Origin of the sequence: Streptomyces nojiriensis (assembly GCF_017639205.1) — a bacterium.
In the GTDB taxonomy this organism is placed as follows: Bacteria; Actinomycetota; Actinomycetes; order Streptomycetales; family Streptomycetaceae; genus Streptomyces; species Streptomyces nojiriensis.
Genome location: NZ_CP071139.1, coordinates 1,009,702 through 1,064,026 on the forward strand (window position 1 = coordinate 1,009,702; position 54,325 = coordinate 1,064,026).

The following is a 54,325-nucleotide window of genomic DNA, read 5'->3' on the forward strand; positions in this document are numbered from 1 at the left end:
GGCGGCCGACGGCGGCGTTGCCGGTGTCGCAGATGAGGAGCGCGTCGGCGCAGATGTCGCCCGGGTGCGCGGTCACGTACTCCTCCAGCCCGCCGGTGCCCTGCTCCTCGGACCCTTCGGCGACGAACTTCAGTCCCACGGGGAGTGCGTCGCCCAGGGCCCGCAGCGCGGTGAGGTGCATGACGATGTTGCCCTTGCAGTCGGCGGTGCCGCGTCCGTACCAGCGTCCGTCGCGCTCGGTGAGCGTGAACGGCGGAGAGGTCCAGGCGGCTTCGCCGAGCGGGGGCTGTACGTCGTAGTGGCAGTACAGCAGCACGGTCGGGGAGCCCTCGGGGCCCGGCCGGTGGCCGAGGACGGCGTGGCTGCCGTCGGGGGTCTCTTCCAGGCGTACGTCGATCAGGCCGGCCTCGGTGAACGCGTCGGCCACCCACCGGGCGGCCCGCTCGCACTCCTCGGGAGGGAACTGCCGGGGGTCGGCAACCGAGCGGATGGCGACCAGTTCGGCCAGGTCGGACTTGGCGCGGGGCATCAGCGCGTCGATGCGCTCGGCGAGGGCGCGGGCGTCCGGCAGGTCCGTGGTGGGCTCAGCCATCGTCGCCGCGCCTCACCGTCTGCTCGGTCTTCAGGTCGTCGATCTGCTCCTGGATCCGGTGCAGGGTGTCGGGGCAGTAGACCTTCAGCACGAGGGCCTCCGCCTGGACGGCCCGGCGGTCGGCGATGACGGGGCGCTGGCCCGGGCCGGTGGCCCCGTTGGAAAGGTTGATCTTCCACAGGGCCGACTTGAGGGCGGACGCGGGGTCCTCGCAGACGATGCCCCCGTCCTCGCCGAGCGCGCGGGCCAGGGTATTGGGATCGGGCCGGGTGAATCCGGCGGCGACCAGCTCGTCCGCGAGTTGGTTGGCCTTGTCCAGGGCCTGGTTGGTGGTCCGTACGGCCTTGTACTGGATCAGCCCCACCACGACGAAGCCGACGAGCAGGACGATCGCGCCGAGGTAGATCCACTTGTGCTGGGAGGCGAAGCGGGTGGGGCTCATGCCACGTCTCCCGTCGACTCCGCGGCCGCGGTGCGCCAGCTGGGCTTGCGCAGCCGCAGGCACAGCCAGGGGATGACCACCCCGAGGAGCAGGAGGCCGCCGCCGACGATGGCGACGTAGCTCCAGACGCTGCCGCCGCCGAACTGCGAGGAGGGCACGAAGCCGATGACCATGGCCGCGGCGGAGGCGAGGAAGCCCACCACGCAGATCAGGCTCAGGGCCGGGGCGCGGTAGCCGCGCGGGTGGTCGGGGTGGGTCTTGCGCAGCCGCATGGCCGCCAGGAACATCAGCAGGTACATGATCAAGTACACCTGGGTGGTGATCACCGAGAAGATCCAGTACACGCTGGACACGTTGGGGATCAGCGCGTACATCAGCGCGATCACCGTGGTGACGATGCCCTGGGTGACGAGGATGTTCTGCTGGACGCCGTGGCTGTTGAGCTGCTGCAGGAACGGCGGCAGGTAACCCTCTTGACGCGAGATCAGCAGCAGGCCCTTGGACGGGCCGGCCAGCCAGGTGAGCATTCCGCCCAGGGAGGCGGCCACCAGGGCGACCGCGGCGATCGGGGTCAGCCAGCCGATGTGGAAGTAGGAGAAGAACGCGTCGAAGGCCTGCATGACGCCCGCGGTCAGCGACAGCTGGTCGGCCGGGACCACCCAGCTGATGGCGAGGGCCGGCAGGATGAAGATCAGCAGCACCATCGTCATCGCGAGGAACATCGTCTTGGGGAACTCGCGCGGCGGGTCCTTCAGCGAGGAGACGTGGACGGCGTTCATCTCCATGCCCGAGTAGCTCAGGAAGTTGTTGACGATGAGCACCAGGCTGGCGAGGCCCGTCCAGACGGGGAGGATGTTCGAGGGGCCCATCGGGGCGGCGGACGGGTTGCCCTGGCCGAGGAACACGATGCCGAGGACCACCAGCAGCGTGCCGGGGATCAGGGTGCCGATGATCAGGCCCCAGGAGGCGAGTCCGGACAACGCCTTCGTGCCCTGCGAGGACACCCAGACGCCCGTCCAGTAGAGGACGACGATCACGATGGCCGTGTAGACGCCGTTGGAGGCCAGGGCCGGATCGATGACGTAGGCCAGCGTGCTCGCGACGAACGCCAGCAGGCTGGGGTAGTAGAAGATCGTCATGGCGAACTGGCACCACACGGCGAGGAACCCGAGCGGCTTCGACAGCCCCTCGCTCACCCACCGGTACACGCCGCCCGACCACCCCGACGCGAGTTCCGCCGAGACCAGCGAGGTGGGCAGCAGGAACACGATCGCGGGTACGAGGTACAGGAACACGCAGGCCAGGCCGTACACGGCCATGGTGGGCGCCGCGCGGAGGCTGGCGACGGATGCCGTCGTCATCATCGCGAGGGTCACCCACGTGAGGGTGGGCGTGCCGGTCCTGGCGGCTGCGGCCTCCCTCGGCTCGCCCTTCGGGCGCTCCTCCGGAAGGGGGACATCCATCGCGCTCACGTGGGCCTCCGGGTCGACAGGGTCGATCCCTAAGGCTCTCCCGGACCCGCGCGACGGGCGAGCCGGGTGCGGCCGTCCGGAGGACGGTTCAGGACTTGTGGCGGCTTTCGGCTTCGGCGGCGGCCATGGCTTCGGCTTCGCTTTCGAGCATGGCTATGGCGACGCCGAACGCCTGGGCTATGTGGCCCGCGGCCGACATGACGCGCGCGGTGCCCACGACGGGGGCGATGGCGACGAGGACGTCCTGCAGCTGCTCGACGGTGAAGTCGGCCTTGACCGCGGGGCTGATGTGGGCCAGGTAGGAGATTGCCGGGGCGTCCATGGCGACGAGGGCGGCGATGCGGGTGGTGATGAGTGTCTTCTCGTCCATGCCGCAGTGTTCGATGGAGTCGATGGTCATCGCGGCGAGGGTGTCGAGAACGGGAGCGTCAGACCTGGTGGCCATCTCGGAACCGCCTTTCGGTGCTGAACTGAGCCGGACGCGCCGACCCCGACCGCGGGACCAGGGGCGTATCGGCGGGTTGCCGTTTCAGCGTAGGCGTCCCCCCGGACCCGCGCCCGTTGGGCTGGACGGCCCAACACCGGCCTGGCAAGAGGAGGAGCGACATGGCTGAGCGTGTGATCGAGGTGGACGGCATCGAGCTGTGCACCGAGTCCTTCGGCGATCCGTCGGATCCGCCCGTCCTGCTCGTCATGGGCCTGGGGGCGTCGATGCTCTGGTGGGAGGAGGGCTTCTGCCGGATGCTCGCCGCGGGCGGACGCTTCGTGATCCGTTACGACCATCGCGACACCGGCCGGTCGGTCACCTACCCGCCGGGCCGCCCCGGGTACACCACCGCGGACCTGGTCGACGACGCCGTCCGCGTGCTGCGCGCCCATGGGATCGCGGCCGCGCACGTCGTGGGCGTCTCGGCCGGAGGGGCGCTCGCGCAGCTGCTCGCGCTCGCTCACCCGGGCCGCGTCCGGTCGCTCGTCCTGATCAGCACGTCCTGCGCCGTGCCCGGCGACCGTGAGCTTCCCCCGCCGACCAAGGAGTTCGTACGGTTCGCCTCGGCCGCCCGGGCCGATGGGCCGGATGCCGAATCGGCGATCGAGCACCAGGTCGCCTACGCGCGCGTGCTCGCGGGCGGGCGGCGTCCGTTCGACGAGGCCGCGGCCCGCGACCTGGTCCGCCGCGACGTCGAGCGCGCGCACGACTTCGGCGCGGCCCGCAACCACGACGTGCTCACGGACGGCGAGGTCCCGCGGGCACCCCTGTCCTCGATCGCCGTACCCACGCTGGTGATCCACGGGACCGCCGATCCGATGTTCCCGCTCCGGCACGGTGAGGCACTCGCGGAACGGATCCCCGGGGGGCGGCTGTTGGCTCTGCGGGACGCCGGACACGGCATCGGGCGAGCCGACTGGTCGACGGTCGTCGCGGCGGTCCTCGACCACACCGCCGCGGGCCGTTCCTAGGCCGTCTCTTCCGGATCTTGCCGGGCCCGGCCCGCCCGGGCCGCGGTGGCCGGGGCGGATCGGGCGGAGAGCTCGCGTACGGCAACCGTCCGGAAGTCGTGCGGCGGGCGGCCGGTGAGACGGTGGACGGTGTCCGTGGTGCGGTCCTCGGCCCCTTCGGCGATGGACCGGTCCATCCCGGCCAGCATCGCCGCGAACTGAGTCGGTATGACCGCGGCCAGGCGGTCGCGCATGGCCTCGTAGGTGAGGTGGTGGTGGACCACCCGGTGGCCCGTGACCTCGGTGAGGAGTGCGGCGATGTCGTCGTGGCTCAGGGTCTGCGGCCCGGTGAGGACAAGGTCGGTGCCGGGCGCGCGGTCGTCGGTGAGGGCGCGGGCCGCGACGGCGGCGATGTCGTCGGCGTCGACGAATCCGACGCGGCCCGTCCCGGCCGCGGTCCGGATGACGCCGTCGGCACGGATGCTGTCGGCGTGGGCGTGCGTGCCGGTGAAGTTCTGCATGAACCAGGAGGGGCGCAGTACCGCCCATTCGTCGAACAGGCCGGGCAGGGCCCGGTGGACCTGTCCGACCGCCGGGCCGCCTTCGGTGATCGCCGAGGAGCTCAGCAGTACGGCGCGGCGTACGCCGGCGGCGCGGGCCCGGTCGAGGAAGGGCAGCATGACCGCCGCCGGGTCCGGGTCGCCGACGGGCGGGACGAGGTACACGCGATCGGCCCCGGCGACGGCGTCGCCGAAGCAGGCGGGGTCGTACCAGTCGAAGCGGACGGGCTCGGCGCCCGGGAGCGGCGTGGCCCGGCGGCTGCCCGCCTTGACGCGCCGGCCGGCGGCGACGAGCTGCGCCGTGGTGCGGCTGCCGGTGGTGCCGGTGGCGCCGATGACGAGGGTGGTGCCGGTCGGTGTGGTGGGGGCGGTGGCGGTCATCGGGCGCTGCTCCTCGTGGGGGCCGTCATGAAGGCCGCCCCGGGTTCGTGGACGGCGAGGGGGTTCCAGTAGTCGCGGTAGGAGGTGAACTGCCCGTCCTGGACGGTCACGACGGCGATGTAGGTCATGTCGAAGGGGCTCCCGGTCGCCACCAGACGGCCCACTCCGCGCATCTCGACCACGATGGTGTCCGGGTCGCCGGTCTCGTGGATCCGCAGGTCGGGGAAATCGTGCAGGTCGATGTGGTCGGGATAGTCCCGCATGTAGGCGGCGATGGCCTCCCGCCCGTCGAGCCGCCCGGGCCATCCCGGCGGGGCGAAGGGGAACTCCATGGCGCCGTGCTCGGCCCACAGGCCGACCCACGAGGCGATGTCCTTGTCCAGGAGCAGGCGGAGGCTGTGGCGGTACAGATCCGGGGGTGGGGTGGTCGCGGGCACGACGGTTCTCCGTCCACTACGATACGGACCGACGGTCCGCTTCTCTCTCCGAAAGATACGGACCGTCGGTCCGTTTCGCAACCGGAGGGAACCCGATGACCGTCGAACGCAAGCCGCGCAAGGACGCGGTCCGCAACCGGGCGGCCGTCTTCGCCGCCGCCGACACCCTCTTCGCCCACTGCGGGAGCCCCGACGAAGTGACCATGGCCGACATCGCGGCCGCGGCCGGCGTCGGCAAGGCGACGCTCTTCCGCGCCTTCGGTGATCGGGGCGGACTGATCCGCGCGCTCTACGAGGCACGGCTCGAACCGATCAGGGAAGCGGTCGAACAGGGCCCTGAGCCGCTGGGGCCGGCCACACCGGCGGCCCGGCGCGTACCGGCCCTGCTCGACGCCCTCCTGTGCTTCAAGCTCGACAACCGCCACCTCGCCCTGGCACTGGAGGGAAGCGGCGCGGACAGCCCCTACCGGACGGAGCACTACGAGCACTGGCACACGCTGCTCCGGGACCTGCTGCGGCTCGTCCCCGGCCAGGCCGACACCGACTTCGCCGCCCACGCCCTGCTCGCGGCCACCCGGGCCGACCTGGTCGCGTACCTGGCCGGCGACAAGGACGTACCGCGCGAGGAGCTCCGGGCTCAACTGGCGAGCTTCACCACCGCCGTCATCGACGCCCGCGCGGGGCGGGAGCCGGGGCCGCCCGCCGGGGAGAGCCGCCCGCCGGTACCGCGCTCCTGAGTTCCAGCCGGGCGGCGAGCCGTACCTCCGGGTCGTCGACGTCGAGGTGGAACAGCTCGCGGATCCGCCGCAGCCGGTGGCGCAAGGTGTTGGGGTACAGCTTCAGCCGTCCCGCGGCGGACGCGATGTCGCCCGTCGCGTCGAGCCGGGCGACCACCGTGTTCGCGTAGCCGGTTCCCTGGGCGTGATCGTGGGCCAGCAGTGCTTCGGCCTCCGGCAGCCGCAGCCGGGCGTCCCGCTCGAACTCGTCGCCCAGCCGGTCCAGCAGGATCCGGTGCCGTACGTCGGACGTCGTGGCGGCCGGCCCGCCGCCTGCCCCGTCACGGGCAGCAGGACGTACACGACGTCGGCGGTGGTCCGCGGCCTCGTCGGCGGGCACATGGCTCACGACTGCTGTGCGGGCATCAATCCGCCGCCATGCGGACATAGGCAGTCCGACGTAGCTTGAAGCACGAAATCGACAGCCATTGGGAGTCCCTATGCACAGACTCGGGGTGGCCCTTCTGCGCGCGGTCATGCTCCGGATCGGACAGAAGTCCAGTCCTGCCCTACGCAGATTCATCGCCGTCATGAGCGTGCTGCATCTCGGTGTCTATCGACGAACGGGTGGTCTGCTGGGACGACTGGGTCTGAAGCACGGCAAGATCGTGATCATCACGACGACGGGTCGTAGGACCGGCGAGCCGCGGACGGTTCCCCTCCTCGCTGTCGAGGACGCCGGAGACCTCGTGGTCATCGCTTCTCACGGGGGCCTGGACCAGCCGCCGGGCTGGTGGCTGAACCTCGGGGAAAATCCCTTCGCGACGGTCGAGATCAGAGGCCGCACCTTCCATGTCAGGGCCGAGCAGGCTGACCAACGGAAACGTGCGGAACTGTGGCTCCGGTTCGTCGAGGCTTTCCCCGGGTACGAGGATTACCGGCAGCGCACAGCCCGAGAGCTTCCCATTGTAATCCTCCATCCCGTGCCCGGACCGGCCGTGACAGCAGGTTGAGGGACCAGGTATGCGCGACCACAACGGAATCCGGCGCATTCTGGAGGCCCCGTTCGTCCCTCTGGGACAGTGGCCGACGCCGATCTCGGCAATCTCCCGATCAAACGGGGTGGATGTCCTGGTCAAGCGTGACGACCTCTCCGGTCACGGCCGCGGAGGCGTCAAGACACGTAAGATCGAGCATCTGGTCGGGCACATGCTGGAGAAGGGGTACGGCAGCCTCGTCACCCCGGTGGGCAACGTGACCAACCTCGTACACGACATCCTCCCGGTTCTTCGACGGTTCGACATCGCATGGGAAATCGTCGTCGCTGACGTTCCGCCTCTTCCTCTCGCTGAACGACGGAGGATGTTCGGCGGCCTCGGAAACAACGTGCGTCTGATCGGTCCGGGCCACATCGAGGCAGCCGGTGCGCTGGCCGGTGCCTATCACCGGAGCCGCAGAGCGGGACGGCGGCCGTTCTTCGCCCCGCCGAGCCTCGCACATCCCGCAGCGGTGATCGCTGCTGCGCGCGGTTTCCTGGAAATGGTGGGTCAGGTCGAGGCCATGGGGGTGCCGCCGCTGCAGACGGTGTTCATCACGGCCGCGTCGGGGACGGCGTTCGCGGGTTTCGTGCTGGCGGAGAACCTCCTGCGCCTGCAAGGACATCGACCGATCCATGTCGTCGGCGTTCAGGTCTACCCGGGCCCGGCACGCCGGTGGATCCACGGACTCGTCCGGTGGACCGAGCACTACTTGTCGGTGTCCGACCGGGTGCCCAGTGGACGCATCGACCTGAGGACGACCAGGATCTATCGCGAATTCGGTCGCTACCCAACCGACTTGGTCGAGCTGTGCACATCCGTGAAGGACGAGACAGGACTGAAACTCGACCCGGTATTCGGAGGTAAGACCTGGTCGATCATGGAGTCTTGTCTAGCCCAGGGGCGCAGCAATGGTTCCGTGTTGTATTGGCACTGCGGCTACACGCCGGACTGGGAGGTCGTGCCCGCGGCTTGTTGAGGTGGGCCGGCCCACGTCACTGAAGGTCTATCTCGACGGGGATCTGCTCAGCTGCCTGGCAAGCAGCGCGTCGAAGACACGTGTGGGCAGAGCGGTGGACAGGGCCACCCCCGCGCGTGCCTCCGCGCCCATGAGATAGACGGCCTTGGGTTGTCGCGCATAGAGCGCATGACGGGCGGCACGGGCGACCACCGACGGTGAGATGCTCCGTCCCGCCGCGGCGGAAGCCATGTATCGCCGCATGTTCTCCAGTGTGCTGCCGTACAACTCCTTCGCTCTCGTCGGCAGTCGGTCCGTCAAGCCCTGCACAGAATGGTCTGCCTTGCTCCAGATCGGGGTCGCCACCGCTCCGGGCACGAGGACGGACACGCGGATGTTCCATGGCCGCAGCTCGCGTCGCATCGACTCCGCCATGCCGTTCAGTGCGTGCTTTGACGCGGCGTAGGGTCCAAAGCAGGGTGCGGCGATGTGTCCTGCGATAGAGCTCGTGAAGAGTACGCGTCCGTCCCCGTGATCGCGGATCAGGTCAAGAACCGCCTGAGTCACGGCCAGCTGGCCGAAGACGTTGACCTCGAACTGGCGTCGCATCTCATCGATGGTCACGTATTCCAGGGGGCCGCCTGTCGCGGCGCCGGCGTTGTTCACCACTCCGCGGAGGCGCTGCCGGCCCAGGAGCCGGCGGATCGAATCGGCCGCCTCCGTGATCTGGCTGCCACTGGTGACGTCCAAGAGGATCTCGTGCACCGCACCTGGTAGTCCGTCGCCCTTCGGCGCGTCACCGGCCCTACGCACACCGGCGAATACGGTCACACTTCGCCCGGCGAGGTCCAGAGCGATTGCCCTGCCGATCCCACTGGATGTACCGGTGACGAAGACTGCTTCGTCTCTGGTTTCCTCGAGGTGCCGGCCAAAAGGTGAGTGACGCCTCACGCGGCGGCCTCCTCGACTGCTCATGAACAAAGAAGCGGAGTGAAACGGTTGCGAACAGTTACGTCACCATGATGAGCGAGAACCCACCTTTGCTCCCTTGTCCCCACCGGGAGCTCGTCGACTCATCACCCGAACGCACCACTGTCGCGCCGGTAGGCCGGCGAGCCGTTATACGGAATTCGGGTTAGACTGATGACATGCTGGTGATAGCCCTTTCCGCCATGCTGGCGTTCTTCGCCATAGCTCAACTGCGGATACTGGTCATTCATGCATATTCCCAGATGAAGGGTGTCGGGGGGCAGGCCATCGAACTCACCCGGCCGACCAGTTACTCCTGGCCGACGGTCGTGGTGCAACTCCCCATTTACCGAGAACACAAAGTTCTCAACCGACTCCTCACGGCGGTAACGAACCTCGACTATATGGATGGCCGACTCGCGGTGCAGGTTCTGGACGACTCCGAGGGGGAGGAGGCCGCGCTGGCCAAGGCCGTCGTCGACGCACATCGCCGAGGCTCCGTCCCGATCGAATACGTCCACAGGACAAGCCGCGACGGGTACAAGTCAGGGGCGCTCAACCACGGTATGCGGATGGCCGATTGCGACCTCGTGGCGATTTTCGACGCGGACTTCACACCTGATCGTGACTTCCTCGTCAAAACCGTGCCCCTGTTCGAGGATGCTCGCGTCGCTGCAGTCCATACGCGGTGGCGGCACCGCAACGGTCTTTCGTCCGCTCTGACGCTGTTCCAAGCGGCGGTCATCGACAGCCTGTTCTGCTTTTCGAGCGGGATCCGCCAGGCCAGGGGGGAGTCCACCATATATCTGGGGACCAGCGGGGTCTGGCGGAAGCGCACGATCGAAGAACTCGGCGGGTGGCACGAAGCACCGTTCACCGACGACGGCATCGACCTCAGCTTCCGTGCCCAGCTCGCGGGATGGTCGGTCGTCTTCGTCAACGAGGCATTGGCCACCAGCGACCTTCCCAGCACCTACCTCAGCTACAAAAACCAGCAACGCCGCTGGGCGCGCGCGGCATTCCGGCTCTTCCTCGACTATGGGAAGAAGGCGCTCAGTCCGCCACAGGGCAAGAGACGTCGATTTCTTGAGCTTTCTTCCTTGCACCTGGTTCTGGGTACACCGGTACTCGTCCTGACCGGAGTGCTCTCCAGTGCATACGTCGTTCTCGGGCTCCCCCGCACTCCGTACTGGGCGATCACCCAAGTCGGTCTCAGCGCGTTTCTCGTACTGTTCCCGCCGCTGCAGGAATGCGTGCTCTCGCAGAGAATTCTGTACGACGACTGGGCGCGGCGGTGTCTGCGTCTCCCACTGTCGTTGCCGCTCGCCATCGGCGTATCGGTCTCCATCCTGGCCGGCTTCCGGGACACGATCAAGCGAGACGAGCCGGAGTTCGTGAGAACCCCCAAGGAAGGGTCGTCGGGCATTATCCGGAAGAGCGAAGCGAAGTGGGTCGGAACCGCCTCGCGGATCGCATGGTGTGAACTGGGCCTGGGTGTCGCGTTCCTCTCGGCCGGGCTGCTGTCCGTCGTGCGCGGGTACGCCGAATCGTGTTTCCTGCTCTCGTCCCTGGCAGTGGCTTTCCTGGTCGCGAGTGCGAGGAGCGGATCGGAGATCCGACGAGCCGTTCACCGGCCGGCTACCCCAGCCCCCGCAGGCACATCAGATTGACCCGCCCGTTTCCCTGGCGACGGATCTCCCGCCGGATGGCGTCCCGGTCCTGGGGGAACGTCACCGGTCGAGGAGGGGGCCCCGCCAGGGAGACGTCGTCGAATCCGCATGCGGCCAGAGCCGCCCAGAACGAGTCGATCGACTCACCCGCAGCGGCCAGCGTCCGCTCGTTGAGCTCGATGATCAGAACCAGACCGGGATTTCGACGGCTCAGCTCCCGCATACCGGCCAACGCCGCGACCTCGTGCCCTTCAATGTCGATCTTGACCAGATCCACTCGTGGCCACAGACTCTGTTCGGCCCATGCGTCCAAGGTGGTGCACGCAACGGTCTCCCTCGGCCCCGGACCATCGCCGGCCGCCGAGGCCCGGTGGACGCTGGACAGCATGCTGTCGGGCGTGCCCGCGAACAGCGTCACTGCACCGACCGAATCTCCCACGGCACTCGGCACCACGTGGATCTCGCCGCCCACGTCGTTCTCCGCCACGTTTCTCCGGAGGATGGGGAGCAGTGCCGACGACGGCTCGAACGCCCAGACCGTGCTCGCCGCTCCGCCGAGGCGCGCGCACAGCAGCGTGAAGTAGCCGAGGTGCGCACCGACGTCCACGACCGACATGTTCGGCCTGACGAGGTGCCGGATGAGTGCCGCGACGTCGCGGTCGTGCATGCCCATCGCCAGCATCTGCAGGTGATACGAGGGGCGCCCTTCGTGGTAGAGCCGAAAGCCGTCGACCTCGACGGGGATCCCCGGATCCGTCAGAAGCGAGTGGGGAAACAGCCACCGGTGCAGGGGTGCGCCGAGTTCGGCAAGGAGTGGCGCAAGGGGACCAGAACGGTCGAACCACCAGGCTCCGGCTCGATGAACAGCGCGTACGCCGCGCAGAGTGAATGCGCGCAGCGGTGATGCGGGACGTGGCATGAGCGGACCTACCAAACCACGAGGGCAACGACAATGGGGGCGAGGACGATGTTCACCCCGTGTGTCGCCATGCAGAGCCACAGAGAGCCCGTCCGTGCGTGCACCCAGCACCAGATCATGCTCACGCCGAAAGCCCATACAAAGTATGCTGCGCCGGCCACATACGGGTATGCAGGCAAAAGGTAGACCAGTTGGGCCGAGTGGCGGAGTCCGAACAGGGTGGACGTGAGGACCGAAGCGATCGGCAGCGAGTAGCGCCCCAACAGCGAGCCTTGGAGGAATCCCCGGTAGAAGAGTTCCTCTCCGAACATGGGCCACAGTCCCAGGAAGACGTACACGATGATCAGCGCGAACCAGCTTCCATAACGCGCGGCGTACAGATCCGCGAACTTCCCATAGGTCGCGAGCAGGTTCCATGCGGGATCCCGCGTCTTGTCGAGGACGGTCATGGCGAGGCTGTAGAGAAGGATGAAGCCGCCGATGAACGCGATGGCGGCAGCAAACGGTCGGCCCTGCTTCGGAAGATGCGCCCGAATCTCAGGCCAGGGTCGGCCGGTGGGGCGAACCCGAAACCAAAGCGGGATGACAATGGCGAGGCACGCGTGAAACACAGGAAACGGCGCGTAGGGCCAGCCTTGCCATGACTCCGGAAGGGCGACCGCGGTGACCAGTACACCGATGCAGAGAACGGTGAGCGGGTGGAGTCCGCCGACGGGTGCGGTGGGTTCGGCGGCTTGCGCGTCCGGAACTGCGGGTCTCCTTACGTTCGCCATGGTCGCATCAGCTACTCCACGCTTGAGATGAAGCGGCGAACGGTCTCGTTGACGAATGAGTCGTCCACGTAGGTGATGAAGTGCTCACCACCTGGCTTGATGACCGCTGCGCCCGCGTTGGGAAGGAGCGCGGCCATGCGGCGTGCCTGGGCGACCGAGACGATGTGGTCGTTGTCGCCGGAGATGACCAGGCTCGGCACGTGAACCTCGCCCGGCGTCGGGCGATGCTCGGTCAGGTTGGGAAGAATGCTGTGCTTGAACAGCGCCGTCAACCGAAGGACGACCAGCGCCTCCTGGACGATCCACTCCGGTTTGATCTGGGTCCCTCCGACGAAGCGCCCGAGGAGTGTCGCAAACACGCGCGATGACACCACTCGCTCGATGGGAAGGTGTTCCAGCACCTTCAGCCAGAAGCCGTAGGGTTGCGGGAACCGGTAACGATCGGCCAGCCCGACGAAGACCATCGAGCGACACAACTCGGGGTGATGCTTGGCCAGATAATAGGCTGCCGCACCCGTGTCGCCCCACACGACGAAGTGCGCGCGGCTGATACCGAGGGCGGAGAGCAGGCTGCGGACCTCGTGGGCCCTGTCCTTGATGCCGACCCGCGTGTTCGTGCTGAGCAGCGGTTCATAGAGCACGACGCGGTGGTCGCGCTGGAACTCTGCGATTTGAGGTGCGTAGACGAAGTTCAGTTCGGCGACCATGGGCAGGAGTACGACGGCGTCCCCCTCTCCGCAGTCGAGTACGCGGAGTGTTCTGCCGTCGGGAAGCGTGACGGGGCGCATGGCCGCCGCGATCGCTCTTTGGTCCTCGGTCATCCTCGTGCGAAGCGAGTCCGAGACGGGAGGTCTCACCCATGTGCGCGCGTCAGTCATTGCACCCCGCCTCACCGGGCAGGAGCTCGATTGCCGCTGCGCCGCAGGAGAACCCGAGGCCGAAGGCGAGAAGCAACAGCCTTTGCCCTGGACGGAGTAGGCCTTCGTCTCTGGCCAGAGAGAGATTCACCAACAGGCTGGCCGGGCCCATGTTCCCCAGGCGGCTGGCAGGCATCGGAAAAATCTCCGGCCGGAAGCCCAGAGCCTCGATGAGAACGTGCAGCATGCGAACGTTCGGCTGGTGGGAGATGACGAGGTGGACGTCGTCGTGGCACCACCCGGCTTCTTCGAGTACACGGGAAACCAGGGGAGGGATGACGCGTACCCCCGTACGAACCAGGCCAGAGCCGTCCATGTCGTAGAAACCCGCTTGCACGCTGACCCCTTCGGGGCCGGCGTTGTAGCCGAGTACCGGGATGCTCCCGAGGGCCGCATGGTCGGCGTGAGTCAGCCACTGAATGCTCATGACCTTCGCCGACATGCCCTGTGACGTGGTGTGCCGCTCGACCACGACCGCGCCCGCACCAGCGCCGAAGAGCCCGACCGTGCCCCTGTCCTCCGAGCTGATGATCGGCAGGAAATCCACACTCGACGAGATGACGGCCCGACTGCAACGATTGCTCGACAACATGAGCGCAGCCATCTCGAACATGGCCACAGGTTCAGCGCACACTCCGTCAACGGAGAGCACTCGTAGACCCTTGAGCCCCAGCGCATTCGCCAAGATGACCCCGGACGGCGGGGTGAAGGCCGTCAGGCCGTTCTGGACGTGGAGGAGAACCGTTTCGGGGCCCAACATGTCAGGTTTCAGCCCACTTGACTGGAGAGCCGACTCGACCGCGGACACCGCCAGCGTGAGTACGTCCTCTCCTTCCCCGCAAACCCGTCGTTCATCAATCCCTGTTCGCTTCGTGAACCAATCCGTGGACAGCCCCATCGAAACAGCCAAGCCGGTGTTCGAGACAATCCTGGAGCCGACGGCATGACCGGTGCCTGAAATACTGAACTGCTCGAGCACGACCTCACTCCTTCGGGTGGAAATTGGTCCGGCATCCGGCCAGGAGAAGCGAGCTACATCTGACCTGTGAAGGTGTGGCTGGCCCAAGGCTACGTCCGGTGCAATTGATCCGCGACTCGCTGCTGGTCCATTCGGTATATGTAGAAGCTGCTGTACGTAAAGGACCGGTCCTGCGCGAAGAGCCGGTGGGCGAGATCCTCCTCGCTGACCACCGCACTTCGGAGCTCCGGCGGGACAGGAAGTGAGCGTACGGCGGAACGGTAGATGAAGCGGCCGCCTGGCGTACCAGCCCTGAGCACGCTGCGCACCGTCGCATGGCGGGACTCCCGGCTCATCCAGTCGAATATGTCCAGAAGGTTGAACTTGTCGACCGACGACTCGGGCAATGAATCGAGGTACTCGGTGAGCCAGGCCGTGACGTTGACTACGCGATCGGCCGTTTGCTTCAGGGTGTCGAAGTTCCGTTCGAGGAGGTAGGGAGGAACGCTCTCCGCGTCCAGGTATGCGCCCAAAAATGCCTGGGCGATGAAATAGTTGTCACGTATCGGGACGGTGGTCAGTACATATTCCATGCGATCGCGTATGTATCGCCCTATGCCATGACGGTCTTGAATCAGGTCGTACTGGGAGGGGTGCATGCCGGCGCAGGCAAGTACCCAGCGGGAGCCGAGGATTTTGAGTACCGACCCGCGCAACAACCGCGGGTGGATCTCGCGGTAATAGAAATCGCGCTGGTCATCGATGTCGCCGACCTCGAAGAACTGACGTATCCGTCGCTCTCCGAGTTGCCATCGCATATAGCGGCGAATCCACTTCAAGAAGAACCCCAGCTTGCCCTGGGCAAGTATCCCGCGTTCCAGTACCCGAGTGTTGCTGTCCCAGTAATTTCGTGCGCCATCAGGCAACTTGGCTCGCAGTGCTCGCCGGTAGATGTCCACGGCCTCCGTGCTGCCACAGGACGTGAGGAGAGAGCAGAAGTCGGCATGGTCAAGGTGTCGGACGCCTGCCAGCTTGAGGTCGAGCAGGTACGTCTGAGCGGGGTTGGGGTCGACGCAGATGAGCCGGCGGGGCCGTAGGCAGAGGAGGTTCAGGCAGTTGCAGCCACCCGACGTGATGGACAGAACGGTGTCCTGGTCCGCCGATATGCGGAGCGCCTCACGATCGAGAAGCGGATCCTCCCAGGACTGGTTGAATACCAACCCGCGGAAGTAGGTGCGTTCTATCAGTCGATTGAGCGTGCTCTTCATAACGCGAGCCCCATCGCCGGCCTGGTCCTGTCGAGATGGGGCAGTAGCACCCATTGCCCCTACTGCCCAACCCCTCCCTGTTGGCTGCATTTGTCACCAAATGCTACTCCGAGTGACTCTTGTTCGCTCCTTGACGCGGCGGTCGCCACCCTGCCGCCCTGTTTCCGGGCGTCCTGGACGCACCGGGCCCGAGGTCTCCTGGCTGACGGCACCCCCGACCTGGCGGATGTGGAGTGGGCCGAAGTGCGCGCGGTGGTGCCGGCGTCAAATGGCCAGCGCTGACCGCTGATTGCTCTTTCGTCCGGCTGACCTCTCTCGGTCTGCTCGGTGAGCATTCCGTACGAGCCGAGAGAGGTCCTCGGGACGCCGCCGACCGCCTACGTCGCCTACCCCCCTGACTCCGCCGGACCGCCCGGTGGACCAGTCGGAGTCCGCTTGGCGTCGCCGACCTTAGGCCGTATCTTTCGGATCTTGCCGGCCGAGCCCGCGGCGTCCGATGCCGTGCCTGGCAAGGCGGAGGGGCGCCCGTGTACTGGACGTACTTGGGTGCCCCGACAACGCGGCCAGGTGCGGTGCCGGGCGTCGCGGGCCCGGCAAGATCCGAAAGAGACGGCCTAGGTGGCCGAAGGCCTGGCCCAGCCACTGGAGCGCGTTCGGCCGTTCCACCGCCTTGGGACCACTTCTTGATCACCGTCTTCGGCGAGTTCCCTCACATCCGAGGGGAATCGGAATCGAAGCAGAAGTGAAGTCTCTTTCCAGTGCTTCGACGCGTGCGGCCGAGTCGACCAAGTCGGCATTTGTCACTGATAGTGGCCGGCCAGGTACGTAGTGTCCGTGTTTGTCTGCCTTCAATAGAGAAGGCGCTATTGTGTCGTAATGCCGTCTCGTCATGGCGGCTCGGTATCAGTGGAGTGGATCATGCCTACCAGCAGTTCCTCGCAACCCCAGCGGGAGAGAGCAGGGACCGAAGCCGGCGCCCGAGCTCTGAGCAAGAGCCATCTGGCCGCATTGCTGGCAGCAGCTGGTCTCACCTACGCATTGGACCTGGGCAGCAAGTTCCTGGCCGTCTCGCGGTTGGAGAACCACGAGCCCGTCGGCGTTTTCGGCCGCGTGCTCACTCTCCAGGTGATACGCAACTCGGGCGCGGCGTTCAGTATGGGCCAGGCGGTCACTGCTGTGTTCACGGCGATCACGCTCGCGGTCGTCGTGGTCATCGTGCGTGCCTCACGCAAGCTCCACAGCCTCCCGTGGGCTCTCGCCCTGGGCCTGCTGTTGGGGGGTGCACTCGGCAATCTGACCGACCGGATCTTCCGGGCGCCCGGGGTCTTCCGAGGGCACGTCGTCGACTTCATCTCTGTTCAGCACTTCGCGATCTTCAATCTCGCCGACTCGGCAATTGTCTGCGGGGGAGCCCTGATGATCCTCCTTTCGTTCTTGGGCGTTTCCCTGGAAGGAACCGCCCCGCAAGGCCGCCGGGACAGCGGCATCGTCGTCCCGGGGTGACACGCATCCCCACCGCGTAGCAGATCCTGGAACCGCACCCCACCGGGCCTTGACCCCTGATCTTGAACACGTCTATGCGGCTTGGGCCCCGCCGACGGGTCGTCGGCCGGGGAAGCAGGATCTACGTCCAGGCCGAGCCGTTCACCGCGTGGGGCGCAAGGAACTTGCCACCGAGGACCTGCTGCGGCGCGATGCCGGTGTGGGGGTCGGCGCCGGCATCGGGTGAGCGCCGGCGGGGTCAGACGGCGGCCCAGCGGTCCGTGATCAGCGCGGCCTGCTCCCGCAGCGCCTCGATCAGTTCCTGGGCGGCGCCGGCCGACGTGGACCGCAGTACGGCGACGCTGATCTCCCGGGCGAGATCGGGGCGGGCCAGGGGGCGGACCACCAGGTCGGGCCTGGGATGCCCCAGCGCGAGCCGCGGGACCAGGGCCACGCCCGTCCCCGCGGCCACGAGGCCTTGGACCACCGCGTAGTCGTCGGTACGCATCACGTGCAGGGGCTCGTACCCCTCCTGGCCGCACGCCCAGGCCAGCACGCGGTCGCAGGGGTCGTGCGGATCGGCGGCGCCCACCCACGCGGTGTCGCGCAGTTCACCGAGGGACACCTCCTCCCGCGCCGCGCACGGGTGGTCCTGCGGCATGACCAGCAGCAGCGGATCGGACAGGAGCGGGTGGACTTCGAAGTCCTCGTCGAGGTCGAGGCTGTCGCCCGGCTGCGAGAAGACGAGGGCGGCGTGGAGCTCTTTGGCCCGCAACCCGCGCAGCAGCAGGGGGAGCTCTCCTTCGGTGAGCGAGATGTGGACCCCCTGCTGGTGGAGGCGCTTGACCGCGGGGGCCAGGAGCAGGGCGCCCGCCGTGGGGAACGTGCCGATGTGGAGCGTGCGCATACCGCGCTCGGCGAGGTTGCGCACCTCCAGCTCGGCGTGGCGCAGGCGGTCGAGTACGGCTTCGGCGTGCGGCAGCAGGGCTTCGCCGAGTTCGGTCAGTGTGGCGCCGCGCGGTCCGCGCTGGACGAGCCGGGCGTTGACGTGCGCTTCCAGGGCGGCCAGGTGGTGGGTGATCGTGGGCTGGCTGTAGTGCAGTGCCCGGCCCGCTGCGGCGAGCGAGCCCTCCTGCGCGATGGAGCGGAGTACCTGGAGCTGCCTGACGTCGAGCATATAGACATCGTATGGAGGGGTAACGAAAAATCCACCATTCCTCAATGGCTGGACGGCTGCCACGCTCCGGGGGTGAACATCAGAACGACCGATCAGCGCATCCCCTCCCCCACCCGTCCTGGCATCGGCCAGCTGTCCGCCCCCTACGCCGATGCCGTGCTGGGCCATGCGGGACGGGACTGGCTGAGACTGAACGTCCCCGGTCATGCGGCGGCCCCCGGATCGGATCTCGCCGGTTTCCTCGGCCCGCGGATCACGGCCCTGGACTTCCCGCCGCTGCTCGACGGCATCGACCTCGGCCGGGACACCCCGCTGGACCGGGCGCAGTCGCTTGCTGCGGAGGCCTGGGGCGCGCGGCGCACCTGGTTCCTGACGAACGGCGCTTCGCAGGGCAATCAGATCGCCTCGATGGTCGCCCCCGTCCTGGGACGCACGCTCGTCGTCCAGCGCAGTGTGCACTCCAGCGTGATCGACGGGCTGGTGCTGTCGGGCATGGACGCCGTCTTCGTCCAGCCGTCCGTCGACCCGGAGCAGGGCATCGCCCACGGGGTGACCGCCGCGGACGTGGCGGCGGCGCTCGCCCGGACACCGGGCGCGGCCGCCGTGTACATCGTGTCCCCGAGCTACTTCGGCGCGGTGGCCGACGTACGGGCCCTCGCGGACACCGCCCACGCCGCCGGGGTGCCGCTGATCGTCGACGAGGCGTGGGGATCGCACTTCGGCTTCCACCCCGCCCTGCCCGCGAACGCCCTCTCCCTGGGCGCCGACCTGGTGACTTCGAGTACGCACAAGTTGGCGGGCAGCCTGACGCAGTCGGCGATGCTCCATCTGGCGGAGGGCCCCTTCGCGGACCTGCTGGAGCCGCTGGTGGACCGGGCGTTCCGGCTCGTGCAGTCCACCAGCGCGAGTGCGCTGCTGACCGCGTCGCTCGATCTTGCCCGAAGGAGTCTGGTCACCGGCGCCGACGCGACGGGCGGCTCGGTCGGGGCCGCGGACAGGGTGCGGGGCGTCGTTCGCGCGCTGGGCCGCTTCACCGTGGTGAGCGACGGGTTCCGCGCCTTCCCCGACATCGTCCGGGCCGACCCGCTGCGCATCGCGATCGACACCCGCGCCGGCGGGATCACGGGCCACGAGGCCAGGCGCCGGCTCTTCCGGGACCATCAGGTCATGGTCGAAGTGGCGACCGACGCGGCGATCGTCGCCGTGATCGGCGCGGGGTCCGTGCCCGACACCGACCGGTTCGTGGAAGCGCTGCACACCCTGCCCTCCCCGCTCACCACCGGCTCGGCCGGCGCCACCGGCGGCATGCCGCGGCTGCCGGCTCCGGGGGCCACCAAGCTCACCGCCCGCGAGGCGTTCCTGAGCCCGGCCGTGGTCGTGGCCGCGCAGGAGGCCGTCGGGCGGATCTCCGCGGACACCCTGGCGGCGTACCCGCCGGGGATCCCCAACGTCCTGCCCGGCGAAGTCATCACCGCCGAGGCCGTCCGGTTCCTCCAGCGGACCGCGGCCGCGCCGAACGGCCATGTCCGCGGCGCGCTCGACCTGGGCGTGACGCGCCTGCGCGTCGTCGCCTGAGACACCGGGCCCGTCCCGGCGTTCGCGCACACCGTCCCCGAGAGAGAGCGCAGCCATGGCCGTACGCATACCGACCCGGCGGACGATCGCCGCCGCCGTCGCCACCACCACCGTCACCCTGCTGCTGGGTGCCTGCGGGGACCGGACCGATGCCGGCGGAGGCGGTGGAGCCGGCGGCACCGGCGGCGCGAAGAGCGACGCCCCGCTGTTCGCCGAGCTGCCCGCGGACATCCGGCGGGCCGGTGTCATCAAGGTCGGCACGGACGCCACGTACGCTCCGATGGAGTTCACGGAGAACGGAAAGATCGTCGGCGTCGACCCGGACGTCGCCGAGGCGCTCGGCAAGCAGCTCGGCGTGGAGTTCGTCTTCACGAGCGGCACCTTCGACAGCCTCGTCACCTCCCTCAACTCCGGACGGCAGGACATCGTGATGTCGTCGATGAGCGACACCACGGCCCGCCAGCAGGGTCTGGACGACAAGGGCCAGAAGACCGGCAACGGCGTCGACTTCGTCGACTACTTCGTCGCGGGCTCCGTGGTGTACGTCCGGAAGGGCAATCCCCAGCAGATCAAATCCATCGCCGACCTGTGCGGAAGGAAGGCCGCCGTGCAGCGGGCACCACCTTCGAGGAGGTGGCCAAGGCCCGGTCGAAGGAGTGCGAGGCCGCCGGGAAGCCGGGCATCTCGATCGAGTCCTTCCCGACCGACGCCGAGGCCCAGACCCGCGTCAGGGCGGGCGGCGCCGTGGCCGGGGTCAACGACTACCCGGTGGCCGCCTACCTGGCCCTCAAGGCCGACGGCGGAAACGCCTTCGAGATCGTCGGCAACCAGATCGAGGCCGGCCCCTTCGGCATCGCCGTGGCCAAGGACAGGACCGCACTGCGCGACGCCCTCAGGGCGGCACTGGCGGCGATCATCGAGGACGGTTCGTACAGGAAGGCGCTCGACAAGTGGGGTGCGGGCACGGGCGCCGTGGCCTCGGCGGACGTCAACACCGGCTCCTGACCACCGACGACACGGGCACACGTCCCGCCGGGGCGGCGCTCGCCCCGGCGGGAGGTCCCTCACGATGTCCGCGCTGCCCTAGGCCGTCTCTTTCGGATCTTGTCGGCCGAGCCCGCGGCGTCCGGTGCCGTGCCTGGCAAGGCCGAGGGGTGCCTGTGTACTGGACGTACTCGGGCGCCCCGACAACGCGGCCGGGTGCGGTGCCGGGCGTCGCGGGCCCGGCAAGATCCGGAAGAGACGGCCTAGCCCAGCAGTCGGCGCTTCTGCTCCGCGAACTCCGTCTCGGTCAGCACGCCCTGTTCCTTGAGGGTGCTGAGCTGCTTCAGCTGCTCGATCTTGGTGGTCATGTCGTCGGCCGGCGGCTCCGCGGCGGGCGGCGGCGGGGGCGGCGGCGGTGCCGCCGCCTGCTGCTGCTGGGCCTGCTGCTGGGCGTCCTGCTGCGCCCAGCGGCCGCCCTGGCGGCGGGACACTCGGTTGGACACCGCCGTGGCGGTGCCCGCGACGACGGCGGTGCGGGCGACCCCGCGAAGAAGTCCGGGCATGATGCTCATCTCCAGGCTGTGTGGCTACTCTCCGGCGGCGGGGTCCTCCAGGGCGTCCAGCGACGCCAGCAGGGCCTGCACGGGAATCCGTCCGGCGGCGACGAGCTGCGCTCCGCCGCGTCGCAGGGCACGGGCGAAAGGCGCCGCCCAGGTGTTCTCGTACACGATGACCCCGGCCGAGCTGCCCGGTTCCAGGGCGGCGGCGGCCTCCTGGATGTCGCCGCCGTCGAGCAGGCCGGACGACGCCCCTTCGAACACGGTGAGGTCGACTTCGCCGCCACCGAGGTCCTGGAGCTCCAGCGCGGTCACCGTGCCGTCCTCCTCCTTGCGGATGAAGGCGAAGTCGAAGATGCGGATGATGCCCCGGTCGACGAGGTCGACGAGGATCGGGAGCCCCTCCCCCGTCATTCGGTTGCCCGGGAACTCGACCACGATGTAGTCGACCGGGCCGAGTTCGTCGATGTCGCCGATGTCGCCGAAATCGGCTCGCGGCTCGGTCTCGCTGCTCATGGCAGCTCCTGTCGGAGAGGGGGGAAGGTCTTTTCATTCCAGCACGCTGCCCGCTCCCCCGCACGTCTGGCCGGTCCGGCCGGTCCAGCCGGCCGGTCAGCCGGTCAGCCGGTCAGCTCGTAGATGCTCTGCGCGGTCAGCCACAGGCCGAGCAGCAGGCAGACGAACACGATGGCCTCGTCCTTGTGCCCCTCCATCCACGCGCGCATCCGCAGCAGCCGGGCCTGTGCGGCCTCCGGTGCGAACACCATGTACAGCTCCGCGGCCAGCAGGCCGGAGCTGGCCAGCAGGCAGAAGCCGAAGAGCGCGATGAACGTGGTCGCGTGCGAGGTGTCGGCCTCGATCACGGTCGTCGCACCCGCCGCGACCATGCCCCACGGCTGGATCAGCACGGCCAGGCCCGCCGCGGCCCACACCGAGCCGACGTCCACGTGGGAGGGCTTCGGGGCGGTGTCCCGGGCGGCCTTCAGCTTCCTGCGGCGGTAGCGGCGCACCCCGTAGACCACCAGTCCCACCCCGATGGCCAGCTTGAGCGCGAGCGCCGCCACGCCCGGCGGGGAACGCGGCGACGGAGGCTCGCCGCCGGTCAGCGCCAGCACGATCGCGATCACCGCGACGAGGTTGGCCAGCCACGCCAGGATGAAGGCCAGCCCCTTCCACACTCCTCTGGGCGAGGACACCACGAGGATGAACGCCATCATGGGCAGCGGGTAGAGGGCGATGGCCAACGCGATGAGCATGAGGTCGAGGACCATGGCGCCCCAATCGTGCGACGACATACGACACTACGCACCGGACCGGGCTCCGACACCTTTTGCCCATCGAGATGCCGCCCTGCTCTTCGTCCACCAACCTGGACCAAGACGAAGGAGGCCCGCCATGACGACGACCCGGCATCCGCCGTCCGTGCCGTACGCCGCTGCGGGCCGCTGATGTGGTCGGAGCGCAAGGCACGGTGGCGCGAGCGCTCCCGGGAGCTGGCCGCGGCCGCCAAACGGACGCAGGAGCGGGCCGAGACCCGGTTCCCCGTGATCACCCATGTCACGGAGCGCATGATCGGCGTGAACATCTTCGACTCCGCCACGCGACTGGCCGCCCAGTGCTTCCTGACCGCCGTGCCCCTGCTCTTCGTCGTCGCCTCGTTCGCCCCGGAGGCGGTACGCGACCAGCTGGTCTCCTCCGTACGCACGATGTTCGGGCTCACCGGTCAGGCGAGCGATCAGCTGGGCGACGTGTTCGACCACTCCGGCGAGGAGGACATCCGCAACGCCGTGGGAGCGGTCGGCGCCGTGATCGTGCTGCTGTCGGCGACCGCCGTGAGCCGTGCCATGCAGCGGCTGTGCAAACGCGCCTGGCAGATCCCGCGGGGCGGGACGCGGGTCGCGATCTGGCGCTGGTTCGCCTGGATCCTCGCCTGGCTGGTCCTGCTGATCTTCCAGGGTCCGGTCCGTGACGGATTCGGACTCGGCCTGTGGCTCGGGATCCCCCTCACGCTCCTCCTCCAGACGCTGGCGTGGTGGTGGAGCCAGCACCTGCTGCTGGGCGGGCTGATCGCGTGGCCCCCGCTGCTGCCCGGCGCGCTCCTCACCGCCGCCGCGGTGACCGCGCTGTCGCTGGGCGCGCGGGTCTACATGCCGATCGCCCTCAACCGGTCGCTCGACACGTACGGGTCCACCGGCTCGGTGTTCGTCGTCCTGTCGTGGCTGATCGTGCTGTGCGTGGCGGTCGCCGTCGGCATCACCCTGGGCGCCGCGCTGGCGCAGGAGCCGTACCTGGCGCGGCGGCTGGGCAGCCCGGTGCCGAGCGGGCTGCGGCAGGAGAGTCCCTGAGGGACCGCACGGGCGCCCGTGGGGCATCGGCGCGGGGCCGGTGCGATGCTGGGAGGCAGGGGTCCTGGTGGCCGGGAGGTCGGACGATGACGATGCGTGACATGAGCGCGACCGCGGCCCCGACCGCGGCGGACGGCGGTCCCCGGCTCTCGCCCAAGGACCGGGCCGTGAACGGCCGGGCCGCCCGGGCGGCCGCTCCGAGAACCTCCCACGGGGACTTCGAACCGTCCTCCGACCGGGCGGATCCGATGGACGTCATCGAGCGGCAGTCCGCCACCCGGCTGCAGGAACTGGTGCCGATCCGCTACGGCCGGATGGCGGAGTCGCCGTTCCGTTTCTACCGTGGTGCGGCCGCGATCATGGCCGGTGACCTGGCCGGCACACCCGACTCGGGTATCCGGGTCCAGTTGTGCGGCGACGCGCACATGCTGAACTTCCGGCTGCTCGGCTCCCCGGAACGGAACCTGCTGTTCGACATCAACGACTTCGACGAGACGCTGCCCGGGCCGTGGGAATGGGACGTCAAGCGGCTGGCGACCAGCCTGGTGATCGCCGGGCGGGAGAACGGCTTCTCCGACGGCGAGCGCGCGACGATCGTGACGTCGGCCGTGCGCGGCTACCGCGAGCAGATGCGCGCCTTCGCCGAAATGCGCACCCTCGACGTCTGGTACGCGAGGGTGGACGAGACCCACCTCCAGGCACTGGCCGAGGGCTCGCTCCACACCCGCGGGCGCAAGAACGTGTCCGAGGCGCTGAGCAAGGCGCGCGGTCGCGACAGCCTGCAGGCGTTCGAGAAGCTCACCGAGGTGGTCGACGGCCGGCGCCGCTTCGTCGCCGTGCCGCAGCTGATCACACCGGCTTCCGAACTGCTGCCGGGTCACGAGCGCGATTCGGTCGAGGACCAGATCCGGGACGTCGTCGGACGGTACGGGGACAGTCTCCAGTCGGACCGCAGACACCTGCTGCACCAGTACTCCATCGTCGACATGGCCCGCAAGGTGGTGGGCGTCGGCAGTGTCGGCACGCGCTGCTGGATCGTGCTGCTGCTGGGCCGCGACGGCGAGGACCCGCTGATCCTGCAGGCCAAGGAGGCCGGTGACTCGGTGCTCGCCGCGTACGCGGGCCCCAGCGAGTACGCCACCGGCGGCGAGCGGGTCGTGGCCGGCCAGCGGCTGATGCAGGCCGCGAGCGACATCTTCCTCGGCTGGCAGCAGACGCACGGGCTCGACGGACTCGAACGGAGCTTCTACGTACGCCAGCTGCGCGACTGGAAGGGCATCGCCGAGCCCGCCCGGATGGTGCCGCGCGGTATGCGGGTCTTCGCCGGCCTGTGCGGCGTGACCCTGGCACGGGCGCACGCCCGCTCCGGCGACCGGATCGCGATCGCGGCGTACCTCGGCCGTAGCGGCGCCTTCGACCAGGCGCTCGTGCGGTTCGCGGAGAGCTACGCCGACCTCAACGAGCGCGACCACCAGCGCCTGGTGGACGCCATCGCGTCCGGGCGGGTGACCGCCGTCGCGGCCTGAGCAGGACCGGACCGGGCAGGCGCTTCGGCCAGTCGGCTGACACGGCGGGCGAGGTGCCCGGCCGCCTCCCCCGGCCGTGGCACTCTGCGCGCATGACAGCGGCGCAGGCGGGACCGGACGGGGCGGCCGGGAACGCGGGGAACACGAGGCTCATCCTGCTGACACTCGCGGCCGGGCAGTTCCTGATGGCCCTGGACAGCTCGGTGATGAACGTCTCGATCGCCACGGTGGCGGAGGACATCGGCACCACGGTGAGCGGTATGCAGGGCGCGATCACGGCCTACACGCTGGTGATGGCGATGCTCATGATCAGCGGTGGCAAGGTCGGCGCGCTCATCGGCCGCAAGCGGGCGTTCATGATCGGCTGCGTCATCTACGGACTCGGTTCCCTGACGACCTCGCTCGCCCCGAACCTGACGGTCCTGCTGCTGGGCTGGTCGTTCCTGGAGGGTGTGGGAGCGGCCCTGATCCTGCCGGCGATCGTGGCGCTCGTCGCCTCGAACTTCGGCAAGGCGCAGCGGCCCGCCGCCTACGGCCTGGTCGCGGCGGCGGCAGCGGTGGCGATCGCGGTCGGACCGCTCATCGGCGGCTTCGCGACCACGTTCTTCTCCTGGCGCTGGGTGTTCGCCGGGGAGGTCGTGATGGTCCTCGCCATCCTGCTGCTGGCCCGGCGGATCGCCGACGCGCCCCCGGAGCACCGGCCGCGGATCGACGTGCTCGGTGCGGTCCTGTCCGCGGCGGGCATCGGGCTGTTCGTGTTCGGCATCCTGCGGACCAGCGAATGGGGCTGGTTCCGGCCCAAGGCCGGGGGCCCCTCGTGGTTCGGCGTCTCGCCCGTCGTGTGGCTGGTGATGGCCGGGCTGATGCTGGTCTGGCTGTTCTTCCGCTGGGAGACACGTCTGGTGGCGCGCGGTGTCGAACCGCTCGTCGACCCGGAGCTGTTGAAGAACCGGCAGCTCTCCGGCGGGCTGACGATGTTCCTCTTCCAGTACCTCGTGCAGATGGGCGTGTTCTTCGTCGTCCCGCTCTACCTGTCGGTGGCGCTCGGCCTGTCCGCCCTGCACACGGGCGCGCTGATCCTGCCGCTCTCCATCACACTGCTGGCCGCCGCGATCGGGGTCCCCAAGTTCAGCCCGAACGCCTCGCCCCGGCGCGTCGTGCGGCGCGGGATCCTGGCGATGTTCGCGGGCGCCGTCGTCCTCATGTCGGCCCTCACCCCGGATTCCGGCGCGGAGGTCGTCACCGTGCCCATGCTGCTCATCGGGCTCGGGATCGGGCTGCTCGCCTCACAGCTCGGGGCCGTCACCGTGTCGGCCGTACCGGACGAGAAGAGCGCCGAGGTCGGCGGCATCCAGAACACCGTCACCAACCTCGGCGCCTCGATCGGCACCGCGCTCGCCGGATCGATCATGATCGCCGTGCTGACGAGTTCGTTCCTCACCACCATCGACCAGAACCCGGCGGTCCCGGCCGATGTGAAGACCCAGGCGCACACCGCCCTCGCCGGCAGTGCCCCGTTCCTGTCGGATGAACAGCTCGCCGAGGCCCTCGAAGCTGCGGGCACGGACCCGGTGGTGGCCCAGGCGGCACTCGACGCGAACGAGCAGGCACGGATCGAGGGGCTGCGGGCCGCGCTCGCCCTCCTCGCTCTGGCGGCCCTGCTCGCCCTCTTCTTCACCCAGCGCATCCCGGCGGCCCAGCCCGCCGCGGCACGTGGCCCGGCCGACGCCCCGTCATGACGGGTGCGGGCTCGGGGTCGTTCCCTCGGCGGGGGCGGTGGTGTCCTCGGCGAGGAAGTCCACCACCGCGAGGGCGAAGAGCAGGGCGAGGGCGAGGCCCACGACCACCCAGCCGGTGGGGTAGGACCACAGGACGTAGACGATGACGGCGATGGCCACCAGGCCCCAGGTGAACCAGGAGCGGTGGCGCCGGATGAACGGGCCGACCGGGCCGGTGCGCAGACCCAGCCGGTCGGCGGTGGCACGCGTGGCGACGATGCCGGAGTGCCAGATCTGGCGGGCCGCCGTGGCGTACTTGCCGGGGCCGGAGAGCCAGGCGGCGAGGGCGATCACGATGCCGAGGACCACGACCATGCGGATCGTCGTGCGCAGCAGGCGGATCATCGCGTCGTAGACGGAGCCGGCCGCGGCCTGGTTGACGGTGTCCGGGAGCGCGTTGAGGTAGACGGTACGGAAGACGGTCAGGCCGAGGCCGAGGACGGCGACGGCGAAGGCCACGGCGAGGGCCGCGGTGACCAGGATGCGGCGCCGGTGGGCGGAGAGCAGGACGCCCGCGGCGATGAGCAGCACGGCGATGATCGGCAGCCACAGGCCGAGGATCTCCAGGAGCCGGAAGCCCGTCTTGACCCGGCCGATGTCGTTGGACTGCACGACGGTGAAGTCGGTGTGGATCTCGGGGATCTTGGCCGCGACGCCCATCCCGGCGTCCACGAGCCGTGTTTTCACCTGTTCGATCACCGGTGCGAGGTCGATGGTCACCGCGTCGTTCTTGATCTGCACCGCGCCGTCGCCGCTGCCGGTCAGGGCTTTGACGAGCGAGGTGTGGATCGTGCGGTTGGCGTTGGTCCAGATCGTCTCGAACTGGTCCGAGGCGATGACGTCCTGTGCCTTCTCCTTCACGAAGCTGCTGACCGCGCCCTCCAGCGAGCTGCCGAGCTTGCCCAGGGCCTTCTGGAGCAGCGGCCGTTGGTCGGGGGCCACGTCCTCCAGCAGGGTTTGGAGGTCGAGGTGCTCCATCAGGGCGGCGGTGACGCGGTTCGCGGCGGCCGCCTGGACATCCGGGTCGGAGGCCAGCGGGGCGACCGTGGCGACGTAGCGGTCCGTGTTCCCGACGATGCTGGACGTCCAGGACGCGACGATGCCCAGCGGAGCCAGCACACAGCCGATGATGATCAGGAGGGCGGACAGCAGCGACTTCATCCGGTGCTTCGGTGGAGTCCGCTGCGCGGCTTCCGATTCCAGGGCGGCGACCCTGGCCCGCAGTGCCGCGAGTTCGCCCGCGCTCTCGTCACCCTGCATGGCTGACCTCCTACGGGGTCGGGAGCCGTGGATCCCGGAGGATCGGTGGATGGCGCTGTACCCGCGCCGGAGCAGGCGGTGGCGGCTCCCCTTTGACCCACAGCCTGCCCCGGCGCGCCGGGGCAGGCATCCGCAGTTCGGCCGTACGAATGAACGCGGGGGCGGCGCGGCACGGCGAGGGGTCCGGCGGAGGTGAACGGCCAGGGGCGCGCGGTGCGCTGCCACTCGGCGGAGGGGGGACGTCCGTACGGAGCGGACGATCAAGAGAAGACGATCAGTGGAAAGGGGAGTACCCACTCCTTTCCACTCTCAAGTTATAACGCACAGGGGGGCTTGCGGCAAGGCCCCACTCGTACCGCAGAATCGCTCCTCGAAGCCAGGACCTGCGAAAACGGGAGATCCCCATAGTGCGTGCGCTGTTGTCGGTTGACGGGTCGTTCGATGAGTTCGCGGATGTACCACCGCAGATCGGAGCTGCTGACATGACCTCCCTGACCACCAGTGCGTTCGACCTTCCCGCCCGCCTCTCCCCCAAGGCCGACCCGGCACTGATCGGCGGCGACGAGAAGCACTTCGCGGCCGTCGCGCGGAGCCTCGAGCAGACGATCGCCGAGCTCTCCGACCGTCTGGAGGCGTTGCGCCGGGCCCCCGGCGGCCTGGGCCGGGAGGCGATGGACCGGGACGTGGAGATCCATCGGCTGACGGGTCGTCTGCGGACGCTGCGGCGCTTCGGGTTGGACCTGTGCCTCGGGCGGATGGTCGCCGAGGACGACCCCGAGCCCGTGTACATCGGGCGGCTCGGCCTCACCGACGGCGCGGGGGGCCGGCTGCTGATCGACTGGCGCTCGCCCGCGGCCGAGCCGTTCTTCGCCGCGACCCACGCCAGCCCGATGGGCCTGGCGAGCCGCCGCAGGTACCGCTGGGCCCGCGGCCGGATCGGCGACTACTGGGACGAGGTGTTCACCGCCGACGGGTTCGAGGGGCACGCAGCACTCGACGACCAGTCTGCCTTCATCGCCGGACTGGGCGGCAGCCGGTCGCCGCGGATGCGGGACGTCCTCGCCACCATCCAGTCCGACCAGGACGCCGTCATCCGCGCCGGATCGCGCGGCGCCCTCGTCGTCGACGGCGGTCCGGGCACGGGCAAGACCGTCGTGGCGCTGCACCGCTCCGCCCATCTCCTCTACTCCGACCCCCGGCTCGGGCACCGTCGGGGCGGCGTGCTGTTCGTCGGTCCGCACCAGCCCTACCTGGCCTACGTCGCCGATGTGCTGCCCAGCCTCGGCGAGGAGGGCGTGCAGACCTGCACGGTGCGGGACCTCGTCGCCGAGGGGGCCGCGGCCGAGGCCGAGGCCGACCCGCGGGTGGCGTCCCTGAAGTCGTCCGCGGACATGGTGAAGGCGATCGAGAAGGCCGTGCGGATCTACGAGGAGCCGCCCACCGAGGGGATGACGGTCACGACCCCCTGGTCCGACGTCTGGCTGAGCCCGGACGACTGGGCCGAGGCGTTCGAGGCGGCCGCGGGCACCGCGCACAACGAGGCGCGCGAGCAGATCTGGGAAGAGCTGGTGACGATCCTGCTCGAGAAGTTCGACGACGAGGACCTCTCGCCCGAGGTGTTCGGCAGATCGCTGCGGTACGACGAGGAGCTGGTCGCGGCGCTCGACCGCGCGTGGCCGACGATCGATGCGGCCGACCTCGTCGGGGATCTGTGGTCGGTACCGTCCTACCTGCGGATGTGCGCCCCGTGGCTCAGCCGCGAGGACGTGGCGGCGTTGCAGCGCGCGGACGCCCAGGCCTGGACGGTGTCCGACCTGCCGCTCCTGGACGCGGCGCGGCAGCGGCTCGGCGACCCGGAGTCGGCACGACGGCTGCGGCGGCGGGGCGCCGCGGTCGCGGCCGAACGTGAGCGCATGGCCGGGGTGATCGACGACCTGCTCGCGGCCGATGACGACGGCGAGGGCGCGGTGACGATGCTGCGCGGCAAGGACCTGCAGGACAGCCTGGTCGACGAGGGCGCGCTGCCCGGGGCCGACCCGGACCTGCTCGCCGGACCGTTCGCGCACGTCGTCGTGGACGAGGCTCAGGAACTCACCGACGCGGAGTGGCAGATGCTGCTGCTGCGCTGCCCGTCCCGGAGCTTCACCATCGTCGGGGACCGGGCCCAGGCCCGGCAGGGGTTCACGGAGTCGTGGCGGGAGCGGCTGGAGCGGATCGGGTTCGACCGGATCGAGGTGGCCTCCCTGAGCATCAACTACCGGACGCCCGAGGAGGTCATGGCGGTGGCGGAGCCGGCCATCCGGGAAGCGCTCCCGGACGCCAACGTGCCGGCCTCGGTCCGCAGCAGCGGCATTCCCGTGGTGTACGGCTCCGTCGCGGATCTGGACCCGGTCCTCGACGGCTGGCTGGACGAGCACGCCGACGGGGTCGCCTGCGTCATCGGCGCCGAGGGCACCGAGGCAGGAGCGGCTGGCGCCTTCCGGGAGACCTCCCGGGTCCGGACGCTGACCCCCGGGCTGTCGAAGGGGCTGGAGTTCGACCTCGTCGTCCTCGTCGACCCGCAGACCTTCGGCACGGGGATCGAAGGAGCCGTCGACCGCTACGTCGCCATGACCCGGGCGACGCAGCGGCTCGTCATCCTCACGAGTTCCTGACCCGGTCGTACGACAGCCGCGGGCCGCCCCCGGCGCCCGGCCGGGCGGACCCGCGCCGCCGCCGGAGCGCCGGGGCCGCCAGGATCAGGAGGACGGCGGCGCCGTACGCGGTCGCGCTCAGCGCCGGCCGGTGGCCGAAGACCGGTGCGAGGAGGTAGACGGCCGCGCCCGCGAGGGCGATGCCGAGCCACTCCCAGCGTCCGTCCAGGGCCGCGAGGGCGACCAGGAGGAGGGCGTACCAGGAATAGCCGGGGGTGAGGAGCACGAAGGCCCACCCGGTGACCAGGAGGGCTCCGCTCCACGGGCGCCGGGGGTCGCCGCGCCGCATCACGTACAGGGACACTGCCGCCATGGCGACGAGGAGCACCGGGAACGTCCAGCTGTCGGGCAGGACGAGGCGGAGCAGGGCGTAGCGGGAGCCGGCGGAGGGGTCGTCGTAGCCCTCCTCGTCCACGTAGCCGCCGAGGTAGCCGAGGACGGAGTCGTGCGAGAGCAGGACGTAGGGCAGGTAGGCCAGCAGGGTGAAGGCAGCGGCGGGGACCAGGACGGCGGCCGCGTCGCGGACGCGGCGCACCCCGGACAGCGCGCCGGGCAGGACGACGGCGGGCATGAGTTTGGTGGCGACGGCGGCGCCGAGGACCAGGCCTCCCGCCGCCCGGCGGCGCAGCCCGCGCTCCGCGACGAGACCGAGGCCGGTCACGGCGAGCAGCACTCCCAGGACGTCCACGTGCGCGTTGTTCACGGCTTCGATCGGTACGGCGGGACACCAGGCCCAGTACGCGGCCCGGCGCGGGTCCTGGCCCCGGCGGCGCAGGATCAGCAGCAGCGCGCCCGTCACGCCGAGGGAGAGGAGGCCGGCGCCGGTCTGGAGCGGCTTGTGCCGGGCTCCGGGCGGGGAGGGCCGGTCGACCGCCAGGAAGTACGCCTCGGCGACGGGCGGGTGTTCACCGGGCTGCTGAACACCTTCCAGTGGTACCCCTGGCCGTTCTCGTTCGTGCCCGTGCACTACGCCGTCGCCTGGCTCCTGCTGGGATCGCTGCTGCTGCACGTCGCCGTTCAATGGCCGCGGATCCGCGACCACTTCACCCGCCGCTCCCCCGGCACCCTGGCGCTGCCCGAGGCCGACGGGCCGGACCGGCGGCAGCTGCTGGCGGCCGTCGCGGCGGGGGTCGGCGCGGTCACGCTGACCACGGTCGGGCAGTCCGTCACCGCGCTCGGTCCGCTGGACCTGTTCGCTCCGCGCAGTCCGGCGTACGGTCCGCAGGGGCTGCCGGTGAACCGTACGGCCGCCGCGGCGCGCGTCACGCGGGCCTCGCTGGCCGACTGGCGGCTGACCCTGGCCGGGCCGCGGCCTGCCGTCCTCACCCTGGCGGAGCTGCGCGCGCTCCCGCAGCACGAGGTGACCCTGCCCATCGCCTGTGTGGAGGGCTGGAGCAAGTCCGCCCGGTGGACGGGGGTGCGGGTACGGGACCTGCTGGAGCGGGCCGGAGGGGGACCGGACGCACGCTGCCGGGTGGTGTCGCTGGAAGTGGCGGGTGCGTACCGGGTGATGGAGATGGGCCGCCTGTACGCGCAGGACCCGCTCACCCTGCTGGCGCTGCGCCTGAACGGCGAGGTGCTGTCCCTGGACCACGGCTACCCGGCGCGGATCATCGCCCCGAACCGGCCGGGCGTGCTCCAGACCAAATGGGTCGGCCGGCTGGGGGTGGCGTGATGGGCTTCCGGTACGCGGTCGGCGGCTTCGGCCTGGCCGTCATGGCCTTCGGCGGTTTCCTGCTGGTGCGGGAGCCGGAGCCGTGGCGGATCGCCCTGTGGCTCGCGGGCGGGGTCCTCGTGCACGACGGGCTGATCGCCCCGCTGGTCATCGCGGTCGGGGCGCTGTGCGCGGCGGCGGGCCTGCGCCTGCGCGGGGTCCCGCGCGCCGCACTGGTCGTCGCGGGGTGCCTGACGGTGATCGCCCTGCCGCCGCTCCTGCGCCCCGGTGGCGTGGCCAACGCGTCGGTGCTGCCGTTGGACTATCCGCGGAACTGGCTGCTGGCGATGGCCTCGATCGGCGTGCTCGCGTACGCGGGAGCGCGCGCGTGGGCGCGGGCGCGGACGCGGCGGCGACGCGCGGCCCTGCGGCGCTGACGGGAAGCACGACGGAGGGGGAGTCGACGCCGGTGCGGCATCGGCTCCCCCTCCGTCGTCCTGCCCTGTCAGCGCCGCAGGTCCACGAAGCTGCGGCCCGCGGCCTGCCACGTGGCGGACCGGGTCCAGCCGGCGTCCGCGGCTTCGCCGCGCAGGGCGCGGGCGCCGAGCCGGGCCCACCAGAAGGGCGCCCCGTGGCCGCCGCGGCCGTCGTCGACGTGGACCTCTACGCGCTCGTCGACGTCGGCGGTGGTCACCTCGACCAGCAAGGAGCCGTCCGGTGCGGCGAGTTGGGCGGCGCGGCGGAGCAGGGCGGCCGGGTCCCCGCCGATGCCGATGTTGCCGTCGATGAGCAGGACGGTGCCCCAGCGTCCCTCGCCGGGCAGCGGATCGAAGACCGACCGGCACAGGGCGCTGCCGCCGGCCCGCGTCGTACGGGCCACGGCCTCGGGGGTGACGTCCACGCCCAGCGCCCGGTGCCCGCGTGCGGCCAGGGTGGCGACGAGGCGCCCTGGGCCGCAGCCGATGTCCAGGACGGGCCCCGTGCAGCGGGCGAGGACGCCTTCGTCCGCCTCGTCCGGTTCGGCGCACCACCGCTCCACGTCCAGCGGCAGCAGCCAGCCGTCCGAGCGCCGCAGGTAGAGGGGGCCCTGGCCGGCGCGCAGCGCGTCGGCGTAGGGGTCGGCCCGCCAGGCGAGGGCGGGTTCGGTGAGCTGGGCGGTCATCGGGTCACCGTGCGGAGGCCGGAGTGCAGGGCGGCGAAGCGGGTACCGGGCACGGCGGCGGCGACCCGCGCCGCGTCGGCCGGGGTGTCCACGTCGCACAGCTCGGGCAGGTCCCGTACGGCCCGCCCGGAGGCGGTCAGCCGCGCGCGCTGCAGCTCGCCCGTGGTCGGCAGGGACATCGGGACGCCGAGGAGCAGGGCCGGGTCGGGCTCGGCCAGGCCGAGCGCCCAGAACCCGCCGTCGTCGGCGGGGCCGAACCAGGCGTCCGCCTCGCCGAAGTCGAGGCCGCGGGCGAGGAGGTCCGGGGTGACCTGCGGGGTGTCCATGCCGATCAGCAGGGCCGGTCCGGCGGCCCGGGCGAAGGCCGCGGCCAGGCGCGCGTCGAGCCCGCCGGCGCACTGCGGCACGACCTCGATGCCGTGGGGCAGCCAGGGCCCGGGCGCTCCGTCGAGTACGAGTACGCGCCGCCGGGCCGGGGTGTCGAGTACGGCGGCCAGGGTGTCCTGGAGCGCGGCGCGCGCCAGCCCGGCGGCCTGCTCGGGGGTGAAGTGCGGGGTGAGGCGGGTCTTGACCCGGCCGGCGACGGGGGCCTTGGCGATGACGAGGAGGGTGCTCATGCGGAAGCCCCCTCGGTGGGCGCGGACCGGATGCCCGGGGGCTCGGCGAGCACCTTGCGCATGTCCCGCACCGCCTGCCAGGTGCCCCGCCAGGTGCCGGTGACCTTGGACTTCCCGGAGCGGGGCAGGTACGGGACGTCGGTTTCGGCGACGCGCCAGCCGGCGTCGGCGGCCCGTACGACCATCTGGAGCGGGTAGCCGCTGCGCCGGTCGGTCAGTTCCAGGCCGAGCAGCGCCTCGCGGCGCGCGACCCGCATCGGTCCGAGGTCGTGCAGTCGCAGTCCGGTGCGGCGGCGCAGCATCCGCGCCAGCGCGAGGTTCCCGGCACGGGCGTGCAGGGGCCAGGCGCCCCGCCCCTGGGGGCGGCGGCGGCCGAGCAGCAGGTCGGCCTCGCCCGCGGCGACGCCCGCGGCCATGGCGGCGAGCAGCCCGGGGTCCATGGAGGCGTCGCAGTCGCAGAAGCAGACCAGGTCGGCGCGGGCCGCGAGGAGCCCGGCGTGGCAGGCGGCGCCGAAACCGCGCCGGCTCTCGTGCACGACGGTGGCGCCCAGGCTCCGGGCGATGTCCGCCGAGCCGTCGGTCGAACCGTTGTCGACGACGATGGCGCGCCATCCGGCCGGCACGCGCGCCAGCACCCAGGGAAGCGCCTGCGCCCCGTCGAGGCACGGCAGTACGAGGTCCGCGCGGGGCGGAGCACAAGCTGATGAAGTCACCCTCCACACCGTAGGAATCAGGACCGTGGAAAAGGGGCCCGCAGACCTTACGAAACGCGGACGCCGTCCCGCGGGAGGGGGGTCCGCGCCACACAGGGGGCGGGGCGGGTGACAGCCTGGGGGCATGGCAGTGAGCGATGCGGAGAGTACGAACGAGTGGCCCGGCGCCGAAGGGACCGCCCGGGCCGAGGCCCGAGCCGACGCCCTGACCGGCGCGCAGGCCGACGCCCGGACCGGAACCCGGTCCGACCCCCGGACCGGCGCGCAGGGCAGCGTGCTGGTCGTCGACGACGATCCGACCGTCTCGGAGGTCGTGGCCGGGTACCTGGAGCGGGCCGGATTCTCGGTGCGCCTGGCGGCGGACGGCCCGACCGGCCTGCGCGCCGCAGAAGAACACCGCCCCGACCTGTTGGTCCTCGATCTGATGCTCCCCGGGATGGACGGCCTGGAGGTCTGCCGCCGGCTGCGCGCCGGGGAGAACGGCGGCCGGCCCGTCCCCGTCATCATGCTCACCGCGCGCGGCGACGAGGACGACCGGATCCTGGGCCTGGAGGTGGGCGCGGACGACTACGTGACCAAGCCCTTCAGCCCGCGGGAGCTCGTGCTGCGGGTGCGCTCCGTACTGCGCCGGGCGCGGGCCGCTGCCCCGGCCGGTGCCCCGCAGGGCGGTCCGGAGGGCGGTCCGCGGCTGGCGGTGGCCGGCCTGGTGCTGGACCCGGCGGCTCGCCGGGTCCACAAGGAGGGCCGGGAGCTCGCACTCACCCTGCGGGAGTTCGATCTCCTCGCCTACTTCCTGCGCCACCCCGGCCAGGTCTGCGACCGGGAGCGGCTGATGCGCGAGGTCTGGGGCTGGGACTTCGGCGACCTGTCGACGGTCACCGTGCACGTGCGGCGGCTCCGCGGCAAGATCGAGGACGATCCGGGGAACCCGCAGCTGATCCGGACCGTGTGGGGCGCCGGTTACCGCTTCGAGCCGGCTCCGGACACCGGGGCCGAGCACGCCTTCCGGACGGAGGACGGCCATGCGTGACTTCCTGCTGATCGCCCTGTACGCGCTCCTCGGCGCGGGCGCCGCCGGGCTGCTCGGGGCCGTGGCGCTGCGGATACTGCGCCGCCGCAGCGTCGCCGTCTCCCTCACGATCGTCGCCGCGGTCGCCGTGACCGCGATGCTCGCCGGAACGCTGACCGTGGCCTGGGCGATGTTCCTGTCCTCCCACGACCTGGCCGTCGTGACCACGGTCGTCGCGACGGCCGCGGCCGTATCGATGGCCACCGCGCTGCTGCTGGGCCGCCAGGTGGTCCGGCGCTGCCGGGAACTCGTCGGCGCGGCCCGGGTCTTCGGGCAGGAGGGTACGTTCGTGGCACCGGCCGTGCCCGCGCCCGCCGAGTTCACGGCGCTGAGCCGCGAGCTGGCCCTCACCAGCGAACGGCTGGCCGCCTCCCGCGAGCGCGAGCGGGCCCTGGAGGCCTCGCGGCGCGAGCTCGTGGCCTGGATCTCGCACGATCTGCGCACCCCGCTGGCCGGGCTGCGCGCCATGTCGGAGGCGCTGGAGGACGGTATGGCGGCCGATCCCGCCCGCTACCACCGGCAGATCCGGACCGAGGTCGACCGCCTCAACTCCATGGTCGGCGACCTCTTCGAGCTCTCCCGCATCCACGCGGGCGCGCTGTCCCTCACCCTGACCCGGATGTCCCTCCACGACCTGGTGGGCGACGCCCTGGCCGGCACCGACGCGCTCGCGCGCGAGCACGGCGTACGGCTGGTCGGCGAGGGCGTCGCCTCACTTCCGGTGGAGGTGGACGGCAAGGAGATGACCCGGGTGCTGTCCAACCTCCTGGTCAACGCCATCCGCCACACGCCGGCCGACGGGACGGTCGCGATCGCCGCCGAACGCCGCGAGGACTCCGTGGTGCTCTCGGTCACCGACGCCTGCGGAGGCATCCCCGAGGAGGACCTCCCGCGCGTCTTCGACACGGGATGGCGCGGCACCCCGGCCCGTACCCCGCCGTCGGGCGCGGGCCTGGGCCTCGCGATCGTCCGGGGCATCGTCGAGGCCCACGCGGGCCACGCGAACGTCCACAACGTCTCCGGCGGCTGCCGCTTCGAACTGACCCTGCCGGCCCCGGCCGGCTAGGTTCTGTTCCCAGATGTCATCGACAGCCCATCTGACCAGCCATGTGTGAGCGGTCCGGAACGGGCTGAGCCGGCCTGGCAGGTCCCGCCGGGGCGAGTTGGTGCGGTACTTCCAGGCGTTGGCCTCAAGGGTGCGGCGGTGATCGGCCCACCGTCGTCCACGGACCGGATCGGCGGGCACCGGCGGCTCGATCCGGCGGAATGACGATCTGGGTCGGCACGACGGGCGAGAACCGCCCCACGGAAGCCCTATCGCATCCCAGGTTCCCTTCGGGGAGGCACTGACCTCGGTTCACCCCTGCGACCGCACGACACAGCAGCGGGTAGCAGGCGCCTCCTCCCGACCACGTGCGGACCTCCCGACCTGGGGAGATGTGCAGGGCCCCTGTTATCGTGCGCCGATGTCAACGATCAAACAGTTCCAAGTGACCTTCGACTGCGCGGAGCCTGCGCGCCTCGCCGCCTTCTGGTGCGAGGTGCTGGGGTACGTCGTACCGACGGTCCCGGAGGGCTTTGCCACGTGGGAGGAGTACCACCGCTCGCTGCCGCCCGAGGATGAGATCTACTTCGCGTGCACTGATCCCTCGGGCGTGGGCTCGCGCCTGCTCTTCCAGCGAGTTCCCGAAGGCAAGGTCGTCAAGAACCGGGTGCACCTCGATGTGCGGGCCGGCGCCGGGCTCGTGGGTGAGGAGCGCCTGGCCACACTCGAGGCCGAATGCGCACGGCTGATGGCGCTCGGCGCGAAACACGTGCTGACCCAGCGCGCCGATGGCGTCAACGAGTCGTGCATCACGATGCAGGACATCGAGGGCAACGAGTTCTGCCTCGCCTGATTCTCCTCCGAGACGGCGAGGTGGGGACCCGTCTCCGGCCTCGGGGAACATCGGGGCAGCCGATATCGGCTCGCTCGATGTTCCCCGAGGCCGGTCTCCCGTGGACCTCTCAGGACCCACATGCGGCGGGGGCATCAGGCATCCCGTGAGAGCGAGGTTGTGCAGGCGGGCAACGCCGTGCATCGCGTGGCGGACACCGTCGCCTCTCAAACGGCAGTCGCGCAGGATCTTCCAGGTCTTCATACGGCCGAAGGCGTGCCCGACGCGGGCGCGAACCCGTTTGCGGCTCTTGGAACAACCGCGGACAGGTGCTCGCAACGGCCGACTTCAGGATCTTGGCGCGCTTCGGGCAGAACTGGGAGATGTCGTCCTCGAACACCATCTCCCCGTGGTCCCCCACCAGTTCCTTCGTCGCCGGCCACTGCGCCGGCGATTTACCTTCCATCTCCTGCTCGTCCAGCAGCCCGCAGTACCGCTTCATCGCGTCCACGGCCGTCTCTGTGCCCTGCCCGTCGAAGCGGAACGACGTGCCCGGCACCATCGCGCCGTGTCCTCCTCCGGCGTCGACGTGCCAAAGCGACGTGGTACCAGGGCGGCGATGCCGGCTGCATCGAGTACCCCAGCCACCGGTACTGAGCGCGGAATCGGCCTGTCTACTCCCAATCGGCCTCCTGGGCGGCGGCCTCGTTGGCGCGGTCGATCTCGACCATGTGCTCCTCCGCCCAGGTCCGCAGCCCCGCAAGCGCGGCTTCCAGGGACAGCCCGAGTCCGGTGAGTCGGTAGAAGACCCGCGGCGGCACGGTGGGTTCGACCCTGCGCGCCACCAGCCCGTCGCGGGTCAGGCTTCTCAGCGTCACGGACAGCATCTTCTGCGACACGCCGGGCATCCGGCGTTTCAGCTCCGCGAAGCGCACCTCGTCCGGTGCGGCATCGGCGAGTGTCTTGACGGCCATGGACGTCCACTTCGTACCGATGCGGTCCAGCAACTGCCTCGTTGGGCAATGGGGATCGAACAGATCGCCGCGGACCCCGTGACCGGGGGCCCGGGCTCCTCGGGTGGTCACCTGTGGCTCACCACCTTCCCTGAAAGTGCCGTCTAGGAAGCGGTCGGTCAGTTACCTATCGTTCTGTGGTCACCAATGGTAACCACCAGGGAGGAGCCGTCATGCCCGTCACCACCGCACACCACCTGCGCCGCATCGCGACGAACGGCGTCCAACTCAATGTCGCAATCGCCGGACAGGGACATGCGGTTCTCCTGCTGCACGGCTTCCCGCACACCTGGCAACTCTGGAGCGGCATCATGGACCGACTGGCCGGGCAGTACCGGGTCATCGCCCCGGACCTTCGAGGCTTCGGTGCCAGTGCCCGCGCCGTCGAGGGCTACGACGCAGGCACCCTCGCTGCCGACGCCGAAGGGCTGCTCGAGGTACTCGGCGAGCCCTCGGCAGCGGTGGTCGGCATCGACGCGGGCACTGCCCCCGCCGTCCTGCTCGCGCTGCGCCGGCCCGGCCTCGTCCGGCGCCTGGTCGTGATGGAGGCACTGCTCGGCCGCCTGCCCGGAGCAGAGGACGTCGTCGCGGGCGGTGCCCCGTGGTGGTTCGGCTTCCACGCCGTCCCCGGCCTCGCCGAGACCGTCCTGGCCGGCAACGAGGCCCCGTACGTCGACTGGTTCCTCAACTCGGGGACGCTCGGGCGAGGAGTACCCGAGGACATCCGTGCGGCCTTCGTCCACGCGTACACCGGGGGTGAGGCTCTGCGCTGCGCGTTCTCCTATTACCGGGCCCTGCCCACCAGCGCGCAGCAGATCCAGGACGCAGTCGCGACGGCTCGGCTGACCATGCCCACCATGGCCGTCGGTTCTCACCCCGTCGGCCGCGGGCTCGAACGCCAACTCCGTCCCATCGCCGATGACCTGGTCGGATACCACCTTCAGAACTGCGGCCACATCATCCCCCTGGACCGCCCCGACAGGTTGTTCGCGCTCCTTGCTCCCTTCCTCTCCGCCGATCTGCCGAAGTGACCGGAGCGGGTCCGAAGGATCCCGGTCTGCGGTTCGGGCGTTCGTCCCAGCGGTGAGTCGTCCAGGACCGCCGGATCAGGCTGCGCACGGTGGTGATCGTGTCGGCGAGGTCGAAGAAGGCATCGATGACGGTGACGCGACGCTCGTGGCACCGGGCGAGACGGTGAAAGGCGTTCTGCCACGCGTCTTCAGTCCCTGTTTGCCGCGGTCGACCGGTGAGCGTCCGGCGGCCTCCCCGCCTCCAGGTGCCTTGGTGATCGCTCGGTCGACGGCGATCTGGTCGAGGACGAGGCCGACGATTCGGTGCGGATCGTGGTGGCCGAGCAGGTTGCGCCGGCGGTGCGGCATGATCAGCCCGGTGCCCGGGTAGCCGCCGTCCGCGATCGTCGTAGTGTTGCCGACCGCCCGGTTGGCACCGGCCTCGACCCAGGCCAGGCAGTCGTTGCGGTTCCCCGGCAGCCGCCGGCCGACCACCACGACCAGGCGGGTGCGGGTACCAGCGTCCCGTCCACGATCAGCACCGTGTCCTTGGCGAAGCGCCTGCTCGGGGCCGGCGCGAGCCCGGGGCCGAGGTGGTCGATGACGCGATCGGCGGTGGACTCGGACACTCCGAAGAGCGGCACGCGTTGACCCAGGGTCAGTCGGTGTGCCAGTACGCGGCCGCCAATAGCTCATCAACTTGCCGAAGGCGCGCGGGCTCAGTCCGGCGAACGGGGCTGTCCAGGACGGCTGGCTCAGACGCCGTGATCACACCAGCCACGGCAAGATCGCTTACGGGACAACCCTTGGGTCGTCTCCTTCGGATCGTGCCGGCCCTGCGCCGCTACGGAACTCCGTCTTCCGGTGCATGGGCGGCCGCCGCCGCCAGCAACTGGCGCAGCGCCGGTCCCGGAGGGCCCGGCAGCACCGCCAGGTACGTGGTCAGGGCCGGCCGGGTCAGCGGCCGGATCGCGGTGCGCGGGAGCTTCGGCAGCGGCCCCACCTCGTAGAACACCGTCCAGGACGGATCCTGGGGGCTCTCGCCGATCGACGTGAGCGTGGCGAGCAGGTCGGTGAAGGGCGGCCCGGCGGGCGCTCCGGCCAGCGGGGCGACCAGGTCGTGGAAGGGCGGGTTCGTCTCCCGCGCGGCCAGCCGCAGCGGCAGGTGCGCCAGCTGCTCGGGGCCCAGCTCATTGGCCTGGGCCAGGGGATGCCCGCCCGGCAGGGCCGCGTACAGCCGGTCCCGCCACAGCGGCAGCAGCTCCAGGCCGGGGGCCTCGGGCCGGGCCCGGACCAGCGCCGCGTCCAGCTCCCCGGAACGCACCGCCGCGAGCCGCTCGGTCACCGGCAGCCGCACCGGCCGCACCTGGAGTCCGGGCGCGCGGACCACGAGCTCCTCCAGCAGCCGGTAGACCCGGTCCCCCGGCCCCTGCACCGTGCCCAGCCTGAGCACACCGGTCGCGCCCGCCACGACCTCGGCGGCCACCTCCCGGGTGCGGGCGGCCGCGGCGAGCACCGCCCGCGCCTCCGGGAGCAGCCGCTCCCCGGCGCCGGTCAGGCCCACCCGGCGGGTGGTGCGGGTGAAGAGGACCAGGCCCAGTTCCCGCTCCAGCAGGCCGATCTGGCGGCTCACCGCGGACTGGACGGTGTGGAGTCGCTCCGCGGCCCGGCCGAAGCCCCCTTCCTCGGTGACCGCCACGAAATACCGCAGCTGACGCAGTTCCATCCGCGGCCCTCCCCGCCCCCGACCCGATCCGACCCATCACGACCCATCACGACCCATCACGATCGGAGATGACTGTACGTGCGAAACGGCGCTGGTTCGGAGGCTGTTGCCCTGCTCGAATGGAGCGGTCGGCACGACGGACCGAAGCGGCGGAAGGACAGCGGATGGGACAGCACCAGGGACAGGTCGCGGGCACGGCGCTCGTGGTGCGGGCGGCGGACGCCGAGGAGGTGCCGCTGCCCCGCTCGGGGGCCTTCCGGCTGCTGGCCGACGGTGGCGCGGCCGGGGTGAACCGGCTCCGCCTCGGCGCGGGTTCGGCCGGGGCGCCGCAGCACTTCCACACCCGGTCCACCGAGCTGTTCTACGTGCTCGGCGGGGTCGCGGACTTCCTGCTCGGCACCGAGCCGGTCCGGGTGACGGAAGGCGGGCTGGTCCTCGTACCGCCCGGGCTCACGCACGCGTTCGGCCCGGCGCCGGGCGAGGGCGCCGAACTCCTCGTCGTGCTGACCCCGGGTGTGGAGCGCTTCGGCTACTTCCGGACGCTGGGGCGCATCCAGCACGGGCTGGCCGGGTTCGAGGAACTGCTGCCCCACCAGGACCGCTACGACGTCCACTTCCCCGGAGCCTGAGGCGGGCCGGCCCCGGGCCGTCAGCCCACCTTCCAGACGACCTCGGCCGCGGTGCCGGTCTCATAGCTCGGGGAGCGGTTGTCGCGGTCGCCCTGGAAGCCGACGAACGCGGGCTGCACGTTGTCCGGCACCAGGTAGATCTCGCAGGTGGTGACGGACTTGCCGGCGGCCAGGGGCAGCTCGGACTCGGAAACCTCCTGGCAGGGCTCGAACTTGGCCCCCCAGGCAGGGGCGAAGAAGTACGCGCGCTGCTGGTCGGTGCCGTGCAGGAGCAGCTTGAAGTTGAAGCTGCCGGTGTCCGGCGCACCGCCCTTGTGCGCGTAGGTGGTGGTGACGTAGTAGGGCGTCTTGCCCTCCAGCAGCCCGACGCCGAGCTTCTCCACCGCGGCCTTGTCCCCCTTGACGACCGAGACCGGGGTGACGCTCAGCTGGGTCTTGGCCTGGTCCGGGAAGTGGGTCTCGGACACGTCCGCCGACGCCTTCAGGGCGAGCGGCTCGGCGAACGTCCCCTTCTGTGTGGCGGCGGGGCCGGCGGCGTCGTCCTCCGGCCCGCAGGCGGTGAGCGCCAGGGCCGTGAGCGCCATCGGCACGGCAGCCCGGAGCAGACGGTTGGTCAGCACGATGTGGATCCCCCGAGGTTCTGTGTTTGCGGTGACAGGCGGCGCCCTCGGCGCGGCCGGCCAGGCGACTCTATCCGCTCGGATGATCAAGGTCTGCTACGCCCGTGTCACGGTCCCGTCGCAAGGGAAACGGCCTGGCCCGTGGCGAGTTCGGCCATGCCCGCGGCGAAGGGGACGGCCGGGCGCCAGCCCAGCTCGTGGCGTAGGCGCGCCGAGTCGGCGGTGATGTGCCGGACGTCGCCGAGCCGGTACTCACCGGTGACCACCGGGGCCGGGCCTCCGCACGCGGCGGCCAGCGCCCCCGCCATGTCGCCGACGGTCCGCGGGTCGCCGCTGCCGACGTTGTACGCGGTGAGGCCCGCGGGCCCGGCGTCCGCGTCCCCCCGGGCCAGGGTCTCCAGCGCCACCGCGTTGGCCGCGGCCACGTCCCGCACGTGGACGAAGTCCCGGCGCTGTCCGCCGTCCTCGAAGACGCGCGGCGCCTCGCCCCGCGCGAGGGAGGACGTGAACAGCGCGGCCACTCCCGCGTACGGGGTGTCGCGGGGCATCCCGGGCCCGTAGACGTTGTGGTAGCCCAGCGAGACGGCGCGTCCGCCGGTGGCCCGGGCCCAGGAGGACGCGAGGTGCTCCTGGGCGAGCTTGGTCGTGGCGTAGACGTTCCGGGGGTCCGTCGGGGCGTCCTCCGTGACCAGCCCCGGCGCCAGGCCGGCGCCGCAGGCCGGGCAGCGCGGCTCGAACCGCCCGGCCCGCAGATCGCTCTCCGCGCGCGGGCCGGGCCGGACGTGCCGTTGGCCGGGCACTCGTAGCGTCCCTCGCCGTAGACGACCATCGACCCGGCGAGCAGCAGCCGCGGTACCCGCGCCCGCGCCATCTCGGCGAGGAGCACCGCGGTGCCCAGATCGTTGGCGGACACGTAGCCGGGCGCGTCCCCGAACTCCTTCCCGAGCCCCACCTTGGCCGCCTGGTGACAGACCGCGTCCACGCCTGCCAGCGCCCGCGCCACGGCATCCGGGTCCCGTACGTCCCGCCCGTCCTCCGCCAGGTCGAAGGCCACCGGCTCATGGCCGCGGCCGAGGAGCTCGGCGACGATGTGCGAGCCGATGAAGCCCGCGCTTCCAGTCACAAGTACGCGCATGCCCCGACGCTAAGCCGTGTGCGGCCCCGCACGGCGCGTACGGGGCCGCACGTCACGGATCCGTAAGGACCCGGACGGTTCCGCGGCTGTGTCCGGTCAGCGGACGGGGCCCGACAGCGGTCCGGGGAGCGCCGGCATGCTCGGGGGCAGTACCTTCGGAGCGGCCGGGGGCTGGGCCGGCGGGGCCTGGGCCGACGGGGTCTCGGCGGGGCGGTCCTTCGCGGCCGGGTCCGGGGTGTGCGGTGCGGTGGTGCCGCACAGGGACCGGTCGCGGTAGTCCCGCAGCGCGGCGTCGGCCGGGTGCGGGTCGAAGGCCGTGCCGGCCGCGTTGAGGCGTTGGTACTTCATCAGGTTGTACCCGATGGCGAACTGGCGGCGGCCGTCCGGGCTGGACAGGGCCCAGGTGCCGGCGCCGAAGACTCCCCCGTCGTGGCCCCAGGCCGGGCCGCACGGCGTGTCCATGGAGTAGATGCCGAGGCCGTAGCGCATGGCCACGGCGCCCGTCTCGTCCTTGACGTCGACGGTGGTGCGCATCTGGTCCAGCTGGCGGCGCGGCAGGATGTCGCCGCCCAGCAGGGCGCGGTAGAAGGTGTTGAGGTCCTGCGGGGTGGAGACGAGGGCCCCGGCGGTGCCGGCCCAGGTCATGTTGTAGTCGCTGTAGTCGCGCGGCGGGTCTATGAGTCCGTAGAAGCTCTCGTACATGCGGGCGTGCGCCCCGCGGATGCGCGGGTCGGTACCGGGGAAGTAGGTGTCGCGCAGCCCCACGCGCCGGATCACGTCCCGCGTGATCACCTGCTCCGGGTCCTGGCCGGTCACCTTGCGGAGCACCTCGCCGAGCAGCACGTAGTTGGTGTTGGAGTAGGACCAGCCGGTGCCGGGCTCGAACAGCTGCGGCCGGGCCACTCCGTAGCCGATCAGCTCGGCGGGCTTGATCGTGCGGTACCGGTGCTCGTCCAGGCTCTCCGTGGTCCCCTTCAGGAGGGAGGGGAAGGCGTCGCCGACGTAGTCGTAGATGCCGCTGGTGTGGTTGAGGAGCATGCGGACGGTCACCTTGCGGCCGCGCTCGCCGGGCAGCAGCTCGGGCACGTAGTCGCCTACCGGCCGGTCGAGGTCCACCCGGCCCTTCGCGGACTGCTGCAGGACGGCCACGGCGGTGAACGTCTTGGTGACGCTGCCGACGCGGTGCCGGAGGTCGGGGCGGACCTTGCGCCCGGTGGCGACGTCGGCGAGGCCGGCGGCGCCGTCGAAGCGCTCGCGGCCGTCACGGACCCCGGAGTAGACGCCGTACACGCCCGCCCCCTGGATCGCGTTCAGCCCGGCCTGCAGCTGGGCACGGTCGAGGCGCCGGGCGGCGTCCTGGCCGTAGGCGCCCGGCGCCTCCTGGACGGCGGCGCTCGCGGCCGGCGCGAGGCCCGCCAGCAGGGCTAAGGCGACGGCGGTGGCCGAGGCGGCACGACGCAGTCGCGGTGCGGATCGGTCGGCAGCACGGGTGTGGGGCACGGCGGCTCCTCGTCGGTGGCCCGGTGGGGCCCGGCGATCTTGGTCACCTCAATTCTTCGCTCCGGACCCCCACCACGACCTCCTCCGTCAGGACGAAGCGGGCATCAACCTCCAGAAGGAGAAGCACCTTGACATGCCATTACATTTGTCACGCCGCGCTTCCCGGCCCACTGCCCCGTCCGGCGCGGCACCCCCGGGCCCGCGCAGCCCCTGACCAGCGGAATGTGACTCCGCCCACCCTCCCTTGACCGGACAAGGAAGGGATACCTAACTTCGAAGGTATGGCCCCCCACGACCGCACCCCTCCCTCCGACGCCTCCGGTACCCCCGGTGCCTCCGACGCGTCCGAGCTGGTCGATTTCGCCGTCGACCTCACCTCGCAGGAGGTGCTCCGGCGCGCCCAGGTGATGGCGGCCCTCGGCCCTGACTGGGATCCGATGGAGGTGCTCCTCGGTGAGGAGGCCGCGTACGACCTGCTCTATTCCGGGCTCGACGCGGAACAGCAGGGCCTCTACGACGACCTGGTGGCGGCCGGTGTGCTGCCCTCGCGCGGAGACGGCAGTGCTGCCGCTTGACCCGCAGGCCGATCCCGGGCGCCGTGCCTGGGTGGCCTGCCCGAAGTGTGCGGACGCGCGCGGCTGCGAACCCTGCGAGCAGCGGCGTACCTGCTCCACGCACTGGCGCTACCTGCTGACCAACACCGGCAGCATGCTCCACCTCCAGTGCCCCGGGTGCACCCACGTCTGGGTGCACGAGAGCGGCTTCGGAGCCACCCGCTCCCGGTGGGAGACCGGCTCGGACGCCCGTCCCGGCTTCTGACGGCCGTCCCGGGGGTCAGGTGGCGGTCCAGCCGCCGTCCAGGGGGATCGAGGCTCCGGTGACGTAGCCGGTGTGCGGGCCGCAGAGCCACAGGACGGCTGCGGCGACCTCCTCCGGTTCGACCAGCCGCTTGATCACGGAGCGGCTCAGAAGTACCTCGGACACCACCCGTCCGGCGTCGATGCCGTGAGCGGCGGCCTGGGCCTCGATCTGCCGCTCGACCAGTGGTGTGCGGACGTATCCGGGGTTCACGCAGTTGCTGGTGACGCCGTACGGGGCCCCTTCGACGGCCGCGACCTTGCTGAGCCCTTCCAGGGCGTGTTTCGCGGTCACGTATCCGGCCTTGAACGCGCTGGCGCGCCGCCCGTGCGCGCTGGAGAGGTTGACGATGCGGCCCCAGCCGCGTGCGCGCATGTACGGCATGGTCCGGCGGATCAGCAGGAACGGCGCGTGCACCATCACACGCTGCATGAGTGCGAAGCGGTCCGGCGGGAACTCGGTCAGCGGGGCGACGTGCTGCAGCCCGGCGTTGTTGACCAGGATGTCGATCTCGGCCGGGAGCTCCTCGACGGCCTCGGCCCGGGCCAGGTCGACGACGTGCGCCCGCCCGCCGATCCGCTCGGCGACGGCCTTCGCCGTGGCGGCGTCGATGTCCACCACGTGTACGTGGGCCCCGGCCGCGGCGAGCGCCGAGGCGCAGGCCCGCCCGATACCGCCGCCGGCGCCGGTCACCATGGCGGTGCGGCCCGCCAGGTCGATGCCCGCGGTGGCGGCTGTTGCGTGGGGCACGGGAGGGTATCCGCTTGTCATGCCCGGAATCATCCGGGACATCGCCGGGCCGCTCCCATGTGCGCGGCCGCCACAGTCGGGCGGTGCGGTGTGTCGGGCGCCGCCAGGGTCCCGAGGACGGCGGAACCCGCCCGCCCTGGGAGAGCCTGCGGCTACACGGGCCCGAGCAGGTCCAGGAGCGGGGTCAGTCCGCCGGGCCGCTGGTCGACCGGGAGGTGGTCGACGAAGTGCACCGGGCAGCCGAGCGCCCGCGCGCCGCCGTCCGCCTCGCGGCTGTCGCCGACCATCAGCACATCGGCGGGGGTCAGGCCCAGCCGGTCGCAGGCGGTCCGGAAGATCACCGGATCGGGCTTCTGGACGCCCAGCTCGAAGGAGAGCACGTAGGCGTCGACCAGCTCGTCGAGCCCGTGCGCGCGGAAGACCGGCCGCAGGTCCCAGCCGATGTTGCTGACCACGGCCACCGGGAGCCCCCGGCGGCGCAGTGCGCGCAGGGTGGGCCCGGTGTCCGGGTAGGGGCGCCAGGCGGCGGGGATCATGTGGCGGTCGTAGAGGGCCTGTACGAGCTCCGGGTCGGTGATGCCTGCGGCGTGGGTCAGGCCGCCGTAGGCGGCCCGGTGCTGCTCGGGGCTCATGTCCCGCTGGTCCCACAGGGTTTCGAGGTGCGCCGGCAGGTGCTGGGGCGACGGCCCGCCGGGCAGCGCGCCGTACTCGGTCAGCCGCCGCGCCGTCTCGCCGAACTCCTCGGCCGGCTGGATGCCGGTCTCCGCGAGGGCGGCGGCGAGCCACTCCTCGGTCGACTCGACGCGCAGCAGTGTGCCGGAGAAGTCGAACATCACGCCTTTGATCATGTGGTGATCGTAGTGCGGCCCTGTCCGGTCCTGTCCGGTCCGGGCCGAGCCCGGGCGGAGCCGGGCCGCCGCCGCCGACCGGGCGCGGGCGGGGACGGCCGGGGACGGCTCAGGTGGTCGGGTGCAGCCTGGACGTGACCGGGGTGGCCGGTGAACCCTCCGGGCTCCCGTCGACGGCGGCGAGGGCGCTGCCCGCCAGCCAGGTCCGCCAGTCCAGGTTCCAGTCGCCGAACCCGTTGTCGAAGGGGGCCATCCTCGCGCCGCCGCTGTTGACCACCTCCACGATGTCCCCTTCGCGGACGGTCTCGAAGAACCAGGCGGCGTCCTCGGTGCTCATGCCCGTGCAGCCGTGGCTCACGTTCTCCTCGCCCTGCGCCTCGACCGACCAGGGCGCGGCGTGGATGTACTCGCCGCTCCAGGTCACCCGGGTCGCATAGGAGACGGGCAGGTCGTAGAACTCGCTGGTACCGGGCTTGATGCCGACCGTGTCACCACGCATCCGGACCTTGGGCTCCTTGCGGAGCACGACCTTGATGCCGCTGCGGGTCCTGAAGCCCTCCTTGCCGGTGGTGACCGGGATCGTCCGGATGACCCGTCCGTTGCGGCGTACGGTCATCCGGTGGGTGGCGGAGTCGGTGACGGCCTCGATCCGGTCCGCGATGGTGAACTGCACCGCGTCGGAGGGGCCGCCGTAGTCCTGGTCCCCGACCTCGACCCCGTCGAGACCGCTGCGGACGCGGACGACGGTGTGGGCGGGCCAGTACGTACGCGGCCGGAAGTGCAGGGTCGATTCGTCGACCCAGTGCCACGCGCCCTCGACATGGGGTTCCGAGGTCACCTGCAGTGCCCGCTCCAGCCGGGCGCGGGCCGGAAGGTCGTCGGCGGGCACCGGGCGGCTGAGGCTCGCCGTCACGATCTCCCCCGCACCGTACGTGCCGGGACCCGGCCCGAACTCGACCGTCAGCCTGCCCCCGTCCTTGGGCGGCGCGGTCCGGAAGGCCATGGTCACGCCGACCGCGGTCCCGTCCGCGTCCAGGGCGCCGACCTGCACGGTGTACGTCTCGCCCGCCCGCAGCGGCTCGCTGTTGAGCCAGCGCTCGCTGTGCGGGGCGAGCTCACCGGCGAGATGGCGGCCGTGGCCGTCGCGCACGGTCACGTCCGTGAGGCGGCCCTGGTCCGCGAGGGCGATCTGGAGCGGCCCGCCGGAGTCCGTGGGCAGCAGCTCGGTCCGGGCGGCCCGGGCGGCCCGCGCCGCACCGCCGAGGGCGGGCTCCTTCACGACGGATCCCACCCCGCGCGCGGTGGCCCGTACCCGCTGCTCCTGCCAGCCGCTGCACAGCCCGGGCCGGAACATGCGCACCGCGCAGGGCCCGTCGCCGGATCCACCGCCCTCGTCCAGCACCCTCCCGACCAGCAGGGTGACCGCGGCCTCGCGCTGCGGGCCCGCGAGGGCCCCCGCCGCCGGGTCCGCATCGGGCGCCCGGCCCGGCGCTGCGGCGACGACCAGCATGGCCCCCGTCACCGCAGCCACGGCACCCCACGTCTTGGTCGGTTGTCTCCGTCGCATTCGTGGCATAGCCGTATCAAAGCGATGTGGCGCCAAAATGATGATCATGCCCTCCGTGCTGCGGCCGAACGGGCACCGAAGAGAACTCGGACGGAGCACAGAACCCGGCGCCGGAGAGCGGGGCACGGACGGAGGTCCGATAATCGGATGCCCTCGGGCGGGCCGCCCGCGACAATGCGGCCATGGCCATCCGCACAGCACGGCTCGACGAGCTGCCCCTCCTCCAGGACATCGAGAGGGGCGCCGGTCGCTGCTTCCGGGACATCGGCATGCCGGAGATCGCCGACGACGAGCCGCTGACGCTCGACGAGCTCGCCCCCTACCAACGGGCCGGGCTGGCCTGGGTGTCGGTCGACGGGGCCGATGTCCCGGGTGCCTACCTGATCGCCGAGCACGTCGAGGGCAATCTGCACGTCGAGCAGGTGTCCGTCCACCCGGACCGCGCGCGCCGCGGGCTCGGCCGGGGCCTGCTGGAGCACCTGGCGGACTTCGCCGGGCGCGCGGGCGCGCCCGCCCTGACCCTCACCACTTTCACCGAGGTCCCGTGGAACGCCCCGTACTACGCGCGCTGCGGCTTCCGGCCGCTGGCGGACGCGGGGCTCACTCCCGGCCTGCGGGAGATCCGCGAGCGCGAGGCGGCACACGGCCTCGACCGGTGGCCCCGCGTCTGCATGCGGCGGGACCTGTGACGGCGCCTCGTACCGGTGCGGGGACAGCCGGGTTTGAACGATCGGCGATTCGATGAGGGATACGTGATGTTCGAAGGAAAGTCGGTACGGCTGCGTGCGCTGCGCGCCGAGGACGCCGAGCACCATCTCCGGTGGCGCAACGACCCGGAGGTGGTGCGCTGGGCCGCGGCCGGTGATCCGAGCTTCGGCCCGGTCACGGCGGAGGCGGTCGGGATCGCCTTCGGCACCATGCTGCGCCTGAGCCCCCGGGAGTCGGCCGTGTTCACGGTCGAGGACCTGGCATCCGGAAGGGTGATCGGCATGGCCGACTTCCGGGACCTGGACCCGTACGCCGGAGTGGCCACGCTGGGTATCACCATCGGCGAACGGGAGTTCTGGGGCCGTGGCCACGGCAGTGACGCGCTGCGGCTGCTCATCGGCCACCTGTTCGGCGCGTACGGTCTGAGCCGCCTGGAACTGGACACCTGGAGCGGCAACGAGCGCGCGGTGCGGGCCTTTGCCGGGCTGGGCTTCCGTGAGGAAGGCCGCCGCCGGTCTGCCGTGCTGATGGAGGGGAGGCGCTACGACAGCGTGCTCTTCGGGATGCTTCGGGAGGAGTGGGCGAACCCCGCGTGAAGGAGGCGCCCGGTTTCGGGGTGATGCTGGCGTGGTTGCTGGACCACAGGGCCCTCCGCGTGCAGGATCCGGCCGATCGCGCCGGCTCGATGACGAACGGGGTCCGAGCGGTGCTCGCGGGGGAAGTCCCCGGCGAGGAGCTGCTCCGGCGGATCGCACCTGTCCTGGGCTTCCACGCGGTCGATCTGTTCATCCTGGCGGGGCTGGCGGTCCCGGACGACATGGCGCCGTCGGACGCCGCGGCCGAGCGGTGGGCGCCGTACCTCGTGATGAACGCGGTGCACCTCCCCGCTTCGGAACGGCGTGAACTCCTGGAGCTCATCCGCTCACTGCCGCAGGAGGAACGACCCTCCGTCTTCGCCGCGAAGCCGATCGCATCCCATGCCGGTCCGGGCGGCCGGGTCGTCCGCATGCTCCAGTACCGCAATCTGGACCGGATGGGCATGGCCCGGCTCCTGGCGGTGGTGACGCCCACGTACCTCTCGGCGCCCACCTACGGCGTGATCGGCTCCGGGGACACGGAGCTGACGCCCCGCCTGGTGACGGATTTCGCAGCCGTGCTGGGGATCGACGCCCGCGAACTGGCCGGGCTGACGGGCGTCGATCTGCGTGAGGTGCCACCGCCTCCGGCCCCGGAGGCGGTGGACGCCGCCGCTCTGCTGTGGGAGGCGCGGCGCCTCTCCGCGGCCCAGGCACAGCACGTCGCCGAGCTGGCGCGCTCCCTGCGCGGGGACGGCGCCAAGGGGTACTTCCTCAACCTGTCCAGGTCCTGACACCTGCGTCGCCGGTCGGGGGCTCACCGTACGCTCCGGGCATGAGCGAACGCGCCGGACAGGGCAGCACGGGGGGATCTGCATGAGACGACACCGAGTGGCCGAACTCGACCGGGACATGGCCGCGCTCCTGGCGGCCAGGGCATTCACCGAGATCCGGCACATGGCCGGGGGCGCACGGCGCCGGACACCTCCCCCGAGGAGGTTCTGGACCGCATCAGGTTCCTGGCCGACCTGAGCCACAACCTTCCGGGCGTCGCACGGCCGCGTCCCAGGACACCGTCCCGGCAGGGCAAGCCCCTTGGCAGCTTCGATCAGGCGATGGCCGAACGGCCGATGAGCTGGGTCTGGAACACCGCCGGCCCGGAGGCCCGGGCATGGATGCTGCGCCACATCGAGCAGGCGGCGCGCAACTGGACGCCGCCCCCACCCCTGCCGCAATCCCGCAAGGGCCCGTCACCGATGACGCCGCGGCAGCGGGTGGCACTTCTGTTCCGGCGCTGGCCGGTCAAAACGCCCGCCGGGCGCCGGCCACTGCCCGCGGAAGCGAACGTTCTCAAAGCTCTGGACACCGAGGCGGTCTGCGCCTTGAACGACCAGGCCCGACGGCTCCGGCTCGGCCTGGCCGGAAGCGGATCATGGCTCCGGGCCCATCTCGCCCCCGACGGCATCCATTACCTGCTCCCGGATCCGGCGAACTACTACTGGCCCGGCAACCCGAACGGCAGCGGCGGCGAGATCGACTGGTGGCAGTGCACCGCGCTGCTCCGGATGCACGACGGAGAGCAGGTCAGCAGTATGGTCGCCGTACTCCCGAAGACCTTCGCGGCCTTGCCCTCGACCTTGCCCCGGAAGCATCAGCTGCGACTGGCCCACCACGTCCGCTCCGTCGAGCGGGACACCTCCCAATGGGGCCGAGACCACGAGACCGGCCGCGACGTCGAAGGCGACCGTTGAGTCCGTGCGGTCACAGCGTCAGACGCCGGCCGAGGCCATTTCGATGATCGATCGGTAGTGGGCGGCCGCGGACACCACGCATGCGCGGTAGGTGCGGTTCTCCCTGACCACCAGGAAGTAGTCCCTGATCTGCTTCCAGTACTGGCGCAGGTAGCCGAGGCCCGGCACGAAGCCCGGGGGCCTGGGTACCAGGGCGAAGGCTTCGGAGCATGTGAGGATGCCGCCGGTCACCTCCGACAGGACGTCCGCCACGTCCGCGTTCATGTTCCAGCCCGCGGCCAGTTGCGGGGTCCAGATGGAGCCGGCGATCTCCCGCAGCCGCTCCTGTTCCTCCGGGGTCGGGTCGCTCGGGGCGACCGGGGCGGCCGCGGTGACAGGGTGGCCGCCGGAGGCCCCGGCCGCCTGTGCGGGCCCCGTGGCGCCCACCCCCAGCAGGGCCCCCGCCGCGATCAAGGCGACCGCCGAAAGCCTGAGTGAACGTACCGCCATGTCCGCCCCTCCCGCATTGCCGGAAGTCCCCTCCCGGGACCGGGCGTCGAGATTTCCACGGCCCCCGCACGCGGTCAACGGCGCCCGGGCGGTCGTGGCCGGATCCGTGCGCGTGCGCACCCGCCCGCCTTCGCCGAGCGCGAACCCGCGTCGCGGGGGCCCTCGCGATGTGCTGAGGTGGCCTGATGGATCTTCTTGTACTGGGCGGGACCGCATGGCTGGGACGTGAGATCACGCGGCAGGCGCTGGCTCGGGGGCACTCCGTGACCTGCCTGGCGCGCGGCGAGAGCGGCGCCGTCGCGCCCGGTGCGCGGCTGGTGGCGGCGGACCGGAACCAGGAGTCCGCCTACGCGGAACTCCTCGACCGCGACTGGGACGCCGTGATCGAGGTGTCCTGGCAGCCGGCCTTCGTCCGCGGCGCGCTCGCGGCCCTCGCCGGGCGGACCCGGCACTGGACCTACGTCTCCTCCATCAGCGCCTACGCCGATCACAGCACGGTCGGCGCCGACGAGTCGGCCGCGCTGCTGCCGCCCGCCGAGGGCGACCACGTGGGGCGGGAGGAGTACGGGGAGGCGAAGGTCGCCTGCGAGGAGGCTTCGCGCGCCGCGGTGGGAGACCGGCTCGTCATCGCCCGGGCCGGCCTGATCGGCGGGCCGGGCGACGCGAGCGGACGGTCGGGATACTGGGCGGCACGCTTCGCCCGTGACGTGGACCAGCCCGTGCTCCTTCCCCGGTCCCCCCAGGTGCCCACCCAGGCGATCGACGTGCGCGATCTGGCGGGCTGGCTGCTGGACCTGGCCCAGGAGGGGACCACCGGGACCTTCGACGCCGTCGGTCCCGTCGTCTCCTTCGAGGGCTGGATCGGCCTGTCGGCACGCGCGGCCGGATACACCGGGCCGGTGGCGGGGGCGGACCCGCAGTGGCTCCTCGACCAGGGCGTCGTGCCGTTCATGGGCCCGGAGTCGATGGCCATGTGGATGCCCGATCCGAAGTGGGCCGGCTTCTGCGCCCGCAGCGGTGCCGCGGCGCACGCGGCCGGGCTGCGCGACCGCCCGCGCGCGGAGATGCTGGAGGACGTCCTGCGGTGGGAGCGCGCCGAGGGGCTGGAGCGCCCCCGCCGGGCCGGCCTGAGCACCGACCGCGAGCGGGAGCTCCTCACCGCGCTGGCCGA

At 71.0% G+C, this 54,325-nt stretch carries 54 protein-coding genes and 7 pseudogenes (2 of these 61 running past the window's edge); 26 read left to right on the forward strand and 35 right to left on the reverse strand.

The genetic code is table 11. The annotated features are described in order from the left end of the window. The 4 genes from JYK04_RS04925 to JYK04_RS04940 all read right to left on the reverse strand — a co-directional run. A protein-coding gene (locus tag JYK04_RS04925) for a dipeptidase (protein ID WP_189742178.1) crosses the window boundary here: on the reverse strand, positions 1 to 592 show its 5' portion. Its footprint begins 782 nt before the window's first position; 592 of the gene's 1,374 nt are visible here — the first part of the coding sequence; the start codon lies at positions 590 to 592; the stop codon falls past the left edge of the window. Beyond that, on the reverse strand, positions 585 to 1,034 hold the full coding sequence (locus tag JYK04_RS04930; RefSeq protein ID WP_189742181.1) for a hypothetical protein: 450 nt from the start codon (positions 1,032 to 1,034) through the stop codon (positions 585 to 587). The genes JYK04_RS04925 and JYK04_RS04930 overlap by 8 nt, the downstream gene beginning before the upstream one ends. After that, positions 1,031 to 2,506 (reverse strand): glutamate/gamma-aminobutyrate antiporter GadC, encoded by a 1,476-nt coding sequence (gene gadC / locus JYK04_RS04935; protein ID WP_229876144.1) that lies wholly within the window; start codon positions 2,504 to 2,506, stop codon positions 1,031 to 1,033. Before gadC ends, JYK04_RS04930 begins: the two co-directional genes overlap by 4 nt. An 88-nt stretch (positions 2,507 to 2,594) precedes the next feature. Next, on the reverse strand, positions 2,595 to 2,951 hold the full coding sequence (locus JYK04_RS04940; protein WP_150255420.1) for a carboxymuconolactone decarboxylase: 357 nt from the start codon (positions 2,949 to 2,951) through the stop codon (positions 2,595 to 2,597). Between the two features lie 161 nt (positions 2,952 to 3,112). Between JYK04_RS04940 and JYK04_RS04945 the strand changes: the two genes are divergently transcribed. Further along, a complete protein-coding gene (locus JYK04_RS04945; protein WP_189742185.1) occupies positions 3,113 to 3,964 on the forward strand; it encodes an alpha/beta fold hydrolase in 852 nt (283 codons plus the stop codon). On the opposite strand, the gene JYK04_RS04950 is transcribed toward JYK04_RS04945, so the two are convergent. Both JYK04_RS04950 and JYK04_RS04955 read right to left on the reverse strand, forming a co-directional pair. Continuing rightward, positions 3,961 to 4,884: an NmrA family NAD(P)-binding protein gene (locus JYK04_RS04950; RefSeq protein ID WP_189742188.1), complete on the reverse strand. Its 924-nt coding sequence runs from the start codon at positions 4,882 to 4,884 to the stop codon at positions 3,961 to 3,963. The two genes, JYK04_RS04945 and JYK04_RS04950, sit on opposite strands and share 4 nt — an antisense overlap. Continuing rightward, positions 4,881 to 5,321, reverse strand: coding sequence for a nuclear transport factor 2 family protein (locus tag JYK04_RS04955; RefSeq protein WP_189742191.1), 441 nt, complete (start codon positions 5,319 to 5,321; stop codon positions 4,881 to 4,883). Before JYK04_RS04955 ends, JYK04_RS04950 begins: the two co-directional genes overlap by 4 nt. A gap of 95 nt (positions 5,322 to 5,416) precedes the next feature. On the opposite strand from JYK04_RS04955, the gene JYK04_RS04960 reads away from it, so the two are divergent. Further along, positions 5,417 to 6,058, forward strand: a complete 642-nt coding sequence (locus JYK04_RS04960; protein WP_189742194.1) for a TetR/AcrR family transcriptional regulator — start codon at positions 5,417 to 5,419, stop codon at positions 6,056 to 6,058. On the opposite strand, the gene JYK04_RS04965 is transcribed toward JYK04_RS04960, so the two are convergent. Continuing rightward, a complete protein-coding gene (locus tag JYK04_RS04965; protein ID WP_189742197.1) occupies positions 5,985 to 6,446 on the reverse strand; it encodes a helix-turn-helix domain-containing protein in 462 nt (153 codons plus the stop codon). The two genes, JYK04_RS04960 and JYK04_RS04965, sit on opposite strands and share 74 nt — an antisense overlap. Positions 6,447 to 6,537: 91 nt before the next feature. Here JYK04_RS04965 and JYK04_RS04970 point away from each other — a divergent pair, with 91 nt between their 5' ends. Next, entirely contained in the window at positions 6,538 to 7,050 is a 513-nt protein-coding gene (locus tag JYK04_RS04970; protein ID WP_189742200.1) for a nitroreductase/quinone reductase family protein, read from the forward strand. Between the two features lie 10 nt (positions 7,051 to 7,060). Continuing rightward, positions 7,061 to 8,053, forward strand: a complete 993-nt coding sequence (locus tag JYK04_RS04975; protein ID WP_189742203.1) for a pyridoxal-phosphate dependent enzyme — start codon at positions 7,061 to 7,063, stop codon at positions 8,051 to 8,053. Between the two features lie 27 nt (positions 8,054 to 8,080). Here the strand turns inward: JYK04_RS04975 and JYK04_RS04980 are convergent, their stop codons facing one another. Beyond that, a complete protein-coding gene (locus JYK04_RS04980; RefSeq protein ID WP_229876153.1) occupies positions 8,081 to 9,007 on the reverse strand; it encodes an SDR family NAD(P)-dependent oxidoreductase in 927 nt (308 codons plus the stop codon). A gap of 173 nt (positions 9,008 to 9,180) precedes the next feature. On the opposite strand from JYK04_RS04980, the gene JYK04_RS04985 reads away from it, so the two are divergent. Beyond that, a complete protein-coding gene (locus JYK04_RS04985; protein ID WP_189742209.1) occupies positions 9,181 to 10,671 on the forward strand; it encodes a glycosyltransferase in 1,491 nt (496 codons plus the stop codon). Here the strand turns inward: JYK04_RS04985 and JYK04_RS04990 are convergent. The 5 genes from JYK04_RS04990 to JYK04_RS05010 all read right to left on the reverse strand — a co-directional run bounded on the left by JYK04_RS04990 (position 10,640) and on the right by JYK04_RS05010 (position 15,506). Then, positions 10,640 to 11,353 (reverse strand): FkbM family methyltransferase, encoded by a 714-nt coding sequence (locus JYK04_RS04990; protein WP_189742212.1) that lies wholly within the window; start codon positions 11,351 to 11,353, stop codon positions 10,640 to 10,642. The genes JYK04_RS04985 and JYK04_RS04990 overlap by 32 nt on opposite strands. A gap of 245 nt (positions 11,354 to 11,598) precedes the next feature. Continuing rightward, complete coding sequence (locus JYK04_RS04995; protein WP_189742215.1) at positions 11,599 to 12,363, reverse strand: CPBP family intramembrane glutamic endopeptidase; 765 nt, start codon at positions 12,361 to 12,363, stop codon at positions 11,599 to 11,601. An 11-nt stretch (positions 12,364 to 12,374) separates the two neighbouring features. Continuing rightward, positions 12,375 to 13,070 (reverse strand): alpha/beta fold hydrolase, encoded by a 696-nt coding sequence (locus JYK04_RS05000; protein WP_189742217.1) that lies wholly within the window; start codon positions 13,068 to 13,070, stop codon positions 12,375 to 12,377. A gap of 163 nt (positions 13,071 to 13,233) precedes the next feature. Continuing rightward, the gene (locus JYK04_RS05005) at positions 13,234 to 14,259 is read right to left on the reverse strand and encodes a 3-oxoacyl-ACP synthase III family protein (protein ID WP_189742220.1); all 1,026 of its coding nucleotides are present in this window, start codon (positions 14,257 to 14,259) and stop codon (positions 13,234 to 13,236) included. Between the two features lie 89 nt (positions 14,260 to 14,348). Further along, positions 14,349 to 15,506 (reverse strand): BtaA family protein, encoded by a 1,158-nt coding sequence (locus JYK04_RS05010; RefSeq protein ID WP_189742222.1) that lies wholly within the window; start codon positions 15,504 to 15,506, stop codon positions 14,349 to 14,351. Positions 15,507 to 16,424: 918 nt separating this feature from the next. Here JYK04_RS05010 and lspA point away from each other — a divergent pair. Further along, positions 16,425 to 17,009: a signal peptidase II gene (lspA, locus tag JYK04_RS05015; protein WP_229876165.1), complete on the forward strand. Its 585-nt coding sequence runs from the start codon at positions 16,425 to 16,427 to the stop codon at positions 17,007 to 17,009. A gap of 238 nt (positions 17,010 to 17,247) precedes the next feature. Here the strand turns inward: lspA and JYK04_RS05020 are convergent, their stop codons facing one another. Beyond that, on the reverse strand, positions 17,248 to 18,165 hold the full coding sequence (locus JYK04_RS05020) for a LysR family transcriptional regulator (RefSeq protein ID WP_189742228.1): 918 nt from the start codon (positions 18,163 to 18,165) through the stop codon (positions 17,248 to 17,250). A gap of 72 nt (positions 18,166 to 18,237) precedes the next feature. On the opposite strand from JYK04_RS05020, the gene JYK04_RS05025 reads away from it, so the two are divergent. Further along, complete coding sequence (locus JYK04_RS05025; RefSeq protein WP_229876178.1) at positions 18,238 to 19,740, forward strand: aminotransferase class I/II-fold pyridoxal phosphate-dependent enzyme; 1,503 nt, start codon at positions 18,238 to 18,240, stop codon at positions 19,738 to 19,740. A 55-nt stretch (positions 19,741 to 19,795) separates the two neighbouring features. Further along, positions 19,796 to 20,745, forward strand: a pseudogene (locus tag JYK04_RS05030) (ABC transporter substrate-binding protein). Positions 20,746 to 20,987: 242 nt separating this feature from the next. On the opposite strand, the gene JYK04_RS05035 reads toward JYK04_RS05030, so the two are convergent. From JYK04_RS05035 to JYK04_RS05045, 3 genes are all read right to left on the reverse strand, one after another. Continuing rightward, entirely contained in the window at positions 20,988 to 21,287 is a 300-nt protein-coding gene (locus JYK04_RS05035; protein WP_189742231.1) for an SHOCT domain-containing protein, read from the reverse strand. Between the two features lie 24 nt (positions 21,288 to 21,311). Continuing rightward, complete coding sequence (locus tag JYK04_RS05040; RefSeq protein ID WP_189742234.1) at positions 21,312 to 21,797, reverse strand: DUF6325 family protein; 486 nt, start codon at positions 21,795 to 21,797, stop codon at positions 21,312 to 21,314. A gap of 104 nt (positions 21,798 to 21,901) precedes the next feature. Next, complete coding sequence (locus JYK04_RS05045; protein ID WP_189742746.1) at positions 21,902 to 22,552, reverse strand: GAP family protein; 651 nt, start codon at positions 22,550 to 22,552, stop codon at positions 21,902 to 21,904. 177 nt (positions 22,553 to 22,729) lie between these two features. Here JYK04_RS05045 and JYK04_RS05050 point away from each other — a divergent pair, with 177 nt between their 5' ends. The 3 genes from JYK04_RS05050 to JYK04_RS05060 all read left to right on the forward strand — a co-directional run bounded on the left by JYK04_RS05050 (position 22,730) and on the right by JYK04_RS05060 (position 26,891). Continuing rightward, a complete protein-coding gene (locus tag JYK04_RS05050; protein ID WP_189742237.1) occupies positions 22,730 to 23,626 on the forward strand; it encodes a YhjD/YihY/BrkB family envelope integrity protein in 897 nt (298 codons plus the stop codon). A gap of 101 nt (positions 23,627 to 23,727) precedes the next feature. After that, a complete protein-coding gene (locus JYK04_RS05055; protein ID WP_229876181.1) occupies positions 23,728 to 25,152 on the forward strand; it encodes a DUF2252 domain-containing protein in 1,425 nt (474 codons plus the stop codon). Positions 25,153 to 25,244: 92 nt separating this feature from the next. Then, positions 25,245 to 26,891 (forward strand): MFS transporter, encoded by a 1,647-nt coding sequence (locus JYK04_RS05060; RefSeq protein WP_189742243.1) that lies wholly within the window; start codon positions 25,245 to 25,247, stop codon positions 26,889 to 26,891. Here JYK04_RS05060 and JYK04_RS05065 read toward each other — a convergent pair. Further along, the gene (locus JYK04_RS05065; protein ID WP_189742246.1) at positions 26,886 to 28,190 is read right to left on the reverse strand and encodes a hypothetical protein; all 1,305 of its coding nucleotides are present in this window, start codon (positions 28,188 to 28,190) and stop codon (positions 26,886 to 26,888) included. The two genes, JYK04_RS05060 and JYK04_RS05065, sit on opposite strands and share 6 nt — an antisense overlap. A 482-nt stretch (positions 28,191 to 28,672) precedes the next feature. On the opposite strand from JYK04_RS05065, the gene helR reads away from it, so the two are divergent. Then, on the forward strand, positions 28,673 to 30,844 hold the full coding sequence (helR, locus tag JYK04_RS05070) for an RNA polymerase recycling motor ATPase HelR (protein WP_189742248.1): 2,172 nt from the start codon (positions 28,673 to 28,675) through the stop codon (positions 30,842 to 30,844). Here helR and JYK04_RS05075 read toward each other — a convergent pair. Further along, positions 30,831 to 31,892 carry a glycosyltransferase 87 family protein gene (locus JYK04_RS05075; RefSeq protein ID WP_308431078.1) on the reverse strand — a complete coding sequence of 354 codons (1,062 nt, stop codon included), beginning with the start codon at positions 31,890 to 31,892 and terminating at the stop codon, positions 30,831 to 30,833. The genes helR and JYK04_RS05075 overlap by 14 nt on opposite strands. Between JYK04_RS05075 and JYK04_RS05080 the strand changes: the two are divergent. After that, positions 31,779 to 32,558 (forward strand): annotated as a pseudogene (locus JYK04_RS05080) (molybdopterin-dependent oxidoreductase); the annotation flags it as partial. The gene JYK04_RS05075 and the pseudogene JYK04_RS05080 overlap by 114 nt on opposite strands. Continuing rightward, a complete protein-coding gene (locus tag JYK04_RS05085; protein WP_189742256.1) occupies positions 32,558 to 32,974 on the forward strand; it encodes a hypothetical protein in 417 nt (138 codons plus the stop codon). The pseudogene JYK04_RS05080 and the gene JYK04_RS05085, both read left to right, overlap by 1 nt. A gap of 68 nt (positions 32,975 to 33,042) precedes the next feature. Here JYK04_RS05085 and JYK04_RS05090 read toward each other — a convergent pair whose 3' ends face one another. Genes JYK04_RS05090 through JYK04_RS05100 form a run of 3 tightly spaced genes read right to left on the reverse strand, consistent with a single transcriptional unit; the run spans position 33,043 to position 35,029 of the window. Beyond that, positions 33,043 to 33,699 (reverse strand): class I SAM-dependent methyltransferase, encoded by a 657-nt coding sequence (locus JYK04_RS05090; RefSeq protein WP_189742258.1) that lies wholly within the window; start codon positions 33,697 to 33,699, stop codon positions 33,043 to 33,045. Continuing rightward, positions 33,696 to 34,316, reverse strand: a complete 621-nt coding sequence (locus JYK04_RS05095) for a TIGR04282 family arsenosugar biosynthesis glycosyltransferase (RefSeq protein WP_189742259.1) — start codon at positions 34,314 to 34,316, stop codon at positions 33,696 to 33,698. The genes JYK04_RS05090 and JYK04_RS05095 overlap by 4 nt, the downstream gene beginning before the upstream one ends. After that, complete coding sequence (locus JYK04_RS05100) at positions 34,313 to 35,029, reverse strand: glycosyltransferase family 2 protein (RefSeq protein WP_229876184.1); 717 nt, start codon at positions 35,027 to 35,029, stop codon at positions 34,313 to 34,315. The genes JYK04_RS05095 and JYK04_RS05100 overlap by 4 nt, the downstream gene beginning before the upstream one ends. Before the next feature lie 124 nt (positions 35,030 to 35,153). On the opposite strand from JYK04_RS05100, the gene JYK04_RS05105 reads away from it, so the two are divergent. Further along, positions 35,154 to 36,059: a response regulator transcription factor gene (locus tag JYK04_RS05105; RefSeq protein ID WP_189742267.1), complete on the forward strand. Its 906-nt coding sequence runs from the start codon at positions 35,154 to 35,156 to the stop codon at positions 36,057 to 36,059. Then, positions 36,052 to 37,164, forward strand: a complete 1,113-nt coding sequence (locus JYK04_RS05110) for a sensor histidine kinase (protein ID WP_189742269.1) — start codon at positions 36,052 to 36,054, stop codon at positions 37,162 to 37,164. The genes JYK04_RS05105 and JYK04_RS05110 overlap by 8 nt, the downstream gene beginning before the upstream one ends. Before the next feature lie 14 nt (positions 37,165 to 37,178). Here JYK04_RS05110 and JYK04_RS42345 read toward each other — a convergent pair. Then, positions 37,179 to 37,416: pseudogene (locus JYK04_RS42345) on the reverse strand (transposase); the annotation flags it as partial. A 148-nt stretch (positions 37,417 to 37,564) separates the two neighbouring features. On the opposite strand from JYK04_RS42345, the gene JYK04_RS05120 reads away from it, so the two are divergent. Further along, complete coding sequence (locus JYK04_RS05120; RefSeq protein ID WP_055645611.1) at positions 37,565 to 37,996, forward strand: VOC family protein; 432 nt, start codon at positions 37,565 to 37,567, stop codon at positions 37,994 to 37,996. Positions 37,997 to 38,137: 141 nt separating this feature from the next. On the opposite strand, the pseudogene JYK04_RS05125 reads toward JYK04_RS05120, so the two are convergent. Together JYK04_RS05125 and JYK04_RS05130 are read right to left on the reverse strand one after the other, a co-directional pair. Beyond that, positions 38,138 to 38,290 (reverse strand): annotated as a pseudogene (locus JYK04_RS05125) (IS5/IS1182 family transposase); the annotation flags it as partial. Positions 38,291 to 38,649: 359 nt separating this feature from the next. After that, positions 38,650 to 39,060 carry a winged helix-turn-helix transcriptional regulator gene (locus tag JYK04_RS05130; RefSeq protein WP_189742272.1) on the reverse strand — a complete coding sequence of 137 codons (411 nt, stop codon included), beginning with the start codon at positions 39,058 to 39,060 and terminating at the stop codon, positions 38,650 to 38,652. 101 nt (positions 39,061 to 39,161) lie between these two features. Here JYK04_RS05130 and JYK04_RS05135 point away from each other — a divergent pair, with 101 nt between their 5' ends. After that, on the forward strand, positions 39,162 to 40,019 hold the full coding sequence (locus JYK04_RS05135) for an alpha/beta fold hydrolase (RefSeq protein WP_189742275.1): 858 nt from the start codon (positions 39,162 to 39,164) through the stop codon (positions 40,017 to 40,019). 186 nt (positions 40,020 to 40,205) lie between these two features. Here JYK04_RS05135 and JYK04_RS41025 read toward each other — a convergent pair. The 3 genes and pseudogenes from JYK04_RS41025 to JYK04_RS05150 form a co-directional block, all read right to left on the reverse strand. Continuing rightward, a pseudogene (locus JYK04_RS41025) lies at positions 40,206 to 40,322 on the reverse strand (IS5/IS1182 family transposase); the annotation flags it as partial. Positions 40,323 to 40,349: 27 nt separating this feature from the next. Further along, positions 40,350 to 40,757 (reverse strand): annotated as a pseudogene (locus JYK04_RS05145) (helix-turn-helix domain-containing protein); the annotation flags it as partial. A gap of 85 nt (positions 40,758 to 40,842) precedes the next feature. Beyond that, positions 40,843 to 41,724 carry a LysR family transcriptional regulator gene (locus JYK04_RS05150; RefSeq protein WP_189742278.1) on the reverse strand — a complete coding sequence of 294 codons (882 nt, stop codon included), beginning with the start codon at positions 41,722 to 41,724 and terminating at the stop codon, positions 40,843 to 40,845. Between the two features lie 164 nt (positions 41,725 to 41,888). Between JYK04_RS05150 and JYK04_RS05155 the strand changes: the two genes are divergently transcribed. Then, on the forward strand, positions 41,889 to 42,353 hold the full coding sequence (locus JYK04_RS05155; protein WP_189742281.1) for a cupin domain-containing protein: 465 nt from the start codon (positions 41,889 to 41,891) through the stop codon (positions 42,351 to 42,353). A gap of 20 nt (positions 42,354 to 42,373) precedes the next feature. On the opposite strand, the gene JYK04_RS05160 is transcribed toward JYK04_RS05155, so the two are convergent. The 3 genes and pseudogenes from JYK04_RS05160 to JYK04_RS05170 form a co-directional block, all read right to left on the reverse strand. Further along, a complete protein-coding gene (locus JYK04_RS05160) occupies positions 42,374 to 42,973 on the reverse strand; it encodes a hypothetical protein (protein ID WP_189742283.1) in 600 nt (199 codons plus the stop codon). Positions 42,974 to 43,080: 107 nt separating this feature from the next. Further along, a pseudogene (locus JYK04_RS05165) lies at positions 43,081 to 44,108 on the reverse strand (NAD-dependent epimerase/dehydratase family protein). Positions 44,109 to 44,204: 96 nt separating this feature from the next. After that, complete coding sequence (locus tag JYK04_RS05170) at positions 44,205 to 45,608, reverse strand: serine hydrolase domain-containing protein (RefSeq protein WP_229876193.1); 1,404 nt, start codon at positions 45,606 to 45,608, stop codon at positions 44,205 to 44,207. Between the two features lie 281 nt (positions 45,609 to 45,889). Between JYK04_RS05170 and JYK04_RS05175 the strand changes: the two genes are divergently transcribed. Next, entirely contained in the window at positions 45,890 to 46,183 is a 294-nt protein-coding gene (locus JYK04_RS05175) for a DUF6400 family protein (RefSeq protein ID WP_229876203.1), read from the forward strand. Continuing rightward, positions 46,170 to 46,427 (forward strand): hypothetical protein, encoded by a 258-nt coding sequence (locus JYK04_RS05180; RefSeq protein ID WP_189742285.1) that lies wholly within the window; start codon positions 46,170 to 46,172, stop codon positions 46,425 to 46,427. Before JYK04_RS05175 ends, JYK04_RS05180 begins: the two co-directional genes overlap by 14 nt. A 15-nt stretch (positions 46,428 to 46,442) precedes the next feature. Here JYK04_RS05180 and JYK04_RS05185 read toward each other — a convergent pair whose 3' ends face one another. The 3 genes from JYK04_RS05185 to JYK04_RS05195 all read right to left on the reverse strand — a co-directional run bounded on the left by JYK04_RS05185 (position 46,443) and on the right by JYK04_RS05195 (position 49,595). Continuing rightward, positions 46,443 to 47,237, reverse strand: coding sequence for a 3-hydroxybutyrate dehydrogenase (locus JYK04_RS05185; RefSeq protein WP_189742288.1), 795 nt, complete (start codon positions 47,235 to 47,237; stop codon positions 46,443 to 46,445). Positions 47,238 to 47,368: 131 nt separating this feature from the next. Continuing rightward, positions 47,369 to 48,064: an HAD family hydrolase gene (locus tag JYK04_RS05190; RefSeq protein ID WP_189742290.1), complete on the reverse strand. Its 696-nt coding sequence runs from the start codon at positions 48,062 to 48,064 to the stop codon at positions 47,369 to 47,371. A 109-nt stretch (positions 48,065 to 48,173) separates the two neighbouring features. Next, positions 48,174 to 49,595 carry a L,D-transpeptidase gene (locus tag JYK04_RS05195; protein ID WP_229876216.1) on the reverse strand — a complete coding sequence of 474 codons (1,422 nt, stop codon included), beginning with the start codon at positions 49,593 to 49,595 and terminating at the stop codon, positions 48,174 to 48,176. Between the two features lie 218 nt (positions 49,596 to 49,813). Between JYK04_RS05195 and JYK04_RS05200 the strand changes: the two genes are divergently transcribed. From JYK04_RS05200 to JYK04_RS05215, 4 genes are all read left to right on the forward strand, one after another. Further along, positions 49,814 to 50,320, forward strand: a complete 507-nt coding sequence (locus JYK04_RS05200) for a GNAT family N-acetyltransferase (RefSeq protein WP_189742293.1) — start codon at positions 49,814 to 49,816, stop codon at positions 50,318 to 50,320. A 66-nt stretch (positions 50,321 to 50,386) separates the two neighbouring features. Continuing rightward, positions 50,387 to 50,935, forward strand: coding sequence for a GNAT family N-acetyltransferase (locus JYK04_RS05205; protein ID WP_189742296.1), 549 nt, complete (start codon positions 50,387 to 50,389; stop codon positions 50,933 to 50,935). Beyond that, positions 50,932 to 51,708 (forward strand): hypothetical protein, encoded by a 777-nt coding sequence (locus JYK04_RS05210; RefSeq protein WP_189742299.1) that lies wholly within the window; start codon positions 50,932 to 50,934, stop codon positions 51,706 to 51,708. The genes JYK04_RS05205 and JYK04_RS05210 overlap by 4 nt, the downstream gene beginning before the upstream one ends. A 321-nt stretch (positions 51,709 to 52,029) precedes the next feature. Further along, the gene (locus JYK04_RS05215) at positions 52,030 to 52,665 is read left to right on the forward strand and encodes a hypothetical protein (RefSeq protein ID WP_189742302.1); all 636 of its coding nucleotides are present in this window, start codon (positions 52,030 to 52,032) and stop codon (positions 52,663 to 52,665) included. An 18-nt stretch (positions 52,666 to 52,683) separates the two neighbouring features. Here the strand turns inward: JYK04_RS05215 and JYK04_RS05220 are convergent, their stop codons facing one another. Then, the gene (locus tag JYK04_RS05220; protein ID WP_189742305.1) at positions 52,684 to 53,154 is read right to left on the reverse strand and encodes a hypothetical protein; all 471 of its coding nucleotides are present in this window, start codon (positions 53,152 to 53,154) and stop codon (positions 52,684 to 52,686) included. A gap of 185 nt (positions 53,155 to 53,339) precedes the next feature. Between JYK04_RS05220 and JYK04_RS05225 the strand changes: the two genes are divergently transcribed. Next, positions 53,340 to 54,325, forward strand: the 5' portion of a protein-coding gene (locus tag JYK04_RS05225) for an NAD-dependent epimerase/dehydratase family protein (protein ID WP_189742309.1). Its footprint extends 13 nt past the window's final position; only the first 986 of its 999 coding nucleotides appear in the window; it begins with the start codon at positions 53,340 to 53,342; the stop codon falls past the right edge of the window.

Coding starts and splice junctions, on each gene's coding strand:
- JYK04_RS05010 (WP_189742222.1), bottom strand. CDS start 15,506: ATGAAGAGCACGCTCAATCGACTGATAGAACGCACCTACTTCCGCGGG.
- JYK04_RS04950 (WP_189742188.1), bottom strand. CDS start 4,884: ATGACCGCCACCGCCCCCACCACACCGACCGGCACCACCCTCGTCATC.
- JYK04_RS05050 (WP_189742237.1), top strand. CDS start 22,730: ATGTGGTCGGAGCGCAAGGCACGGTGGCGCGAGCGCTCCCGGGAGCTG.
- JYK04_RS05175 (WP_229876203.1), top strand. CDS start 45,890: ATGGCCCCCCACGACCGCACCCCTCCCTCCGACGCCTCCGGTACCCCC.
- JYK04_RS05215 (WP_189742302.1), top strand. CDS start 52,030: ATGGCCGAACGGCCGATGAGCTGGGTCTGGAACACCGCCGGCCCGGAG.
- helR (WP_189742248.1), top strand. CDS start 28,673: ATGACCTCCCTGACCACCAGTGCGTTCGACCTTCCCGCCCGCCTCTCC.
- JYK04_RS05055 (WP_229876181.1), top strand. CDS start 23,728: ATGAGCGCGACCGCGGCCCCGACCGCGGCGGACGGCGGTCCCCGGCTC.
- JYK04_RS05085 (WP_189742256.1), top strand. CDS start 32,558: ATGGGCTTCCGGTACGCGGTCGGCGGCTTCGGCCTGGCCGTCATGGCC.
- JYK04_RS05045 (WP_189742746.1), bottom strand. CDS start 22,552: ATGGTCCTCGACCTCATGCTCATCGCGTTGGCCATCGCCCTCTACCCG.
- JYK04_RS04990 (WP_189742212.1), bottom strand. CDS start 11,353: ATGCTGGCGATGGGCATGCACGACCGCGACGTCGCGGCACTCATCCGG.
- JYK04_RS05190 (WP_189742290.1), bottom strand. CDS start 48,064: ATGATCAAAGGCGTGATGTTCGACTTCTCCGGCACACTGCTGCGCGTC.
- lspA (WP_229876165.1), top strand. CDS start 16,425: ATGCCTACCAGCAGTTCCTCGCAACCCCAGCGGGAGAGAGCAGGGACC.
- JYK04_RS05135 (WP_189742275.1), top strand. CDS start 39,162: ATGCCCGTCACCACCGCACACCACCTGCGCCGCATCGCGACGAACGGC.
- JYK04_RS05200 (WP_189742293.1), top strand. CDS start 49,814: ATGGCCATCCGCACAGCACGGCTCGACGAGCTGCCCCTCCTCCAGGAC.
- JYK04_RS04940 (WP_150255420.1), bottom strand. CDS start 2,951: ATGGCCACCAGGTCTGACGCTCCCGTTCTCGACACCCTCGCCGCGATG.
- JYK04_RS04980 (WP_229876153.1), bottom strand. CDS start 9,007: ATGAGCAGTCGAGGAGGCCGCCGCGTGAGGCGTCACTCACCTTTTGGC.
- JYK04_RS05095 (WP_189742259.1), bottom strand. CDS start 34,316: ATGAGCACCCTCCTCGTCATCGCCAAGGCCCCCGTCGCCGGCCGGGTC.
- JYK04_RS05040 (WP_189742234.1), bottom strand. CDS start 21,797: ATGAGCAGCGAGACCGAGCCGCGAGCCGATTTCGGCGACATCGGCGAC.
- JYK04_RS04985 (WP_189742209.1), top strand. CDS start 9,181: ATGCTGGTGATAGCCCTTTCCGCCATGCTGGCGTTCTTCGCCATAGCT.
- JYK04_RS05120 (WP_055645611.1), top strand. CDS start 37,565: ATGTCAACGATCAAACAGTTCCAAGTGACCTTCGACTGCGCGGAGCCT.
- JYK04_RS05155 (WP_189742281.1), top strand. CDS start 41,889: ATGGGACAGCACCAGGGACAGGTCGCGGGCACGGCGCTCGTGGTGCGG.
- JYK04_RS05150 (WP_189742278.1), bottom strand. CDS start 41,724: ATGGAACTGCGTCAGCTGCGGTATTTCGTGGCGGTCACCGAGGAAGGG.
- JYK04_RS04970 (WP_189742200.1), top strand. CDS start 6,538: ATGCACAGACTCGGGGTGGCCCTTCTGCGCGCGGTCATGCTCCGGATC.
- JYK04_RS05185 (WP_189742288.1), bottom strand. CDS start 47,237: ATGACAAGCGGATACCCTCCCGTGCCCCACGCAACAGCCGCCACCGCG.
- JYK04_RS05065 (WP_189742246.1), bottom strand. CDS start 28,190: ATGCAGGGTGACGAGAGCGCGGGCGAACTCGCGGCACTGCGGGCCAGG.
- JYK04_RS04975 (WP_189742203.1), top strand. CDS start 7,061: ATGCGCGACCACAACGGAATCCGGCGCATTCTGGAGGCCCCGTTCGTC.
- JYK04_RS05220 (WP_189742305.1), bottom strand. CDS start 53,154: ATGGCGGTACGTTCACTCAGGCTTTCGGCGGTCGCCTTGATCGCGGCG.
- JYK04_RS05035 (WP_189742231.1), bottom strand. CDS start 21,287: ATGCCCGGACTTCTTCGCGGGGTCGCCCGCACCGCCGTCGTCGCGGGC.
- JYK04_RS05090 (WP_189742258.1), bottom strand. CDS start 33,699: ATGACCGCCCAGCTCACCGAACCCGCCCTCGCCTGGCGGGCCGACCCC.
- JYK04_RS05110 (WP_189742269.1), top strand. CDS start 36,052: ATGCGTGACTTCCTGCTGATCGCCCTGTACGCGCTCCTCGGCGCGGGC.
- JYK04_RS04930 (WP_189742181.1), bottom strand. CDS start 1,034: ATGAGCCCCACCCGCTTCGCCTCCCAGCACAAGTGGATCTACCTCGGC.
- JYK04_RS04960 (WP_189742194.1), top strand. CDS start 5,417: ATGACCGTCGAACGCAAGCCGCGCAAGGACGCGGTCCGCAACCGGGCG.
- JYK04_RS04945 (WP_189742185.1), top strand. CDS start 3,113: ATGGCTGAGCGTGTGATCGAGGTGGACGGCATCGAGCTGTGCACCGAG.
- JYK04_RS05020 (WP_189742228.1), bottom strand. CDS start 18,165: ATGCTCGACGTCAGGCAGCTCCAGGTACTCCGCTCCATCGCGCAGGAG.
- JYK04_RS05060 (WP_189742243.1), top strand. CDS start 25,245: ATGACAGCGGCGCAGGCGGGACCGGACGGGGCGGCCGGGAACGCGGGG.
- JYK04_RS04995 (WP_189742215.1), bottom strand. CDS start 12,363: ATGGCGAACGTAAGGAGACCCGCAGTTCCGGACGCGCAAGCCGCCGAA.
- JYK04_RS05000 (WP_189742217.1), bottom strand. CDS start 13,070: ATGGTCGCCGAACTGAACTTCGTCTACGCACCTCAAATCGCAGAGTTC.
- JYK04_RS05105 (WP_189742267.1), top strand. CDS start 35,154: ATGGCAGTGAGCGATGCGGAGAGTACGAACGAGTGGCCCGGCGCCGAA.
- JYK04_RS05205 (WP_189742296.1), top strand. CDS start 50,387: ATGTTCGAAGGAAAGTCGGTACGGCTGCGTGCGCTGCGCGCCGAGGAC.